Source organism: Nostoc sp. MG11, from assembly GCF_014904695.1.
In the GTDB taxonomy this organism is placed as follows: Bacteria; Cyanobacteriota; Cyanobacteriia; order Cyanobacteriales; family Nostocaceae; genus Komarekiella.
Genome location: NZ_JACXXN010000013.1, coordinates 57,672 through 115,342 on the forward strand (window position 1 = coordinate 57,672; position 57,671 = coordinate 115,342).

Here is a 57,671-nt window from a genome sequence, read left to right on the forward strand (position 1 = left end):
CATCGCTCGCATGATTGGAGTTTCTGTAGATATTACTTACCGCGTGCAGGCAGAAGCAGCACTGCATGAGAGCGAAAGACGATTTCGCGCTATCTTCAACGGCACATTCCAGTTTACCGGATTGCTAACACCAGAAGGTATTGTTCTAGAAGCCAACCAAGCGTTACTCGATTTTGGGGGATTACAGCCAGAAGATGTAGTTGGGCGTTCATACTGGGAGACGCGATGGTGGACGATTTCCTACGAAACGCAGAATCAACTCAAAGTAGCAATAGCACTTGCGGCTAGAGGGGAGTTTGTCCGTTACGAAGTTGATGTACTCGGTGTAAATCAAACAGTGCGAACCATAGATTTTTCTTTGAAGCCGTTGATAGATGAAACTGGAAAAGTCGCGCTGCTGATTGCTGAAGCACGAGACATCACTGAACTCAAACAGGCACAAGCAGCTTTGCAACAGGTGAATCAAAAGCTAGAAATGCGAGTGGCTGAGCGAACTATTGTTTTAAAACAAACAAATCGGCAGCTATTATCTGAGATTGTCGAGCGCCAAATCGTAGAGGAGCAACTGCGGCAATCTCAGCAAATGTTACAACTAATTATGGATACTATTCCTCAGTGTATTTTCTGGAAAGATAAAAATTCTGTTTACCTAGGTTGTAATCGCAACTTTGCGATCGCTGGTGGTTTGAACAGCCCAGAAGAGATCGTAGGAAAGACAGACTATGATTTGCCTTGGAAGAAAGAAGAAGCAGACTTTTATCGTGAGTGTGACATTAGGGTGATGCAGAGCAATACACCCGAATATCACATAATTGAACCTTTACTGAGAGCAGACGGCAAACAGACTTGGCTGGACACTAATAAAGTTCCACTTCATAATCTCGAAGGCGATGTAGTAGGTATCTTAGGCACTTTTGAAGATATCACCGATCGCCAGCAAGCAGAAACGGCATTGCGGGAAACTCAACAACAGCTACAAGCGATTTTAGATAATTCTTCAGCTGTGATGTACGTAGTAGATGCTCAGGATAGATTTCTGCTGATCAACCGCCAGTATGAACAGCTATTCAATATTACTCAAGACCAAATAGTAGGCAAAAGCATCTACGACATTTTTCCGTATGAAATTACTGATGGTTTTGCGGTTAATAATCATCAGGTAATTGTCGGTGGCATCCCCATAGAAGCTGAAGAAGTTGTTCCCCTCAAGGACGGTTTACATACTTACTTGTCTGTGAAGTTTCCTTTAAAAGATGCTAATGGTATCTCTTATGCCGTCGGTGGCATCTCTACAGATATTACATACCGTAAATTAGTCGAAGAATCGCTATTATGTTTTTGCAAAGCGATAGAAAGCACAAGTGATGCCATTGGCATGGCTGACATTACAGGCGAAGGTATTTACGTCAATGCCGCATTTATCAAACTGTTTGAGTATACCTTGGAAGAATTGCAAGCTGCCGGGGGAGTAGAAGTTATTTTCAAGCAGCAAACAGAGTGTAAAAAACTACTTGCTAAAATTCAAAGGGGTGAGTCGTGGCGTGGTGAGGTGATGATGCAAAGCCGCTGTGGTCGAAGCGTGCAAATTTATCTTTGTGCTGATGCGATTAAAGATCATAGTGGCAAAATAGTAGGAACTGTCAATATTTATACTGATATCACTCAGCGCAAGCAGGCAGAGGAAGGTTTACGATTGCGCGATCGCGCGATCGCTGCTAGCAGCAATGGCATTATTATTGCCGATGTCACCATGCCAGCCGGGCCAATTATCTATGTCAATCCAGCCTTTGAGCGGATGAGTGGCTACTCGGCAGCAGAAGTGATTGGACAAAACTTTCTTTATCTCCAAGGTACTGATATTAATCAACCAGGGTTACAAGAACTCAATGCTGCCATGCGAGAAGGAAAAGACTTTACGGTAATTTTACGCAATTATCGTAAAGACGGCAGTCTGTTTTGGAATGAGTTAAATATTTCTCCCGTCTATGACACCGATGGCTATCTCACCCATTACATCGGCATTCAAAACGATATTACTGAGCGTAAGCAGGCAGAAACAGCACTACTTGTCAGTCAACAACGGTTACAATATTTACTTTCCTCCAGCCCAGCTGTGATTTATACCTGTAGGAGTTATGGAGATTTTGGCGGTACTTTCGTTAGCGAAAATGTCACCACGATGATGGGCTATGAAGCACGGGAAATGGTAGATACTCCTGGCTTTTGGGCTAGTCATCTCCACCCGGAAGATGCAACCCAAGCGTTTGCCAAACTCTCAAACGTATTGGAGCATGGGCAGTATACCTTGGAATACCGCTTTTTGCACCAAGATGGCACTTATCGTTGGGTACACGACCAAGGTAAGGTAGTGCGGGATCAAGCTGGCAAACCTGTGGAAATGGTCGGTTACTGGGGAAACATCACAGCTCGCAAGCAACTAGAACAAGAACTGAGAGTTGCACTAGAAAAAGAAAAAGAACTCAGCGAACTTAAATCCCGCTTTGTCTCTATGACTTCCCACGAATTCCGCACGCCGTTGAGTACTATCCTTTCTTCTTGCGAGTTGCTCGAACACTACCGCCAAAAATGGACACAAGAGAAACAACTCACTCATCTGCATCGGATTCAAAGCGCTGTCAAGCGGATGACTGAAATGTTAAATGATGTGTTGGTTATTGGTAAGGCGGAAGCAGGGAAATTAGAGTTCAGACCAGCATCTTTAGATTTAGTAGAATACTGTCGTCAATTGGTGGAAGAAGTACAGCTAAATCAGAGTAATCAGCACATCATTTTTTTTACTAGTCAATATGAATCTATCCCATGCTGCATGGATGAAAAATTGTTGGGACATATTCTGAGTAATTTACTCTCGAATGCGATCAAATATTCCCCAATTGGTAGCACTGTCAAGTTTACTCTCACCTGTGAGGATATGCGAGCTGTATTTGCAATTCAAGATCAGGGAATTGGCATTCCAGAAGAAGACCTACCGCGACTTTTTGAGTCCTTTCATCGTGCCAGAAATGTCGGCAATATCCTAGGAACTGGATTAGGACTGGCGATTGTAAAAAAGTGTGTAGATATACACCAAGGTAAAATCACTGTCACAAGTAAGCTGGGATTTACTACAACGTTTATTGTCACTCTGCCATTAAAAAACCAAAGCCCAACTGAGGTAAGTTATGCCTAAGATTTTAATAATTGAAGATGAAGAAGCTGTGCGTGAGAGTATTTTTGATTTACTAGAAGCTGAGGATTTTGAAATTATTGCTGCTGCTAATGGAAGAATTGGTTTACACATGGCTATTGCTGAAATACCTGATATTATTTTGTGCGATATGATGATGCCAGAAATAGATGGTTATGGCGTGTTAACAGCATTACGCCAAGACCCCTTAACTGCAACAATTCCCTTCATTTTCTTAACTGCAAAATCTGCTAAAAGTGACTTTCGCCAAGGAATGGATATGGGTGCAGATGACTATATAACTAAGCCATTTACTCGTGGTGAATTATTAAGTGCAATCATGAATAGGTTAGAAAAACATGCTACTTTAAAAAAGTATTTGTCTCCTCCAAATATTATTAATAATTTGTCTCCAAAGATGCAGCTATTAGAAATTAGCTTGCATCGAGCTATCAAACAACATAATTTTCAAGAGTTTGAAGTTTATTATCAACCAATAGTCGATATTGCTTCTGGTAAGATCGTAGCTGCTGAAAGTTTGTTACGTTGGCACAGTCCTGAATTAGGAATAGTTACACCAGGAGAATTTATTCCGTTAGCAGAATCCACAGGTTTAATAGTTCCCATTGGTAAATGGGTTTTGAAAAGAGTATGTGAACAAATTAAAAGCTGGCGTGATGCCGGAATTAATTTTTTGAGTATTACTGTAAATTTATCAGTAATTGAATTTAATCAACCAGACTTTATTCAACAAATAATTTATTTTATAAATAGTAATGATTTGGAACCTCATTATATAGAATTAGAATTAACTGAAAGTATGATTATGCAAGATATTAATAGTGCGATCGCTACTATGAATAAGTTGCAATCATTAGGAGTTAAAATTGCAATTGACGATTTTGGTACTGGCTATTCTTCTTTAATTTATTTAAAAAATCTACCAATTAATACATTAAAAATTGATCGCTATTTTATTCATAACGTTGCCAGTGATCCCCAAAAATCAGCAATTACAAAGGCACTGATTCAAATGGCTGATAATCTTAATCTACATGTAGTAGCTGAAGGTGTAGAGACAGAAGCCGAACTTGCTTTTTTGCGCCAACATAACTGTAGTGCTATGCAAGGTTTTTTGTTTAGTCGTCCATTGCCAGCAGCAGAATTTGAAAATTTTTTGTTAACTAGCAAATTTTTATCAGTATAAATAAAAGTTAATTTGAATATTTTTATGCTCATGTATTATACAGAAGTAAAGGGTAATTTAAATAATAAATAGTATTAATTTAGCTATTAGCAGTTATTCATATTTTTAACAGTAATCAAAAATAAAAATACAACTAATTTATTCTTTATTATTTTAGGCAGATGAACAAAATACTAGTAATTGAAGATGATATAAACGTACGTCAAAATATTTTAGATTTGTTAGATGCGGAAGATTTTAAGGTAATTGGCGCAGAAAACGGTCTTCTCGGTTTGCAGTTAGCCCAAGAGGAAATTCCCGATCTGATTCTTTGCGACGTGATGATGCCGGAATTAGATGGTCATGGAGTACTAAAGGCACTACGACAAAATCCGCTAACTGCGATGATTCCATTGATTTTTCTGACTGCAAAATCTGACAATACTGACTTTCGCCAAGGCATGGAATTAGGTGCAGATGATTACATTATCAAGCCATTTAGGAGGGCAGAACTACTAGCAGCTATTACCTGTAGATTAGAAAAACAAATAGCAATTAATCAGCAATCTCAAAAGAAACTGGATGATTTACGTAACAGTATCACTTTGTCCCTTCCTCATGAAATGCGAACACCTCTGAATGGTATTTTAGGTTTTTCGCAACTGCTAATGGAAGAAAGTGATAGTCTCAACTCAGAAGCAATTCGCGAAATGGCAGAAGGTATTTATAAGTCAGGTGAACGTTTATTTAAATTAATCCAAAACTTTTTGCTATATGCAGAGATTGAAATTATGGCAACCGAGCCACAGCAAATCAAATTACTGCAAAGTCAGCAAACATTCTTTCCGACATCGGCATTAACTAACTTAATAATTGAAAAAGCTAAAAAGGTAGGACGGGAAGCAGATTTGCAAGTAGATTTACATGGATGTCATATAAAAATATCTCCCACAAAGATTTATAAAATAATTGAAGAATTAATTGATAATGCCTTGAAGTTTTCCCCACAAGGAACACCGATTTTAGTTACTAGTAAATCTGTTAACAATACTTTTAATCTATGCTTTACTGATAGCGGTAGGGGCATGACAGTAGAGCAGATTGTTGAATTGGGAGCTTATCAGCAATTTGAGCGCAAACTTTACGAACAAGAAGGTTCAGGTTTGGGGTTAATTATCGCCAAACGTTTGGTTGAATTGCACGGTGGTACACTCAAAATTCAAAGTCAGCCAAAAGAAAAAACAATTGTGCAAGTAATGCTTCCATGTATTACACAAGAAGAGTCTATTTGTGAAGACAACTCTTATCGGAGTAAATTATCTATTGGTAATGAGACAAGGGCAAGCAATGATTTGAGTAAAAAGTAGTTAAAGCTATAAAAATCGGACTTTAGACTGGTGATATTTATCGAGTTTCAGGTTTAAATTAAGAATATTGTGTATTATTTTTGCTGCCATGAAAGTTTCTGCGCGTTTGTTGCTGCTAGTTTTGTTACTGACTACAGCAGCAGCCTGTAACCAGACTCGCGCCTCCTTGGATAATGCCACGCAAGTATCTGCACCTTCGCCGCAGTTGGCACAGAATCCTACACAGCCGCAAAATAGTATCCGTACTGAACGACTTTCACCTACACCTATCCGAATTAACCTGAAGAATTTACCAGCACCTTTCGCTACGGAAAGTGTTTCCAAGAGACCTGAGGTTGTACCAATTCCTCAAAACCCCGTGCTGCGCGTACCATTAGGATTTACAGTTAATGTGTTTGCTGAAGGTCTAGATGCCCCTCGCTGGCTGGCTTTAACCCCCAGTGGTGATGTGCTGGTGACGGAAACCGGGCAAAACCGCATTCGTCTGTTGCGTGATACTAACAGCGACGGCGTAGCCGATGTTCGAGAGACGTTTGCTAGCAGGACGAATGGACTCAATAGACCCTTTGGTATGGCTTTTGCAGGTAATTCCTTCTTTTTGGGGAACACTGATGCTGTACTAAGTTTTCCTTATTCTCAAGGTCAAAACAAAATTACAGGTAAGGGTAAAAAAATCGCTGACTTACCTGCTGAGGGTTACAACAATCATTGGACGCGCAATGTTGTTGTCTCGCCAGATAGTAATAAGTTATATGTTTCAATTGGTTCAGGAACCAATGTGGATGAGGAACCCTTACCAAGGGCATCGGTACAAGTAATGAATTTGGATGGTTCCCAGCAGCAGACTCTTGCTTTTGGCTTGCGTAACCCTGTTGGTTTAGATTTTCACCCTGTAACAAAGGAACTTTACACCACTGTCAACGAACGGGATGGTATTGGTGATGATTTAGTACCAGACTACTTAACACGCATCCAGCAAGGGGAATTCTACGGCTGGCCTTATGCTTATCTTACGCCAAGCAACCTCGATCCGCGTCAGAAGACGAATAACAAAAGTAAGCGCCCCGACTTAGTAGCCCGTACTCAAACACCGGATGTGCTTTTTCAGGCGCACTCAGCGGCATTAGGTTTGCAGTTTTATGACCGTCAAACATTTCCAAAAAAGTATCGTAACGGTGCTTTTACTGCTTTTCGTGGTTCTTGGAACCGCGATCGCGGCACTGGTTATAAAATTGTCTTTGTTCCCTTCGATAGTAAAGGACGCCCACAAGGTTACTACGAAGACTTTCTTACAGGATTTTTGCTAAATCCTTCTACGCCAACTACTTGGGGAAGACCTGTGGGGTTACTCGTATTACCTGATGGCAGTTTACTAGTAACAGAGGAAGCCAATAATCGTATTTATCGGATTCAGTATACGGGGGGTTAGGGACTGGGGAAGAGTTTTTCCAGTATCTAATATTCAAGATCTAGTATGCGATCGCTAAGTAAACCTCGTTGACAGCAATTCTTTGTGTGGCTTAACTATAGCTTTATCTGGTTGACGTTAAATTACTGGAGAATAATAGTAATAGTCATCTGGTTGAGAAATTAGTTATGACTCAGAATGAGGATAATATTAAGTCAAATATCAACGAACCTTCCTCACATTCAGGTACACGATACTGGGGTAACGTGGAGGTGATAGAGGAGGGAGAAAGCTATAGAATTAGTCGTGTTGAAATCAAGCCTAGGCACGGCATTAAACCGCAAATCCATTATCACCGTAATGAACATTGGGTAGTAGTTTCTGGTGTAGCGAAGGTGACTTGTGGAGAAGAGGAAGTATTACTAAATCGAAATGAGTCAACTTTTGTTCCAGCAGCGACGCTGCATAAGGTAGAAAATCCTGGGCATATTCCACTAATTATTTTGGAAATTCAAAATGGTGAATATTTAGGTGAGGACGATACAGAACGACCTTATGACCTCAATTTAGTCAAGCCTGCAACTGAAGCTCAGTAAGGGTTGAGGTAACAACGGAGTCAGCAAACAGAATAAAGAAAACTATTGATCTGTTGATCTGTAAAATCTGAATTCTAAAAATTCAAAAGTTAAAACCACCCTTCTTGTTCTAGGGTTTCAATTAGCTGTAAACCACGGGGATCACCTACTCCTAGTAGTGAGGCTTTGGCGTCTTCGCGCACTCCTAAATCTTGGTCTTCAGCAAAGGCTTGAATTAGTGCATCGATCGCTGTGGCATAAACTACGTTAGAAGGCAGTTCCCGGCACAATTGTCCGATCGCCCAAGCGCAGTTACTCCTTACTGCTGCTACGGGGTCTTTAACTAAGGCTCCAATTAGTGGCGGTATGGCTCCTAAAACTGCCTCGTAACCTACGTCTGCCATCTGTGCCAGGGCGCTAGCAGCCCACAAACGAACTGCGGAGATGTCGGTTTTTAAGGCGTCTGCTAGGGGTGCTAATGAACGGCGATCGCGACAGTTTCCTAAAGCCCAAACTACACCTTTACGTACATAGCCATTCCAATCCTGGTGCAATTGGGCAATTAATGGCCCTACTGCATCTGGGCTGGGATTGCGTCCGAGTCCATAAGCGGCACTTACTCGAACTAAAGGACAAGTATCAGTTAACAGACGAATTAGATGAGGAGTAGCACGGGGATATTCAATATCACAAAAAGCACGAGCTGCTAGCATCCTTTGCTGGGGCTGGGGATTTTCTAGGAGGGCTAGCATCAGTTCGGGATCTGGCTTTGCTTCCTCTGACTCAGCAGTTAGCGGCTCTATTTTATCTAGGGGGCTTTCTAGCTCCACCTCGGCATCGAGTAGGCTTAGGTCGTCTTCGTCGTACATAATTTCAATCCCTAGTGGGGATTAACTCACAACCCTCCATGCCAACAGATAAAACCCTGATAGATGTTAGTTACATCATTGTACATTTTCTCATCAATCGCGTTGATTTTTATGTTCACGAGAACTTGTATAACTAAGACGCTACAGAATGTTATCGTTATGCACTAGTTTATTTCTCAGCACTCAGGAATTTTATCATCCAGAGGGATTGGGTTTGATAACCCAACTGATTGTAAAGATTTAATGCAGGGGTGTTTGATTGAAACACTTGCAGTCCGATTTGGCGGTCGCCTCTTTGAGCAGCCCAATTTTCTACATATCGCATCAAAGCTGTGCCAATACCTCGCCGTCGGTATTCTGGCACAACGTAGAGGATGAAGATGTGAGCATGGCGATCACCCCGCACTTGGTCTATGGCATTGCCTACCCAGAGGCAAGCGATGGGAGGAGTGGGGGCGGAGGAGAAATTTCGATTTTTCTGCTCCCCTGCTCCCTTGTCCTCCTCTTCTTCGACCCACCATAAGGGTGTGTCGCTAGAAAAGTATTGCTTGACTGTTTGCTCTAGGTGAGCAAAATCCTGGTTGGAGAACATATCCTGGTAAGTCCGCTGCATGAATTTGACTAGCAGCGACCGATCTAAAGTTGAGCCTCGGCGAATATGATACCCCGGTAGTAGTTGCTCAGACACTTTTGACGTTCATTAACTTAGCTAGCTGAGTTATGTAATGCTGGTAGGGCAGGAGTGGGTTGAGCACTCACGCCTATCTCTTCAATTGGTGCTGGTGCTGCCATGTCGGAGGGTAAAAATATGCGGGCGCTGACTGCCACTAGGGCAAAGAAAAATACTAATACTGCAAGCAGTGGGGCGATGTACTGACGAAAAATAGCCATATTTTGGATTGCAAAAAGCTAGGACTTCTCTGAGAACCTAGCTAAATATTTGTGAAGTTTCCTTGATTTATTTTAGCGATTTTCCGGGGCTAAAAAATAACAGATTATCGGCGATCGCGCTCTAAGTCATCGAGCACTCTTTCACAATACCAATTCTCTGGCATACCAGGATAATTCTCTTTTGCCTGCTCAATTAACCTTTCGGCAGCGGCAGTATCACCAGATAATCTGGCGATCAGCCTGTTTTTGAGATAGCTATCAGATGCACTCTCTTCTACTTGGTTTGGTATTTCTCCTCTAAATGATGGGGTTGGCGTCTGTCTCCTCAACTGCCAAAATAAAACGTAATAAAGTGTACCAAAAATTAAAATCAGGCTGAGTGTTCCAAAAAAAGTTAGGAGGTTAAATCCCAAAAATCCTAAAACTAACTGCGAGAGAACATAGCCAAGTAACAAACCAGTCAGTAAAAGGATAAGTGTGCCGACAGAAATAACTACTTGATTCCCCATATATCCTCTTCTTCCTCAAGTCCTGGTCTAGATACTGCCACTGGCTGAGGATTCCAAGGGGCAAACACTGGTAATAAGAGTAGTCCTGGTATAGCGGCGGCGATGGTAATTAAGAAAAATACAGGCCATCCCGTGCTTTGGGCGATCGCGCCACCAGGAGATGCTAAGATATCGCGGCTAACGGCCATCAAGCTAGAAAGCAAAGCATACTGAGTTGCAGAAAACCGCTGGTTACAAAGACTCATCAAAAAGGCAACAAAGGCTGCTGTCCCCAATCCACCACAGAACTGTTCTATGTTGATAGCAAGTACCATAGCTTGGTAGTTTTTACCGATATACGCTAGAAAAAAGTACGCTAAATTACTGACAGCTTGTAGAACACCAAACACCCAAAGTGAGCGATTGATACCAATTGTGCTCAAAATTGAACCACCCGCTAAAGCACCGACAATAGTAGCAATTAATCCCATACCTACTTGAATTGCTCCAATGTCGGTTTTGGTAAAACCAGTTTGCAGCAAAAAAGGCGTGGTCATATTGCTCAGTAAGGCGTCACCCAGCTTGTATAGAGTAATGAACACAAGAATTAAAATAGCTTGAATGATACCCTGACGCTGGAAAAATTCTCTAAAGGGTAAGACAACAGCATCGGCTAAGGAAGCTGGAGGACTAATTGCTTCTGGTTCTGGTGCTAATAAGGTGGCAAAAATACCGATTACCATCGTCCCTGCCATGATCAAGTAAACTGATGACCAAGGCAGGTTATCGGCAAGTATCAAGGCTAAAGCACCTGCCACTAATAGGGCAATTCGATAACCTAAGATAAAAACTGCTGCACCAGCCCCCATTTCTAATTTTTCTAAAACGTCAGTACGGTAGGCATCACTCGCTATATCTTGAGTCGCACTAATAAAGGCAATAACTATGGCGTTGATAGCTAAAAGCTGTAATGCTTGTTTGGGTTGTTGAAAACCCATGACGGCGATCGCTACTATCAAAGCAATCTGTGTCAAAATTAACCAACCCCGCCGCCGTCCCAAAACTGGCAGGGTAAATCTATCCAGTAACGGCGACCAAAGAAACTTCAAAGAATAAGGCAACCCAACGAGGCTAAACCATCCAATAGCTGCCAAATCTACCTTTTCTATGGTCATCCAAGCCTTTAAAGTATTACCGATTAACAATAACGGTAAACCGGATGCAAAACCTAGTAATAATAAAGCCGCCATCTTGCGGCTACCAAAAACTTGTAGCAGCGATTTAGTTTCCCTCATAGTTTCAATTTTTTGCCTTTTTTGAGGAAATCTCAGTCATGGTAATTGGAGTTTGGATAAAATACAACGAGTAAATGAGAAAGCGTATCATGTAACTAATACCTATAAAAGGTTTGAATTATCAGGGTAGCAGTAGTTTCGGACTAATCCCTTTTAAGGACTGAGATATCTTGCCATAGCTGCTATGCAATTATATGTAAACATGCCAACTTACCAAGATTTACTTGGCTGAAATAGAAATTCAGGATTCCGTTACAGCGTCAACAGTTTCTTAACTTTCCTAAAACCATCTCTTAACTTTCCTGAATCGGATAAACTTGATGACCTCTGATTTCTATCCCGTGTGCAGCAAGGCATTTTTCCCAACCTTCACGTGTACCGATATCGCTTTTTTGCTTGAGTAGTCCTAGTTGCTGTTCTTGTTGGGTAAGTTGAGCAAATTCTTCGTAAAGCGGGTAGTTGCTGGTAACAAAGTTTTCTTTACGGTGCAAAATCGGCGGATTTGCTCTATTTTGATAGTCTCGGTGAGTAACAAATAGGGTTTTTAAGTCAATAGTTATACTCGCTTTTAAGGCTGGATGGGGGTCAGTGTCGAATTCGGGGTAAAACAGATAGGATATTTGCGGTTTATCAGTGTAATATTTTACCAGTGTTGCACCATCTCCCCGCCCAATGGTACGGCTGGCGCAGCCTTCGTAAATTCGCAGCAAGGGATCGAGTGCTGCTAATGCCCAAACATGGACGTAAAGGGCGCCGCGTGTGTGTTTACCAATTTTGCTTTTTTCGCAAGCAGTTTGAATAACTCTTGGTTTACCTAAACTGAAAAGCTTTTGGTCGGCTACAGCGCAGGCTTCCTCATAGCTACCAAAAAAGGCTTTGATATCGTGACGCATTTCTGGCGCTAGCTTTTGCCATGCAGGGCGTTGATCAAAGTGGGTGAGAGCGAGGTAAACTTGGATGTCTAGAGAACGACGGTAGGCGATCGCATCCCATTCTGCTTCGTCGGTAGCTTGCAAAACTATAGCAAAGGCACGACGGAAGTTACCAAACTCGCTCAACAATTCCTGTTCATTGTCTAATTCGCCTTTGACAGGTAGTCGACCGCGCTTGGTAAAAAAAGCCATTAGTGGTTCAAGCTGTTCTTGATAGTCTTCAAACCGCTTGCTGGAGATGCGGATTCGCGGCGTAGAGGTTCTAGAAAAGAATCGGATAGCTTTGTAACTCTCTTTTTCGGCTTCATCTCGAAAGACAAAGTAAACGCCTAACGCCACTGGTACTGCATCTACATTTAGTGCTTCATCAATATAAGTTTTGAGTTCTTCTTGTTCGTAATATTTTTGAAAAGTATTGCGGCGAGTTACGATCCCATCGTTGTAAGCTAATTGAGCCTTGCTGGGAGCGTTAATCAGTATTTGAGCAGCGACAATTAAAACTCTTTGGGTAAGTTCCCAAGCTTGGATTAAACTTTGACGGCGTTCGTCTGGATCTTCAATAACGTTGAGGACGTAACCCAAGTTAACTACATCGGCACGGGTGATGGGTGTATTAGGGTAGTAGTAAGGATCCCAGCCTGCGCTGGTGTAGGCTAAGTTTCCTACTCGCTCGACATCGCCACCATAGCCGCAGCCGTAGTCAAAAAAAGTGGTATCTTTATGCAAGATTGCCCACTCTATTGCCAATCGTACAGGGCGAGATATGTCATTGCGAGCGATCGCGGCTCTGTGACGCTCGATTTCTAGCGCTTCAGGCATAAGACTAATTCGTAATTAAGAAAGTCGGGTATATGCTGTTTTTGTAGCCAATACCTAATATCCTTTCAATTTTTAATGGCTAGTTCAATTAAATCTTCAATTTTCTTGATATTTGGATCGCCTGCTAAGTAACCAATACCACGATGCAAATGTAAGCGGAATTGGGTGGCGAGGGTTTCTTTGTCCGTGGGGTAGCCGTCATTGTGACAGCGTTGCTTGAGGGCGAGGAGGAGAATATCAGACATTTCGCCGCCAAAGACGCGCCAAGTCATTTCGACGTTGCTATCTTGGGGAATGGTTACGGGGGAGGGTGTGGTTGGTTCTGCTAGGGAACGACAAAATGCCCAACGGCATAAGATATTCCATTGGTCGATTTTGGTACTGCGTTTAAGTTTGGTAAGTTGGTCTTTGGCTGTTTGGGAAAGTTTTATTCTTTCGATTGGCGATTCCATAATCTTCCTAAAAATTAAGGTAGTTTTTACTCATAAACCCAAACAGTAGCGAACCGCAGTTTCAACTTCAAGCATCTTAGAGTCAGAAATCTTGCCAGATGGATCAGCAGGAAAGCGATTTGGATCTAAGGAACGAATTTGAAAATATAAAAACACCGTTTCTATAAGCAATCTACTATCACTTGGAAAGACTCGTATATTAGTTGGATAATCGTGCTTAATATTTGTTCCTTTCGTCTCGATAACCACAGTCACAACCAAAGGTAATTCCTTGACAGCGTTTATGAATAATACTAAAACTGGTCTTTTTCCTGCCTGCTCTCGACCCAATACTGGATTAAGATTGACAAAATAAATTTGTCCTCTCTCGATGCTCACAAGTTTTCTAAACCATCCATTTCTGTAACGCAAAAATCATTATTGATAGAGGTAATTTCTTTCTGTATATCTAAATAGCTAGCCATTGCAAATAGTTGTTCATTTATATATTTAACATCAGTGAATTTATTTGATATTTGCTTTCTTTCTTGCACCTGTTTTGCAATACATTCTAATAGCCATTCTAATTCTTCTAATGACAAAACACGTAGGTCATGCTCTATTTTTATTAAATGTGGTGAGTTCATAATTGATCTCCTTTCCAAAGGTCGTTAGATATATTGTAAAGATATAGGCTTCAAAAAATTGCGTAGACGCATAGCGGCTTGTCGTTAGACATCGCCCAATTTTTTAAAAATATGTACTACCAAAAATATCCTGGTTTAATGGTTGTTTGGCGAGTAGTAGAATCGTATTTGAGGAGATATTCACGCGCGATCGCTTCATTTTCTCGCAATGTTTCAACTTCTTTTTTACCGATTTCGGTGTCGGTGGAAAGTAAGATTACTTGGTGGCTAGCGGATGGAAAGTAGCGTTCAACTAAGTTATTGCGATGGGAGGAGTCTAGTCTACCGAGAGGCGTATCGATTGCTACTGGTAGGCGGTGGCCGGAGACTTTTGCTAGTCCCCATAAGAAGGCGATCGCGAGTAGTTGTTTTTCGCCGGCGGAGAGGCGATGTTTCGGGACTGGTTTACCATTGAAATCGTAAAGCGAAAGGCTGAAAGTATTGGTATCAATAGCGATGCGATGTACTAAGTCTGATTTGTGGAGGAGATAAAGGAAACAATTTTTAACTTCTTCCTCTAATTTATTGAGCTTTCTCAAGGTTAGTTTTTCACGAAAAATCCTGAGTGTATTTTGAACCTTAGCCGCAGAGGTAATAATATGTTCGTTATTTTTATGTTTGATATTTTCTACAGTATATTCACTTAATTCTTTTTTGGATTTGGCAATAATAGTTTCTAATTCAGCTAAACGTCGGCGGATTGTTTCGTAATTTGCTTTAGCTTCAACAACTTGATTTTGTGCTGCTTCTAGTGCCTGACGCAGCTTTGCATAATCTTCTGGTTCTGCGGCTGTCTGTATTTGTCTTTCCAGACTATGAATTTCTTCTTCTTTATTTTTGAGAATAGTCAATTTTTCTTTTGTAGAAAGTTGAGAATTTTGCAAGTGATAGATGAGATTATCTAGCTGACTTAAAGTTTCGTCATCAGCTAATAACCAAGGTACTTTCATTTGGAAAGTTTTTGCATATAAGGTATTTATATCTTGAATTAGAAAAGATTGAATTTTTTCTAGTTCTGTCGGGGTGATATCTACTTGAGTAAGCCAAGTGAGTAAACGCTGATCTCGCTCACTTAACACATCTTTTGAAATTTGGATTTGTTGATAACGAAATTCTTTTTCTCCCTGCGTTTGCACCTGAGTAAGTAAATTGGAAATTAATGCTAAAGGTAAAACATCAGCCGCTAACTCAGACATCGATTGACGCACTTGTTCAACCTCCGCAGATTTTTCTTCCTTTTTTAGTTCTAATTGATTTCGTTCTGCCGCAATTTTACCCCCATCATAAATAAATTTATCAAAAGCTTCGCGCTGCTGAATTTCTAATTTTTCTAGCTGATTTTTCAGAGTTTTTAATGCTTCTGTTGTTGTTTGATAATCTTCTTGCTGCTGAGTTAACTTGGTTTCAATTTCCTCTATGTTTGCTAAATCTTTACTAGTACCAATTTCTTTAAGTTTACGGTTAACTAAAATATCCAAGTCAACTGCTAAACGATCTGCTAACTCTAGACCTAAAAGTCCGCGAATGGCTTCAACTACAACTGGTGGTGGTGTTTCCTGTTCAGCTAGTTCTTTGACCTGTTCACCATCAAATAGAAATAAATTAGAAATTCCTAACGGCAAAAGATTTTCTATGTATTCATCCCAGATATTAACTAAAGCATCAGGCCATGTATCACTATCACCTAAAATACCTAATGTATCCTTACCGTCTTTAGGATTTTTTGTCCAACTACGCACAATACGGTACTTTATTGGCTTATCATTTTCGATATGTTCAAAAAGTAGTTCAATCCGGGTGTCTGCAATTGGATCTATCTTGCTGTTAACACATTGGTTAAGAAAATCGCTATAACTTAAATTACCACGAGTAGAACATTGGGCGCGTTGTCCATAAAGGGCGAGACGAATAGCATCCATTAGGGTAGTTTTTCCACCGCCATTCATACCACCTAATAGGATAATTGGATGCGAGTTTTCTTCATCAATTTTTGGGTTAAGATTGATTACCTGTTTACCACTGTAGGGGCCAAAGTTTTGTAATACGAGTTCTAGAAATATCATTGATTTTTAAGATTATTAATCCAGCGGCGGCTGAAGAGTTTATCAGCCTGTATTTAGAAAACTCTACAGAGGATCGCGATGTCTAGATCCCCGACTTCTTAAAGAAGTTGGGGATCTAACTTTTTACTATGGCGTTGTTTCCTTATTTTTAAATTTCATACTCGCCCAAGTTACCTGTTCATCATTTTCACTTTCATCTTCATCCACTTCATCCGTTGCTGCAACATCGCCCAAAGTCATCTGCTTGACTTTTGCAACATCACCTTGACTAACTGCCTCACTTAATTCGCGTTTCAAACGAGCATTTTTAATAGCGTCTTCTGGAGAACGGGAACTCGTATTAAAACATTTTTCTAGGGTTTCGTATATTCCCACGCGACGAGTTTTTTTGCGATACTGGCGTTCTGTGTCTAGCAATTTTGCCATGAGTTCCAAGTGCATCGCGTCACCTTCACAGATTTCTTCTAAAACTATCCATTCATCACGACCTAGTAGGCTATAGTCAGCACCAGGACGGGGGTCTTGAAATTCTTCACCTGTCACTTCTTGATAAATGCGGGGTAAACTATCATCAAATTCATGTTTGTCTTCAAGCCAGATACGGCGAATTTCACTTAATTCTTCTAGAGTAATTAAAGTGATATCGCGCATATTTTCTGGTGCTGTACGACGGATTTGTGTCTGCGCTTCTAATAATCGTCTTAACCAATGTTCTCGCCAATATTTGGTATAAGGGCCATGAATTGGTTCAACTGAAATTTCACCTTCTACATTGCGCTCAAAAAGTTGAACTTCGCCCCAGATGCGGCGGAAGTCTCTTTTATTGCGGTCATCTCTATTATCTAATTCATTGCGGATATCTAATAGAGGCTGCATCCATTCTTTCTCTTCATCATTTTGAATCATTGCCTCCATTGATTTATCCTTACTAACAATTGTGCAAACCCAACACCCAAATCGAGAATCACCACAGCTAGCAGTAGAAGTATCAACAACTAGTGGACATTCATTATCTGCTGTAGCACCTCTATACATGGTGAATAAATCTTTATTGCTATAGCCCCAAGGGTTTTGCTGCTGATTTAGGTAAATCCAAACTTCATCAGTACGCCAATCTTCTATGGGGCTGTAAATTAATGAATTAGGCAAGCTTGGACTATGGTAAAGCAGAGATGTAGGTAAACTTGAATCAGAAACGAGGCGATCTTTTAGGCTCCCTACTTGATGTTTTTCCATTGAGATAGCACGTTTGATACTTTCAGCCTTACGCGTACCTAAAATAAGAATAACTTCCCCATTTACTCTAACCACATCACGTATAAAACGGTTAGAAGGATGAATTTTCAGACGGTCTGTACACCAACGAAATTTTCCTCGCGGCGTTGGATAACCTTTACCAATCAAGCTTACCCAGAATGTCTCTTTGATTTCTGGTTGTAATAAGTGGGGTTCAATGGGCATGTTCTGTTCTTTAGCAGCAGTCCTCATGCTTTCTAAGGATTTGCGTACCCAAACAGAGACTACAGGGTTTTCTACCAATGTGTCAGTTGTAATAATATGAATAGTCTTTTTTCGCTTTTCAATAGGTAGTGCTGCGATCGCATTCCAGATAAGCTGTAAAGTAGCAGTACTATCTTTGCCGCCCGAATAGCCTACTACCCAAGGTATTTGATCCAAACTGTACAATTCTTGAATCTCGGTGGTGAGAGCTTGGATATATTCCACTAAATCTGTTACAGTACGTGTCTGCTGAACTTTATTTTCTGGTTTTTGTGCTGTAGTCATTTCTCCTTCTCTCTGAAAACATGGGTGTAACTTTATCTCTTCCATCTCAGTACATGGAATTCGAGGCTACACAGGGACAACGCACGTACTCATGTCCTAACAAAGTTTTTAAAAACCTTACTACTAATACCTAATTTTTTGGACAATTAAACTACATAATTACTAGTTCGTTTTTAAAATTAACATGAAAGATAGTGCATCCGACCCAACTGCTGACATCGCTAGAGAGTACCTGGAACGGGAAAACAAGGAAAAACAAGTACTCTTTTTACTACTAGAGAAGTTTTTAGGGAGAAAAGATCAGATTCTAGTTCAAAAAACTGAGATGGGTGGTACTGTGGCTTATGTTAGCTCTGTTACTCTGGAATGGTTTGCGGGTCGTGTTCACTTCGCCTCTGGCTTACCTCTGTTTCAGAAAAAGTACAATCCTGAGACTGATAATGTCGAGATTGACGCAGATAGTATTGATGAAATTCAGCAACGTCCCCTTGATTGGTCACGTCAAGCACCGCTAGTTCAGTATTTAGCGGCTCGACACAACCATAAGTTTCCGCCAGTGCTGGTAGTAATTAATCAACCGTGGGTAGATAATCCCAAAGCTGCTGAGTGGGATGGCGAAGGACGCGCCACCAAGTCTACGACTGATTTCATACCTCTAGATAAAGACGGTAAGGTAGGTCTGCTAAATATTTCTGAGGATGATGTAACCATTTATGCACTAGATGGTCAACACCGATTAATGGGGGTTCAGGGATTGATGGAGTTAATCAAAACTCGTAAACTCCAGCGCTATAAAAAAGATAAAGGTGCTGATGACAGTTTTATTACAGTCAATGATTTGATAGAAAAGTACCAAGTAGATCTTGCTTACTTGCAAAATTTACCCAAGGAAAAAATTGGTATTGAGTTTATCTGTGCAGTTGCGCCTGGGGAAACTCGTATCCAAGCGAGGCGGAGGGTGAGATCAATTTTTGTTCATGTCAACCTGATGGCTGCACCCTTGACTAAAGGTCAGTTAACACAGTTGAATGAGGATGATGGTTTTGCGATCGCTGCTAGAAAAATTGCAGTTACACATCCACTGTTAGAACAACAACAAGAACGCAACCCCCGCGTTAATTGGAATAGTGCAACAGTAGCTTCTAATTCTACAGTTTTGACTACGTTGCAAGCTCTACAAGATATGTCTGAGCGATATTTGGGTCAAAAGTTCCCTCACTGGAAACCCTTGGAGAAAGGTCTAATTCCCATGCGTCCAGAGGATGAAGAACTTGAGCAGGGGATTGAGGAATTAACAAAGCTATTTGATTATTTGGCTAATCTTCCTAGTTATAAGATTTTGGAACACGAAGATACGCCTGCTTTGCGGCGGTTCAGCTTTGAGAAGGATGGAGGTGAAGGAAATATGCTTTTCCGTCCGGTTGCTCAAGTTGCATTAGCGCAAGCTTTAGGAATTTTAGTGTTTAAAAAAGGCTTTTCTCTTGCAGATATCTTTAAGAAACTGCGGAAGTTTGACCAGCAAGGTGGTTTTAGTGGTATGGAGTATCCACAATCTATTTGGTATGGGGTTTTGTATGACCCAAATAAAAAGCGAGTACAGGTTGCTGGACGAGATTTGGCAACGAAGTTATTAGTTTACATTCTGGGTGGAATTCAGGAACAGATGGAACGTGCTGAACTTCGTAAGGCTTTGGCTGATGCTAGGACTATGGAAGATAAAACTATAGGTTTTGATGGCAAGTTTGTTGAACCGAAAGCGGTAGGACTTCCACCTATCCTGTAATTATGCTTGAAATAAAATATATTTTGGCGATGCCAGTGTAGCGCTTCCAGTTGTGGAAAGTGTTGCTCTGTATTTGGTAGAAGTATTGTTTCACCATGAAAATCTTTCATAGGTTTACTATGATGAGATGCTTCTTCCAAATCATTACTAACTATAATTTTGTATTGTTCATCTACAGTGAACCAACCCCTATCAAATGCCCAATGATGATTTTTGCAAAGAGCAATTCCATTATGAATTTTATTATCATAAAACTGTGAAAATGGCTTGATGTGTGCGCCATCAACAATATTTTGATTTATTTTTTTAGTTACTTTTAGTCCACAAAAAGCACATCTGTAATCATAAATATGTACAACTGCTTTCCTAAAGAAAGCATTTCTAGTTACTGCTCGTTTGAAGCTCCACCTTGGATTAGTCTCTAAAATTGATGTTTCAATTGATTTTTCTATCTCTACCGCGTTATCTTGAAAAGTTTAATTTATTTGTAAAATAGCTTCTAAATCATTTTCATTATCAGAAAAGAAAGCTGCCACAAGTGCATCAATTGTAAGATGGAGAACTGATTACATTCCAATACCTCTCAAATGTTTGAATTAATTCATCTGAAACTGGAATTTCATTAGTTGTAATGACACCTCGCGTAATCAAATCAATTACAGATAAAAGTAATATTGGTTTATATTGAGCGTTACCACGCTTCTGGATACTACTCACATTTAATTCAGCAAAGCGTTGACAATAATATACTATATTTTTTATATTTAATAATTTAATTAAGCAAGCAAAAAAATCAATTTAAGAATTTACTGAGGTTAAATTCTTCTTCTAGCTGTTCTTTTGTTCCTCTGTCAGAAATCAGAACTAATAGAAGTCGCTCTGAGTAATCAACAGAACCCCGTAACTCGTTTTGTAAAATTTCGAGTCCTGCATTAGCATACTCTTCAAATATTTGAGTACGTTTATCTTCATCTTGTTCTTCTCTAGATGAGAGTATGTTGATGTCTTGAGTTTCGTTGATTCCTAATAATTTAATGATTAGGTCATATCCCAATGAAGCAAAATTTTCTTGTGGAATTGGAGATGGTTCTCTTTTTGTAGTTTCCCCCAAAGGAACGCGCTTTTTATATTTAACGCCCAATGCTGCTGCAAACACCATTACTTCTACATAAGTCTGAAAAGGCCCAGTTGTGTCTTTTGATGCAACTAGAGTTTTCACCAACTCAGCCTTATCTTTAGCAACCCTGATTCTGTTTGCAGCCATTGTTTTAATATCTATATTGTTGCCATAATAACCGAAAGGTAAGGGCGATGCCTAGGAGCAAGCCACTCATGTCTACGTACGTATTTTGCATTATTTTAAACTAATTACAAAGCGATCGCAAACTTCCATTACCCCAACAAACTCATGATTTTATGGGTATGACTGATAAGATACGCGAGGTTATACTGGTAGCCTCGCAACAGTTCAGTTTTATCTAGCCAAGACTAAAAAAGTATAATAAAATACATATTCAAGTTTATTCAATTAAGTCATGCGTAGTTTCTCGTAATCATTACTTCAGTAAAAGAGTTTTACCAACAAGGGTTTAGTGTATGAGTGAAAATGACAAGCAAGGTAATTTCTGGACTACGTTACCTGGAATAATTACAGCATTAACTGGTATAATAACGGCTACAGGGGGATTGATTGCATCTCTTCATGCGACTGGTATATTTTCTAGCCAAAATACCCAATCTTCTTCTGCAAATCCACCACAGATTCAAACTAATACTAATACTTGTCTTCAACAGGCAAATAATGCAACTTTCGAGGTTAAAGCTTATAACCAAAATGGTTGTAAATTTAAAATTTTAAATAATAAGAATAACGTTAAAGCACACTTTCATGCTAGTGGAGAATGGGCCGTGGGTAAAGCGGCTGATGGATTTGAATATGTCACAGTGGAAGGTTATACAAGAGAGATTGACGAATCTACCAAAAAGCTATTCAAATGTCCAGATCAAAAACTAGGAGCATTAATATATATACGTAAAGGAAAATGTTATCACGCAGGTGAAGATACAGTTTTACCATTAGAAGCAGAAGAGGAAATTAATTTTTATATTAACGATCATGCTGAGGGTTATAATGATAACCGAGGAATTGTGAAAGTTACCTGGGATATAGCCAACTAAAATATAGTTTTGTACTTGAAGGCAAGCAAAAAGCGATCGCACTTATAACCACATTACTTTATATTAATTATCGGCGTTGCTGAATCCAGGTATGAATTTATCTCACGCAGAGACGCAGCGGAAAGTCTGTAGCTTGCTTCCCGCAGGGTACGCCGGCTTCCGGCGAACAGACGCCACTTGCTTCAAGCCGGGGAACCCGTCCAACGCAGTGGCTCAACTTTTCAAGACAGAGGCGCAGAGAGCAAGAGTTTTAGATGTTAAGTTTTTAAATTTCATACTTCAATTCAGCAATGCCTAATTATCAAACGATCGCTAAACAAATAAATTATCCACTAACATAGTCCATCCTGGTACTGCGGGTTCAGCTTCCGCTACCTCACCACGGCGATAAATTTGGGGTTGTTCGGGGTTACTGGCGCGATATACTCTGATAACTTCCTCTTTGACTACATCCACATCCCAAACGACCAAAGTACCCACCGCAAAATAATCACGGCGTTTGCTAGCCATATCTTTCTCTGCTGTCTCACTGTAATCATTTTCACTTCGCACCTCAGCAGCAAACACAGGCGCACCATTAAGGAACTTTCCACCTGTAGGTTTGCCAGTGTAAAATGCGGCATCAGGACTTAAAGAACGGCGGTTAGGAAGATTGATAAGAAAACCAACATTATCAGGTAAAGCATAACCACTTTTTGTCAGACGTTCGTAATCGCGCAGACTGGCATAAATTTCACCTCCTGCACGTCCTGGTAAAAATCCAGTTGGAGACATCAGCAGCAGTTCTCCATTGACAATCTCCGCTTTACAATTTTCAGGGACGCTGTATAAATCTTCAATAGTTGCTTCACTCTTTATATTCATAAAACACCTGATATGAATTGGAGATAATCTCAATTTAACAATCTCTCCTCCTCTCTGCGTCCTTGACGCCTCTGCGGTTAGTTTCACCAAAACTTAGGTTGGAAACTGAACATCCTCATAAACTAAAGAAATAGGAAAGTGAAAATCAACGCTAGTTAAATGAACTTCATCCCCTTCTTCGTAAGGATGCAACTCCCAGAGTCCTTTATCATTTAGCCGAAAGCAATCTAAACTAATTTTTTCAGCATCAATGAGAACATATTCTTGTAAAGTCTGGATACGGCGATACTGGATAAATTTACGACCTCTGTCGTAAGCTTCTGTACTAGGAGATAGAACTTCGACAATTAGACAAGGATACTGAATAAATTGAATGGCTTGTCTGTCTCGTTCATCACAACTCACCACAACATCTGGGTAGTGAAATGGCCCGTTCTCAGTTACTCCTACTTTTGCATCTGCCATGAAGGCGCGATATGGGCCTCCCCGGAGGTGACTTTTTAATGCTGAAGCCAAGTTTAAGGCAATGGTAGTATGGGGAATTGTCCCCCCAGTCATGGCGAAGACTTCACCATTGATATATTCGTATTTAATATTTTGGTGTTCTTCCCACTCTAGATATTGTTGGGGAGACATATAATTTTGGTCTCGACTTGCAATCATAGATTACCTACCACGTTCAACTTGAATAATCTCGGTATATTCAAACTCGTTGGGACTTTGCCTAACTAAAGGATATCTTTCTCCACCTAACTCAATATAATCCTGCTCACAATCTGGTTTGGATGAATAATACGTAAGTACATATTCTCTACCGATTCTATCTGTTATTTCTGCTTCTACTTCACCCCGCCACTGAGTTTTAGTTACTAAAACTATTAACTGATTTGCTAATTGGGGAATTGTTCTAGCAATGTGTCGCCGCGAACTTTCATCCAAACTACCGAAAGGTGAATCCATGACAATTGGGAAAGTGCTACTATCGGGAATCATCATCATTTTCCGTTTCTCACTCCATTCCCTTACTTTGTCAATAATGCTGGCGATAAAGGATAAACTGAGAATTTGATTTTCACCAGTGGATGCTGCGATCGGTGCTTCCATACCTGTGGTATTTTCTATTAATGTTAGTTCATATTTATCGCTAATTTTCGGAATATATGGAGTAACAGAAATTTCTGCGAATATCTCTTGTACCCGCTTTTCTAGTTGCAGTCGGAATTGTTTTTCTTGACGATTCCTGACTTCTGTTAACCTTTCAATTGCATCTTGGGTGGCATTAATGCGTCGCTGTGCCAACGATTGCTTTTCTTCATTTAGCTTTTGCTTAGCTATTTGTTTTACCAAGGTATCAATTTCTGTTGTGAAGTGAGTAATTTGCTGCTGATTTGCACCTTGTTCTCTATTTAATTCATCGATTTTCCCTTCAATCTTATCTAAGCGCTTTTGTAAGCTGCTAATTTCTTCGTTAGCATCTTTTCGCAACCTTTCTTGAATGCTATCTAATTCGCTTTCAATTTGAGATATTGTTTGTCTTAACTGATTAATTCTGCTTTGTTCTTTGTCAACTTCTTCCCAAAACACTATTGCTTGCTTATCAATTTCATCTACTTGAGCGCTCATGCGAATTGTAGTTTCTTCTACCGCTGAGGAACCTGCTCTATTCAACCAAATTTCAACATTGGTATGGGAATGATTCCCTATCTGTAATTCAGTACCACAAATACAGCGTTTAGAATTAAGTAAGTCATTGACAAATTCTCGCGAAATTCCCGATGTTAACTTACCTCGCTGCTTTAATTCATTGATAATTTCTCGAAACTGTGCTGTAGCTTCTGATAGCAATACGGTGTAGCCGCGTGAAGAGATAACTTTTTTTAGGGCTTCCCTAGTTTGTCGCAGAGCATTTTGGTTTGCGATTTTCTGGTTTTCTAACTCTTGACGTCTTTCTTGCAGTTCTTGGGCGGCGCTGAGTTCTCGTAAATGGTTATTTGTCTCTTTCTTAAAAGTTTGTTGATATTCTAACTCTTGTTGAATTTCTGTTTGTCGTTTGGCGATGCGCTCAATCTCTTGTTCTATCTTTTCTTGTTCTTTCAAAAGTTGTTTAATTTCTGAATCACCAATAGATTTTAACTCATTCTCTAAACTTCTTTTAGCTTCTCCCAAATGTCTGATTGAACGATTGATTACCTCGACGCCTAAGAAAATCTTGGTAGCCTCAGCAATTTCAGCTTTTTTGTCTGTTCTAACTATCTCTTCAATCCGCTCGCCATCAAAGAAAAAATATTGGTGTAAACTAGCAGGTAATATTTGTCCAATTATTTCTTCTGGTTGCTGGAGTGGAAAATACCACCTACCATCATCACCAGCGACTTGCATTAATAATTCTGTTTTGCTCAAGTCGAAGTCGGTTTTGTTTTTATAAACTCGACACTGGCGTTTGACGTTGTAGCGTTTACCTTCATGTTCCCAAGTAATTTCTACCCAACATTCTACAGATTGTCCAGTTTTAGCTTCAGCGATCGCACGCTTATTAACTAGCTGCTCAGTTGATGCAAAGGCTGCACTAAATTTATCATATAATACCCACGTAAATGCATTTAGCAGACTAGTTTTTCCTGCTCCATTATTGCCGTGAATAATTGTTGTGTTAAAAGTGTCTCCACCTGCAAGGATTATTTCTGGTGTTTTACCATAAAAGGAGCGAAAGTTGCACAGCTTGATTGAAGTCAGCTTCATCGCACCTCTTCCTTCACAATTGCCAAAATATCATCATTAATATGGCTGTTACTTTTCTTATCTAGCCTGCTCTTTTCTAGATGCCATACCCGCTCTATAATTTGTCGTACTTCTGGCGAGGCGCTGGTTATTGGCTCCTGAACATCATCGATATTTGGTTCTTCTAACATTTGGTATTTTAAAATATATTTTTTCTATATTTTAACCGTCTCTAATGCTGCGATCGCCTCTCTAAAGCTATTATTAGTAGTATCTTTATTTTCAGTAAGTTCTATCTTTAAATTTATAATTTTTTGGAAAAAAGTACTTTATTTTTGAAGAGTTTTCTGTTATTATTTAAATTAATAAGATTTACTTTATAATGGAAATTCAGTAAATTTAAAAGTTTTGCTTACACCCCATTATAAAAACCTTAATATTATCTTCCCATATTAAGTACTTCTTTTCTCCAAATCCCAAAAAATTTTACAAAAGAACACAACTATAAACGTGTAAAACAGCAAATCAATCCGTAATACCTCATCAAATATCTAACAATCCATATCGCTTTTGTAAATCCAACAACTTCATTCTCGCTTCGCCAGCATTGTCAGCTAAATCAGCGAATTCGACAAAGCGACGCAATTCCTTTTTCAACAGATTACGCTCAACTTCTATAGTTTCCCTGTCTAAGTCTGGTGGCAAAACAATCATGTCAAATATAGTGGCGCGTTGTTTAGTAGGATGAGGACGCAAAACACGCCCCCGCCGCTGGATAAACTGGCGAGGATTACCAGAACTTGATAAAATCACCGCAGTTTGAATTGCCGGAATATCGACACCTTCATCTAAACAGCGAATTGCTACCAAACCTTGCAATTCACCACTTTCAAATTGATGCCGCAAAACTTCACGTTCTTGTAATGATGTTTGTGCCGTATAGGTGCTTACCTTGTACCCTAGTTCCACTCCGAGAATTTTGGCGACAGCTTTAAGTTGTCGCAGAGATGAACGTTGTCCCGTATCTTGTGAACCATCACTGCAATAGAAAAGAGTGTGAGTAGTTTCGCGGCGAATTGTCATTAAATCCCGCAAAGCATTTAATTTATTTTCTGCCGCACCAATCAACCTTGCTCGTTGCATCAACAACGGCTTTAAATCTTCATGGTTTTCAAAGTCTGCCGATTCACCATTTTCCCGTTCCCGATATAATAGCGATCGCCCAATTCTTTTAGTTAATTTTAAATAAGCAATACTTTCTGCCTCAGTTAATTCTACCAAAATTGGATAATACTGATAATGCACTAAAGCACCTTGAGCGATCGCATCTCGCAAAGTAAACTCTGGCTGGAGAACCGGGCCAAAATAAGCAAACAAAGATTGCGTACCATATTCATCAAAATACCTCTCTGGTGTCGCAGATAAAGCCAGCCGCAACCCTACACGGCGCGGTAAACTTTCTTCTAGCTTGGGTGCGCCTAAATTATGCGCTTCGTCTCCAATAATTAAAGTCTTGGCGGGAAAATATTTGAGTTGAGATTGAAATCCTTCTCCAATTAAAGTGGAGTTGGTAGTAATCACCGTCACGAAACCTTGGGAACCAGAACGCAAATTGTAAATCTGCGTAGAAAGTTGACTTTGCCAAGCGCGTAAATTCTCGAAAGCTAAAATAGGCTGCAAATTAAATTTTTCACATTCTCGCGCCCATTGGGTGACAAGATGGCGGTAGGGACAGACTACCAACAAGACTTGTAGGTTAATTTGTTGGTATAATTCACAGGCGATCGCTAATGCTGTAATTGTTTTACCACTACCAGTTGCCATTTTTAGCGTTCCTCTACCATTGTTAGCAAACCAGCTAGTGATAGCTTGTCGCTGATACTGCCGCAATTGCACAGATAAAGGTATTTTCGGGAATCCTGGTAGTGGTTGTTGAGTCTGATAACTGCCCTTACTTTCCCTTACAAATGGTAATTTGAGTTTGAAAGTGGGCAGTTGTTGCTGCACTGGATTTGACGTCAGATACATAAAATGTCAGGCACAAAGATGGTAACGAACCCTAATTAATTGAGGATTAGTCATTAGTCATTAGTAATTAGTCATTGGTACTTATTTTTCCCAGTCCCTAATCTCTATGCCTAATCCCTAATCCCCAGTCCCTATTTTCAGTAACCGCGCCAAACGCCGATGAGAGAACCTTGTACCTGCACATGCATAGCTGCAACTTCAATGGGGTTGTACTTAGAATTTGCTGGTTTGAGGGTAACGCGATCGCCACTTCGATAAAAACGTTTTAAAGTAGTACCGTATCCATCAACTCTGGCGGCGACAATAGTACCATTTTTCAGATGATCTGGTTCTACTACTGGGCGCAAGAATACTAAATCTCCATCAGCAATTAAATCTTCAATCATGCTGTCGCCAGCTACGCGCAAAGCATAGGTTTGAGCAGGTAATGAGAAATTAGAAAAGTCCAGATGATCTACAGTATCAGTGAATGGTTCAATTAAACCACCTGCGGCGATCGTACCTAAAATCGGTACACCTTGCTTGACAGGATGTAAAATCCGAATAGTTCGCGCCTTCCCTTCATTCCATTCTATGTATCCTTTGACGCGTAAATGTTCCAAGCGGCTTTGAATTGGTGCTGGCGACTTCAAGCTCATCGCCTGCATCATTTGCCGAATTGAAGGCGAATGTTGGTGCGTTCGGATGTATTCCGCCAACCATTCGTAAAGTTCTTGTTGAGCTTCCGTTAGACGTTCCATAAATTTATCGGGAAGTAATTATAAATGTCCCTAGAACATTAGTACTACAAAAAACTCTCCATAACAAGATAAAAGTAAAAATATGAAAAGCAAAAGAAAGATAATTCTTTTATTTTTTGCCTGTTTATTTTTGATTTTTTCCTAAGAAATAGCCAAGAGTTGAGAGTCAGGAGTTAAAAGACAGGGGAAGTGCAGGAGTGAGGGAACACACAAGCAGAGGAGAAAGGCGAGAAAATAACTCTTGACTCTTGACTCTTGACTTTTGACTCCTTTCACTCTGCCCCTAAAATACTTACAAGCAAAGCCTTTTGGGCGTGCAAGCGATTTTCGGCTTGATCCCAAACTCGTGATTGGGAACCTTCGATTACAGCCTCGGTAATTTCTTCACCGCGATGGGCTGGTAAGCAGTGTAAAACAATTGCCTCTGGATCAGCTAGGCTCAATAGTTGCTCCGAAATTTGGTAAGGTTGGAAAATCGGCAAGCGATCGCCTGCTTGATCTTCTTGCCCCATACTTGCCCAAACATCGCTGTAAAGTACAGCAGTTCCCTTGGCTGCTAATTCTGGGTCATGAGTCAGGAGAACTTCAGTTTTATTATTAGCGATCGCTCTTGCTTGTTCTACAATCTTAGGATCTGGTTCGTATCCCCTAGGCGTAGCAATTCTGACATTCATTCCAGCCAAGGCGCAGCCAAGCATCAGAGAATTAGCCATATTATTCCCATCACCCACGTAAGTTAAAGTTAACCCAGCAAGGGTGTTAAAGCTTTCTTGAATCGTCAACAAATCAGCTAATACCTGACAGGGGTGTTCTGCATCAGTAAGCGCATTAATTACCGGAATCTTTGCATAATGAGCAAAAGTTTCCAACTCCTGCTGTGCAAAAGTGCGAATTGCCAAAATATCCAGATATCGATCCAACACCCGCGCCGTATCCTGCAAAGGTTCCCCACGACTAACTTGAGTGACATTAGGGTTGAGATCGATTACCTGTCCACCTAATTGGTACATTGCCACTGTAAAACTCACCCGTGTGCGAGTAGAAGCTTTAGAAAACAACAATCCCAAAACCTTATTACATCGCAACTTTAGCTGTTGCGATTTTAGTTGAGTTGCCAATTGCAGGAGTTCCTGAAGTTCCTTTGGACTTAGGTCTGCCAGACTTAATAAATCTCGTCCGCTCAACGCTGCCATGCTTGTAATCTGTAAAGAACAATTACGTATTTCTGTTCCTTTACCCAACTGTGGCAAAAAAATACAGTTTTAAAACTGTATCAATATTTTTGCGCCTAGCCTAGGATTTGAGATAGCTTTGCTATGAATATTAATTTATCAACTTTACCAGTAATTTTAATCACTGATTTTTTGTATTTATTAGAGATTAGAGACTTTTAAGATTTGGTTAAAACCTTGCCTTTTGTGGGCAGATTTTTTCTTTAGTCCCGAATCTCTAGTACCCAGTTTTATTTATCACATTTTTAACGCCTACTCAACTATCTAAGGGCTGAAAAGCAATAATCTAAAAATGTTTATTTGTAATCGATACTAGACAATCAAATTACTTATGGTACAATAGGAAGTCGGTTAGTGCTTGAAAGCATTAGTCAATGAGCGCCAGCATAGCACAGTGGTAGTGCATCCGACTTGTAATCGGAAGGTCGTCGGTTCAAATCCGACTGCTGGCTTTAAGGCTATACCAAGTTTTAAACCTGTACTGTACATTCACTAATTGGATGCCGCTGTTTAGTAAATTCGCGTCGTTACTTAACTTTGGCTAACCGTTGATAATTGTAATTATGATTGCGATCGCCCTTCAATCAACTAACCTACAAAATTTACTGTGACTCTACGGAGAATAATGTAACACCTTACTTGGTTGCTATCAAACAATATGTGCTTGAACCTCATTCTTGCTAAAATTCCTGAAAGCTTGATTGTGGCGATCGCAATCATCATAACTATGTTTGAGGTACTACACACAAAAACGTTAAATACCTTACAACAAACAAGTGATTACCCTTTTCAAACACTTATTCGCTTTCGCTAATCGCTTTGCTCACATCAGCTAACGTTTGATACTCTTTTGAAGGCAATCGGTTTAAGGCTCGCAGTATTTTCTCGTCAATACCTTTTTCTTCAGCGTACCTAACCAAGTCTTGTTTACTCAGCGGGTAACTGATTTCGTTCAAACTGTGCTGTAGCTGCACTATATTCACTTTAATCATAATGACTCTCCTCAAGCCTGACGCTGGGTATTCTGGTGAATAAAGTAGAGATTTAGTCAAATATTGACTAAATAAATAGGGAGAATAGTTAAGAGGGAGCTGAAAAACCATTCACACCCCACCCTGTGCGGTTTTAGCTTTGATTCGTTTCAGTTCGCACCATTTTGACAGATGAATGTCACCTTTACTCGGTAAGAACTTCTTTGATTTACAAACGAAACTTCAACGTGTGCTATCTCTAGCATGAGGTAGATTCCATAGTAAATTCATTCATCTAAGGTCTGACTTTTTATAGAATCTTTTTAGCTTATGGATAGATGCCAAGCTCACTTTTTCCATTACTTCCCTATATATCCACCGCAACCCCACAACAGGCTAAAAAAGCTTCTGAATAGCTTCGGTAAACTGTTCGTAAGGAGAAACTCCCACGATAGTTTCTGCTAATTCACCATCCTTGAAAAATAAAACCGCCGGAATGTTGCGAAGACCGAATTTTTTAAAAATCGGCTTGTTGTTGTCAATGTCTACTTTAACAACCTTGGCGCGACCTTTGTATTCCTCTGCGAGTTGATCCATTAACGGACTAATCAAGCGACAGGGGCCACACCAAGTAGCAGTAAAATCAACAACAACTACTTTCTCTTCACTTAAAAGAGCATCAAAGTCACTTTCTTCAACGTAAGCAACTGTATCAGTAGACATTTTTGTAATTCTCCAGTATCAAACTCAAATTTCAGTAAACAGCTAACTGTACAAACTATACTCTCTTCTGCTCAGCGCTAATCAAACAGTATTTAGAGGAATATTCCAGGGGCGATCGCTAATTTGTCAAAAATCAGCTTGTCAGTTTTAAACCGGCGTTGCTGAATCCAGAGATGAATTTACCGGGCTACGCCCCGCTTCTCTACGAGACGCTCCGCGAATGCTAACACCCAGAGACGCAGCGAAAAGTTCTGTTCGCCTCCGGTCTCCGTCAGGAGAAGGAGGGTTTCCCCGACCCAGGAAACTTTTCAAGACAGAGGCGCAGAGAGTAAGAGTTTAAGATGTTAAGTTTTTAAATTTCATACTTCAATTCAGCAATGCCTTTAAACCTCTTCCCCATAACGCTACTTGTTACCCTACGGAAACGCTAAGAGCGAACAACCAGGGGAAAAGAGGCAATGCAGTGCGCTCCTCAAGCCAGCCGCGTGTGGGGGCCCCGAAGCCCCCCGTTGAGCAGACTGGCGCGGAAAACCCTTGATGCTCGTCGCTACTGCTGCGCTAACACCACGGCACTGGCTTCCTCATGCCCAAAAAATCCACCCCTTAGTGGATGGATTTTTTTATGTTTTTTGATTTTGTGACTTAAATCTGCCTGCAATAAACTCTCGCTTACGTAGATGCTTCGTTTTGCGTTTATTAACTCGTTCTCGCCACATCCGAAAACTCGATTTTTTCATTTCATGTTTCATTAAGGCAATTACTTCTTTTTCAAGGAGTCCAAACTGAGCCTCAATAGCATCAAATGGTGTTCTATCTTCCCATGCCATTTCAATGATGCGATCAATAGTTTCGGGATTGAGGTTAGGTAGATTCATTTCTTTGTTTTCAATTATTAAATTTGAGCTATTTTTTTTCTAAAGTAATTTGATTGCTAGACTTACCACACGCGATCACATTTCGATAGCAGTGTATATAGTTGAGTGTTACTTAATCTCTACCATAGATAAACATAGAGTTCACTTGATTTTTTCTATAACTAAATTTTACTAATATAAACATTAAATTTAATCCTCAATGATTTATTTATTACCCCCTACTATTTCTCTAATACCACTTCGACTGACTTCTAGGGAATCCATTTCTCTTAAATCAGACTAAAAGTAAGATAGATGCCGCTATCCTATCCTATCTATAGCTATCTCTTAGAGAATTGATATAACCCTTTTTCATCACTCTGGCGAAAGAATGAACAAGACTAAATATTAATAGTTTATAGGAATTGCTTTATCTCCAAAGAATGAGGAAGTCAAAACACAGGTAGTGTATCTTAATGAATTATCCATGTTAATATCTATCTATTTTACGGCATTTTACTAATAATTCAAAGGTATTTATGTATGTTTATATATTAGTTAAGTAATTAAGCAATTTACTTGAATAAAAACACATCTAACGCATTTTGGAAACTTTTATGAACTCTGAAGATATTAATGAAGCCAGACGAGGCTTAGGATGGTCGATTGCTCTGGGCATTTTTATGATTGTGCTAGGCATTGGGGCGATCGCAGAACCATTCGTTGCTACTATTGCCATCACATTCGTCCTCTCCTGGATTTTATTGATCGCTGGTATCATCCGAATTGTTCACGCATTTCAATCACGGCGAAAACGAAGCTTCTGGTCAAAGCTACTGATTGGCATTCTATACGTAATTGCTGGGATTCTGCTGCTTAGCAACATCTTTGGCGCTGCACTTTCCCTTACCTTAGCTTTGGGAATTCTCTTTTTTGTTGAAGGTGTATTTGAGGTGATTGCAGCGTTTCAAGTGCGTCCAGACCCAAACTGGGGTTGGGTATTGTTCAGTGGCATTATGGCTATCATTCTAGGTATTTTGATTATGTCTGAATGGCCTTTCAGCGCAGCTTGGGTACTGGGAGTATTCGCAGGCATTAATTTTTTGTTAACAGGCATTTGGATGATCATGCTTTCATTGTCTATCCGCAGCCTTTCTAACCAGAGGACAAGAATTTGACGCAAATTCGGCAACTATGAGCAGTTGCTATTGTTTGTAAATCAAATAGGATGCTTAACCCATAATAAGAAATGATAGTGCTATGTCTTTATAGTGCAAAATTTTAATAAACCACAAAAGTTCAAAGAAATCACCAAGCCGATTGCAACACAACCGTATTTAATGTCTAAATCAACTGTTTCAACAAAACGGCTCAGTAAAAGGTTCATCCACTGGTTACTTGAAGAAGACAGACAAGAAAAGGAAGGCCCTTATCGTAAGGAAGAACCACATCACCAGCATTCTTGGTGGCAAGTCATGTGCCTGACTGGTGTAGATTATTTCTCGACTCTTGGCTATCAACCTGGTATTGCAGCACTGGCAGCAGGCGCTCTTTCTCCTGTGGCTACCCTAATTTTGGTTTTGCTGACGCTTTTTGGCGCATTACCAATCTATCGGCGTATTGCTGCGGAAAGTCCTCATGGGGAAGGGTCGATCGCAATGTTAGAGCGTTTGCTCTCCTGGTGGCAAGGCAAATTACTTGTACTGTGCCTACTTGGCTTTGTGGCAACTGACTTTATTATCACTATTACCCTCTCGGCTGCTGATGCCACAGCCCATATCATCGAAAATCCGCTGACTCCAGATTTACTTCATGATCAGACGATCGCTATTACCCTATTATTAATTGCATTATTAAGCGCAGTTTTCCTGAGAGGTTTCCGAGAAGCGATCGGTATTGCAGTATTTTTAGTTGCAATTTATCTGCTGTTAAACTTAATTGTGATTAGCGTTGGTGTGTATCAGATCTTAACTCACCCAGGAGCGATCGCTCAATGGCAGACTGCACTTTTCGCACGTAATTCTAACCCTTTGGTAATACTCGGTATAGCTATCTTGTTATTCCCCAAGCTAGCGCTGGGATTGTCAGGCTTTGAGACTGGCGTTACCGTTATGCCCCTGGTAAAAGGTAGCAGCAGCGACATTCAAGAGCATCCCAGAGGACGTATTCGGAATACGCGCAAGCTACTGACTGCTGCTGCTGTGATTATGAGCTTCTTTTTGCTTACCAGCAGCTTGATAACCACTCTACTAATTCCAGCCGCAGAATTTGCATCAGGGGGCAAAGCCAACGGACGTGCTTTGGCTTATCTGGCACATCTGTACTTAGGCGATGGCTTTGGCACAATTTACGATCTGAGTACTATTTCTATTCTGTGGTTCGCAGGTGCATCTGCAATGGCAGGGTTGCTGAATATCGTACCTCGTTACCTGCCACGCTATGGCATGGCACCCAATTGGGCGCTATTAGCGCGGCCTTTAGTGTTAGTCTATACAGTGATCGCCTTTGTTGTGACAATTATCTTCCGGGCAAATGTGGAAGCCCAAGGTGGAGCTTACGCAACTGGTGTACTTGTGTTGATCACCTCAGCTGCCTTTGCTGTAACCTTATCAGCCCACCGTCGCAGAGAAAAGCAAAAAACACTTGTCTTTGCAATCATCACACTGTTGTTTTTATATACAACTATTGTCAATATCATCGAAAGACCAGAAGGGATTAGAATCGCTGCGTGTTTTATTGGTGCGATTATTTTTACCTCGCTGATTTCTCGCGTTTGGCGTTCAACTGAATTGCGAGTAGAGCAGATCGAATTTGACGATACTGCTCGTCAATTCCTTGCCGAAGAAAGTCAGGGGGAAATACGACTGATTGCTAATCGATTGAATGAGGGCGATGTCCAAGAGTATTTTTTAAAAGAGAAAGAAGTGCGCGAGGATAACCATATTCCACACAACGATCCAATCCTCTTTCTAGAGATTATGGTATCCGATGCTTCAGAATTTGCTGATGTCATCAAAGTAAAAGGGGTGCAAGTTGGTGATTACCGCATTCTACGTGCTGAAAGTGCAGCAGTACCTAATGCGATCGCAGCTTTACTGCTCTATATTCGTGATCAAACAGGTAAGATTCCTCATGCTTACTTCGGCTGGGTTGAGGGAAATCCCATACAATACTTACTGCGTTTTATCTTATTTGGTGAAGGTGATATTGCTGTAGTCACCCGCGAAGTTCTCCGTCGGGCTGAAAAGAATTCTCAAAGGCGTCCTGGCATTCATGTCGGGGGTTGAGGCAGATCTGTGCTCTGATACCAAAACTAGTTTAGTCTAGCTTGTTTTGAAATCTGTCTAGTTATTTCAACTTCTTGCTTGAGTTGATCTGCTTCGTCTTGACATTCCTTTGCTAACTCTTCAAGATTATTCGCTATTGACAATACCTCTTGCGCTTGGTGTTTTGTCTGTGCTGATTTCTGGTCATATATTTGCGAAACTTCTGTAATTTCAGAAAAAAGATCTTTGTATTCTTCAGGTGGATTTTCTAACCACGCGTCGAACTCACTTTGCTGTTTCTGAAGAATAGCAAGAGTTTTTTCCCAAGAAATTTTTTGACGCATATCTAACGTCTTAATCTCTTCATACTTAGCCTTGAGTTGTTTGGTAGTATTTACTTCAGTTAACTCGTAGATTTTAGTTTTTAGCTCTTGAAGTCTCATAGTTACTATCGAGCGTCTCAAATTTAGAGCATTTCATCGATCCACTTGTTTTAATTTCTGATAAAGCTTTTCATTCTCTTCACGAAGATGCTGACTCTCTTGAACCAAGATAGCAATTTGCTGTTTCTGTTGTTCAATGAAAGTTTTTGCTTCGTCTCTTTGCTGCTTATACCGTTTCGTATGGGCAACTTTCCCACCTAAACTCTGATTATTCTTAGCTAATTCCTGTCTTCTCTTCTCAACCGCATTGTACTTCTTTTGAAGCTGCTCCAGTTCTTTAACTAGTTCTGCCTCAGCTTTACTATTCTCAGCTTCAGATCGCAGAGCTTCATTTTCAGTCTCTAGCAAGGCAATTCGTGCTTGTAACTTTTTAATTTCTTTGTCCTTACCAAACAGTTTCTCTTGTAATGCTTTGATGAGACCGAGAAGCTTGGATTTTTGTTGATCTTGTTCATAAAAAGCTGCTTCCAGCTCGTTAGCGCGATCGCGGAGACGACCAGTCCGATTCTGTAGAACTTTGGCTGTACATTCGTACTTAATAATAGCAATAACCTTGCTGCGCTCTGGTTCGTCCAGCCGTTGAACTTCGGGGCTACGCCAAAGATGATCGTAGTTGGTACATTCATGACGTAGATCCTGGGTTTGGATGTGTCCAGGAGCCGCAATTAACTCATAGTTTTTAAGCTGGACTCGGTCATGCCAGTAGTCAAACAATGCCTTGCTGTCGTCCATTGTGCGATCGCTTGTGAAGTAGCTGTTTATCCTTAAAGATAGAGTAACTAGAAGCTGACTTGTAGCCGTATTTACTCTAGACTGCTTTAAGATGAAGTTGCAAATTCGAGTTTTATCGGTTTGTTTGCGCTGCATAGCACAGCCTATTTACAACTATACCAACCTGTGATCACAACCCATTAAATACCGATTGTGGATTTTGTGACTGCGGGATGCCAAACTTAAACCGCTGTTATGTTCACTCTTGAGGTTTAGTCTGGGAAAGCTACACCAGTCATTGGGTCACGGATATACAGCCCTAGTGTGAGACTACGGATTACTTCATCCCAAATGGGTGTTAGCTGCTCTGCTTGATCTGCCCAATAATCAAATGTAATCAAGCATTGAACATTTGACCCCAAACCAATGCAAGTCCGCGAAAAAGCTTCGCGTGGTTCTTCTTGAGTATCAATAAACTTCATCTCTGTCCACACAATTCTAGCTGTTTGGCGCTTGAGGGTAACGATTTCTCCTTTAGCAATGACGTTGCGACTATCGTCTTCCATCACTTTCTTCAAGGTAGATTTTAGGGGAAACGAACTCCAGTCATTGGGTGGCAGACGATTGAAAGACACTTCCAAGCAGCAATCATCGTCAGGCGGTTTTTTATCGAGAAACTTGAATGATTTTTCTTGTGGCTCAAAAACCCAATTCTGGGGAACATTGAAGCGAACAGACCCCCGATCTGCGACAAAAATTTTGTAGCCTGATGGAGATTCCCAGCGATGGTCGGGTTTTAGTTCAAGCGTTTCTTTAATCCACTGGAGATTGCTTTTCTTACGCTTTGCCATAGTGTTTTTGCAAATCTACTGAAGACAGCTTACGACCACTTTACTAATCTTATCAAATTTCGGCGTTGCTAAATGTGCCGCACTTGCATCTCTATCTTTAATAGATAACTTGAATATTGACAGGAAGTGTAATAATAAACTCAGTACCTTGACCGAGTGTAGAGTTGACATCCAGCGAGCCGTTGTGTTTTTCGGTGACAATTTGATAAGCGATTGCTAATCCTAATCCTGTTCCTTTACCAATATCTTTTGTTGTAAATAAGTGGTCAAAGATTCTTTGTTTTACTTGTTTTGACATGCCAATGCCATTATCTTGAATCCGCAGCTGTACTAGTTGAGGATCATCTGTTAACTGGGTACAAGGATACGTAGGCGTAACCTGTCGTAGACATCGCACTGAGCCGCATAACGGTAAAGTTATGCGGTGGCAAGTAGCTTTGGTTACTCACCGATAGCCTACATTCCGTCCGCACTAACGCATTGTCATACCCTGTCGCAGACAACTCAAAAGTCGGGATAAGTAACGGCTACTAATGCTACAGGTATTGGAAGAAAATATTTTTGATCCCCAAGTTTTGGAAGTATTCTGGAGTTACTTAACCACTCTGATATTCTCTTTCCTGATTTTCTAGCTTGTTCAAGGAGTGAATGATCGAGTACACTTAAATTGGGTTGAGTAGCTTCTCTTTCAAGCAGTTGGATTACTTGATTAACACAATCGGCAGAATAGCCATTGGACTGAATTGGGGAACTCAAATCATCGCCAAAGGCGTAGAATGTTAGGTACGACAAGCCACTATGACTAAGATGTTCTTCTACTTCAAGCATGGGATGAGTAGCAAACAGCAAGTATCGACTACCTTTGAGACTTGGAATTACTTCAAATAAACTAGTGCCAGAAACAATTGTGAAATCTGCCTGACGTTGCCTAGCTAATGAACAAGCCAGATCTCCTATTGAATCAGATCGTCTGAGAGGACGATGTTTCCATATATCTCCATCTCTACCATTTCTCTCGTCTCTCACCCAAGGACGTAACCCTGCTAGTGAATAGGTGTCGCTACCACCACCAAAGAGGTTAAATTCTGGATCAAACGTAATTTTATGTACTTTCCAATTTTCATCTTTTCGCTTGATAGTTGCAACTACTGCTTGTGCTGTCTCGCTAATAGTAGCTTGATCGACTGCAAATATTGGGCGCTGCCATTCCACAGTATCAAAGTTTAGTTTGAATTCTGCTTGATCACGCAGAGGTAGTCCCAGCTTCACCCAGTATTCCAATCTTTGAGCCAGCATTGTTCTGTCAATTACTGCTTTTGCAGTTAAATCCTTCTGAAGTTTTCCCAAATTATCATTCATCCTTTGATTTTGTTCGTTTGCTTTTCTTAGAAGCTCATCAATAATTACTGGTTGATTCTCTTCAACTGCTTTTTCTACTTCATCCTCATCTAGTGACCCAAGAATTCTTAGTCTTAGTTGTTCGTCTGCTATACCTAATTGGTTAAATTTTTCATGCAAAATCTCCTCTCTTCTAGCTTCGTGAGTTTCTGTCATCATTAGGTAGTAAGCAACAACATCGGATACTTGCCCAAGTCTTGCAACTCGTCCATTCCGTTGCATAAGAACAGCTGGCGAAGAACTCAAGTCCCAGTGTACAACGCGGTTTGCAACCTGAAAATCAAAGCCTTCGTCAGCAGCAGATGTTGCAACTAAAACTCGAATTACAGGTTTTTCTTGACCACGAAATCTACGCACTACTTTCTCTCTTTCACTATTACCCATACTTCCAGTCAACTTATCAGAAATTCTGGGAAGAGCTTTAGTTATAATTTCACAAGTTTGTAAGATTTCTGTGAAGACGAGAAACCGTGAGTCAGGATATTCTTCAAGCATCCTTTTCAGCCAGTTCAGTTTAGCATTTTCCACTCCATTACTTTGAGTTGATGTAGAGAAATTAAGTAATCTGGTTGCTAAATTGGTTAATTCAAGAATTTCGTCTGGTATAGCATTGAACCCCCTACCTTCATCGTCTTTTTTATGCAAAATCTCACTGAATCTATAGATATCATCAACTTTTCCTCCACCTGCAAGACTTGCAAGTTTAAAGTGAAAACTATCACTGGGAAAAGATACATCTGCATATTTGTTAGAACTACCTAAATCAAATTCGGCGATTCTTTGAGAAATCTGGATAATTAACTTACGCAGACTTTCTGTACTCTCAGAAGTATCCTGCCTATAGATTGCTTGGGTTTTCCAAGTTTTGTGTCGAATACACCAGCGAAATAGCCAAATAGCACCTGCTATAGAACTACTAGTTAGCCTCATCTCAAGTTGTCTTGTCGCAAATCCACCAAAACTTTCACCATTGTCCAGACAAATTTTCTGAACTGTTGCACGTATCTCTCTCATAATGTCAAGATACTCTGGAGTCGTCTCAAGTTTTATCCGATCAACAGTTAATCTTGGAAAGAGTGGCTGACCAGTCCAACTAAATACATTATTCTGTTGTCGCCAAATGACTATAGCAGTAGAATCTTCCTTTTTTAGCTCTGCTACGAGATTATTTTCACGAACATCATTCAAAAAAACATTTTCAAATACAGATTGATGAGAAATCAGACGCAGCAAGTTGATAAATTGAGTACTCGAACGAAAAGGAGTTGCACTCATCAAGACTACAAGTTTCGGTGGCTCTGAGTCTTGCCAATATTCACCACTGATTAGTTGATATGCTGCTTTATAAGTTTGAGTTGCCAATCTAATCCGTTCAACCCGATTTAATTCTTCACTACTTCCACAGTGATGACATTCATCAATAATTAGAATCTCAGGTCTAACTCCTTTAGGTAAATTCTCTTTATCTCTCTCCTCAACATAGAGGCGTGCGGCATCAATACTTGCAACTTGAATACCACTAGTATTATTTCTGCCATAGCTTCGGAAAGAATCAACTACCTGGACAATATTTTGATTTTGCCCATCAACTGTCAACGCACCTTTCATTACAGATTGCAACTTAAGGCAAGCATCATCAACAAGTCCTGCTTTGGTGAGATACAAGCACCTAAATCGTTCAAAACTACCTTTGGCAATTAGTAAATCTCTCAAAACCAGACCAATCTCGATGGTCTTACCAAGCCCAACTTCATCTGCAATTAATAACCGATTAACCCTATTTCCATTGTCTTTCATATACTGCTGTAAAGCTAACTGGTGAGGGAATGGATCTTTATCATTTGCAGTAATACGACCAGAAAAAATGTTAGCTAGAATCTCTAACGCACCAAGACGCATAATAGTGTTCACATAAAAATCTTGGTCAATTGGTGAAGCTCCTAGTACACCTTCTCCAGGGATATATTCTTGTGAATTATAAATTCGCTGCATAATCTCTGGAAATTCTGTTTCATACCAAGACCATGCACGAAAATTATTGCTAGGTATCCCACGCCTATCTGTTATCTCATTAATGTTTGCAGTAGCGCCCCGTGTGTAGGAGTAATGGGTAAAAAAGCGATCAGAACCATTATTTGGATCTCGGATAAAAACTACATCCGAATGATAGCCATCTGACGAAGGAATCTCAAATAGAGGCATAACTTTTACTTTTTTTATTTTTCAAGATTTTTACTGTCTAAGCCATGCTTTTATACTGACAGTTACCTTTGCTGCTGTGTCTGTACTCAGAACTGAGGTACATGGGCTTGCTTGTTAGACCGCATTACGAATTTGCTGCTGGACAGGGATTTGAATGATAAACTCCGTTCCCTCGCCAGGTACGGAGAAACAATCTAACTTACCGCCATGTTTCTCAGTGACAATCTGATAGCTAATCGGCATTCCCATACCCGTTCCCTTACCGACTGATTTTGTGGTGAAGAATGGATCAAATATGCGTTTGTGAACAGATTCAGTCATTCCCATTCCATTATCAGAAATTGCAATTTTTATCCACTTTGAATCAATCATAGAAGTGCGGATAATAATCTGGCTGGGATTTTCCTTAATCTCCTCATAGGTTCGTTTGGCGTTGGCTTCTTCTAGCGCATCAATGGCATTTGCCAGAATGTTCATAAACGCCTGATTGATTTGACCAGGATAGCATTCCACTGGCGGGATACTGCGATAGTCACGAATTACTTGAATCGCTGGATGCTCTGGTTTATCTTTCAAACGATGCTGTAAAATCAACAACGTGCTATCAATGCCCTCATGAATATCAACGGCTTTAAAGTCAGCTTCATCCATTCGTGAGAAATTGCGGAGTGACAAGACAATCTGGCGAATGCGATCAGTACCCATTTTCATGGAATTCAGCATTTTGGGTAGATCAACTTGGACAAACTCCATATCAAGTTCTTCCGCTTCAGCTTGGATTTCGGGTGCTGGGTTGGGATAGTACTTCTGATAAAGTTGCACAAAAGCTAATAAATTGTGGGCATATTCTTGCACATGGCTCAAGTTGCCGTGGATGAAGTTGACCGGATTGTTGATTTCGTGTGCCACCCCTGCCACCATTTGCCCCAAAGCAGACATCTTTTCACTTTGCACCATTTGAACCTGAGTGCGTTGCAGTTCTTCTAAGAGTTGTTGCAACTGCGTATTTTTGTCGTTGAGTTCTTGGGTTCTTCCCTCAACTTGAGACTCAAGTGTTTGGCTGTAAGTTTGTAGTTGTTCGTTGGCTGTTTTCTGTTGCTGTAAGAGTTGTTGAACAGCGCGAATTAATTGGTTAAAGGCATTGGCAAGCGTTCCAATCTCATCATTTTGCTCAACAGTCGCTTGTAAATCAAAGTTAGACTCTTCAGTGGAACGTCGGGCAATGCTGGTCAGAGTTTCAATCGGTTGAGCGATCGCTCGGTTGGTCAAAATTGCTAAAATAATGGCGATCACAATAGACAATCCGATACTCGTAACCACCACTTTCTCAGCAACTTCACTAGCCTGTTCATTTGACTTTACTGCTGCCTCCAGTTCTTGGTAAGCTTGATCAATTAAACCCACCAGATCATCCGATATGCCATCGAATTCAAGCGCCAAATCACTATTGGTAAATTCCAACATTAGTGCTTGGGCTAGCTTAACATTAGTAGGTGACGCCAGATTCAGCTGACGGATTTGTTCAACTCGGTATTCTAATTCTTGTGAGTAAAGTTGTGGCACACGGTCATAGGTTTGCAAGAAAGCTGGAATCCTTGCCTGGTGTACATGATCTGGTGGGATCTGAGACTTTGCCACAAACGCCTTAAGTTCAGCCCAAATTGTTTGAATTTCAGTTTTATGCTTTAGCAAGTGAGCATATTCATCCTGAAATTTTTCTCGGTATTGCGCTAGAGGGATAAGTTGCTGTTGATGTGTTCGAGTCTGGAGAATACGAGATTGCAAGCGATGCAGAAGTTCCACTTCGTTGCGTGCGTGTTCTTCTTGTTCTTCAGCCTGTTGTTGATAATGATGCCCAACTCTAAAACCAGCAATTGTTCCAGACACAGCAATGCCTAGAGCAAGGGCGTATCCCAAACCGATCTTTTGACCAACCTTAAGGCTCGATAACCGTTGTCCTAAACTCTGCCATATCATACAACCTTTCCACTCTACATAGGAGTATATATAAATCTAGGATTCCCAGCTTTCTTAGCGTTCTAACTATACCTTGCGCTTTGCAGCAACGCCCCCTACAGTATTTTGATCAAATGCTTGTACCAGTCTCCCTACCCTGTTCCCTTGACTTCGGAATTCATAGGTAATTAACCTCTTTCAAAATCATCGACCAATTATCGTTGACTGTAGAGACGTTGCATTGCAACGTCTCTACGAAATAATCGGTTTTTCTCGCCCCTATCTTGAATACTGAATCGGTGTTCTAGTGTCTGTGATTCTGTTTTTGACGTAACTCTGGAAATGGTTAGAAAAACTGCTGCACCAACCAAACCGAGCAATAACGAGAAGATAATCATGTATTCGTCTACCTTCACGATAATCATAACTAGTCAGTGCATCACAGAAATATAGATAAAGTCAAATTTAGTTAGCAAAATGGCGTTTGACTTACTCAAAATGCTATTTGACTTTCTAATTTTGGTATTTTCCGCAAGTAAAATGACGTCTCACTTACTCAAAATGCTATTTGACTTTCTAATTTTGGTATTTTCCGCAAGCAAAACAAGCTTTTACTTTCTCAAAATGGTATTTGATTAACTCATTTTGGTGTTTTCCGCAAGCAAAACAAGCTTTTACTTTCTCAAACCGCAGTTTGCTTTCTCATTTAAGTAGTTTACGCATTTGATGATAATTCTCGCTGTGTAGCAAAAACCATTGCAGATTTGCCGGAATTCTCTCAGGCTGATCAATACGGAAGTTTTTTAAGGTAAAGAATATCAACCGTACTGAATTCCAAGGTGTATTTTATGGCTCGTCAAAAAAGAACCTCTAAGGTGTTAGAAAAAGCAGTGCGTCGTGCGGCTAGCATCAACTCAATTGATCCGAATTTAGATTTAGGCAATGGATTTACCCTACCTGCCTTCTCAAACCTGATACAGAAGATGCGAACTAGAGAAAATGCATACAACACTGCCCTTTCCAGCTTGGATAAGCTATATCGTGAAATGCTGGCAACGGAGGATGAGTTAGCAGATATGATAGAGCACATGCTCATGGCAGTTGCAATTCGATATGGCAAAAGCAGTGTAGAGTATGGCATGGCGGGAGGAGTTCCTAAGAACCAACGTCGCAAGGGATTGCGAGGTGAGTCACCAACTTCCAGTTCTGAGCAACCTTCATTCATTGCCAGTGTGGATAGTAACACAAATGGAAAGAAGGCAAAAGCGACAAGTTAGGATGTACGCCATGAGGACTGGGGAGGAATTTTATTAATTCCCAATTCCTACTACCTAATTCCCAGTCCTTTTGACGTTACCGTAAATTTACCAAAAAAACTTTTAAATAAAATTCAAATACTAGTGAATATACGAGTTACATCCAGCTTTCGCCTCAATAGGATGTAACCAAACATAAATCACTCGTTAAAACTAGCGGTCTGCAATACTAATTGCTGAAATCTGCACTCCCAACATTTTCAAGCCAGGGTTAACTGCAATCATCCGTTACGACCAGAATTATTGACAAATAGGCTTAAGACCTTACCAATACTATGCTGTAATGACTGACAAGAGTAGTCAAAAACTCATCTCAGAATTTATGTAGTTACGTAATATTACTACCACCTCGAAGGAAGTTCAAAATGTTAGATCTGTTTGCTCTACACCCAACACAGTGGCTTGGACGGATAGCATCTACACGGCTAGTAAGTTTGATCGCCCTGCTTACTACTGTGATATCCTCCGAAGTTCTTCCCACAGCTGCGCTTGGCAGCCCACCAGCTGCGTCTGTTGAAACCAAGCTTCAAGTGCCTAGTACAATGACCTCTACGCCCTTCAATACTAGCCGTTACTTGAAAGTACCGCCCAACTTCGCCATCTCCGTCTATGCGCGAATTCCCAAAGCCCGGTTTATGGCAGTTGCTCCCAATGGGGATCTTCTAGTCTCGCAGCCCAGTACAGGTAAAGTACTAATTGTGCAGCCAAATGGCAGCAATGACCCAATTATTTCTGACTTCGTAACGGGTCTACGCAAACCGCACGACATTGTGTTTCACAAGATTGACAATACGACATACGTTTATATTTCTGAGACTCATCAAATTAACCGCTTCATCTACAAATCTGGAGATATAACCGCAAACAATCGCCAAGTCGTCATAGCTGGCTTACCAGACAGCAGCACACCGGAACTCAAAGGCTCTTACGGTCACGAACTGAAAAATATCGCACTCGATGCCAACCATAAACTATACGTTTCGATCGCCTCTACATGTAATGCCTGTTTGGAAGATACTGTGAGTAACCCACGGCGGGGCGCAATTTACCAATACAATGCTGATGGAACCAATCCGCGACTTTTTGCCCAAGGCCTACGCAATGCAGAAGGGCTGGCATTTTTGCCTGACACAAATGACCTCTGGGTAGTTGTTAATAATCGAGACAGAATTGCCTACCCCTTCAACGATAGCAGTGGCAATTACGGTAAGGTTATCCAGTCATATGTAGACGACCACCCACCAGAAGAGTTCACAAAAGTTCGGGATGGTGGCAACTATGGTTGGCCATTCTGCAACCCCAATCCTGACAAGCCCAATGGCTTCAATGATATGCCATTCGACCGCGACTTTCAGTTTAATGCTGATGGACGTGTTAATTGCAACGCAATGGACAGGATTACCAAGGGTATCCAAGCACATTCAGCTCCGTTGGGATTAACTTTTTTACAAGATACAAATTTTCCCAGCTTGTACTCTACTGGGGCAGTGGTGGGGCTACACGGTTCATGGAATCGGCAGAAAAAAACAGGCTATAAAATAGCTTATTTTCCTTGGGACAATACGACAAATATCCCAGGAGATCAGATAGATTTAGTTAGCGGCTGGCTAATTACAGCAACCCAAGAAGTTTGGGGACGACCCGTGGATATGGTAGTAGATAAGCAGGGCAATTTGTTAATCTCAGATGACTACAGCGGCACTATCTACAAGCTTTCTTACACACCTTCTGTTGAACAGGTTCAGGTCTACAAACACATCAACTTTGCTGGAGTTTCCCAATCTTTTCCTGCAAGTCCAGGAATATACAAAGCCAGCCAAGGTAACTTAAGTATCGTTGGTAATGACAGTATTAGCTCATTACGCGTGCCACCAGATACAGTGGTACGTGTATGCGAACATAACAATGGTGGTCGATGCCGTGAGTATGGTTCTGGTGATCATAAATATGTTGGAAAAGACTTTAATGACATAATCTCGTATATAGAAGTAAAGTAGCTGGCAGCTTGTCGTATTCTCAGAGTATGGCGATCGCTCTTACTGTTGACGATTAAGTTATGCCGTGTTTTTATCGATACGACTGCGATCGCAAGGAATGCTTTTACAACTCGCTTCTTTTAAGCATCAACCGCAAAGCACCAGAATTACTAGTTTTTTATCTTAAAGTGTGATCACCCGACTGGTTGAATTGTTGTTCACTCAGTAGGGCGACCCAAATGCCTGAGGTTACATTTTGTAAAAAAAGAGATTCTAGTACTAGAGAACATTGATTTTACTTAACTCTAGTAAAAAGAATCCTATGAAACTGACAAAATTAGCTGCCTCTGTACTTGCTGTTGCTTCTGTTGTCCTCTCTGCGGGAGTTGCTTCAGCTCAACCAGTTCAACCAATCGGCACAAACGGCAACTACATCGGTGCTGGTATTGCTGCAGGTGCAACTAGTGGTGGACAGGGAAATGATGAAGCGCAACTTGGTGGCAATGTTCAAGGACGGTACGCCATTTCACAAACACCTCTTTCACTGCGGGGTTCGCTGTTGTATGGTGGTAATGCTGCTGCAATTATGCCCATAGTGACTTACGATGCACCTATAGCCCGAAACACTAACGTTTACTTCGGTGGTGGCTATTCTTTTGTAACTGACGAAGGTCAAAACACTCCGTTAGGCAATCAAAATGCGCCTGTAGTCACCCTTGGTGCTGAATCAGAAGTTGGCCCAAATATCATCGCGTATGGTGATGCTAAATGGGGCATTGACGCTTACAGAAACAGTGATGCTGATGCCGTGAGCTTCCAAGCAGGATTAGGCTACCGCTTCTAAGTTGATATTGCAACTGAGGAAGGTAGGAGTCAAGAGGCAGGGGAGCAGGGGGGCAAGGGGGCAGGGGAGAAAACTATACTCAGCACGGCTTAAACGCTCCGCTAGCGCTAACATTACTCATTACTCAGTTTGCCAGTGGTAAGGTGAACCAAAACTGTGCCCCAGCACCCGGTTGACTAATAACGCCAATTTGTCCTCCGTGAGCGGTGATAATTTGCCGACACAGGTATAAACCTAAACCAATACCTGTGGCTCGCGATCGACTACCTCTGATATAGCGATCAAATAATTGCTCGCAGAGATCACGATCTATGCCGACGCCATTGTCAGCTATTGTGCAGCAAACCATCTCATTTCCAACTACGGCATTTAAGGTGAGACTCAGCTCTGGTGGATTATGGTTGAGGGCATTAGCAATCAGATTTTCAAACACTCGCCTTAAGTGCAATGGATCGGCAGCTACTAAGGGCAAATTTACTGCAATTTGATTGGTAATTGTAGCTTGGTTTTTTACGAGCAGTGGTTCTAAGTCTTTGACAATTGCCTGGCTAAAGGTGTGCAGTGATAGTGGCACTTGCTGGATTGTTAATCCCTTGACATCGCTGGAGTGTGCTTCTAACAGTGACTCGATCAGTTGAAGCTGACGATCGCAACTTTGAATTACTCGCTCTAAAACTGCTAAAGAAATTGTCGCTGATTTACCGTTGCTAAGGCTATGAAGATTCTTCATCACTAGCAAGATGCCCATAATTGGGGTTCGCAAGTCGTGGGAAAAGGCTTGGAGGAATTCATCTTTGATGTTCTGCAATTCTTCGAGTTCAGTATATTTTTGCCGTAACTCTTGAGTGCGTTCCTCGACTTGCTGCTCTAAACTAGCATTGAGACGTTGTAATTCTTCGTAAAGTTTTGCTTGCTGGATGGCGATCGCAACTGGGGTTGATAGCTTCTCAAGTAAACCAATCTCATCAGTGTTCCACTCACGCGCTTGGGAACACTGATGAGCAACTAGCAAACCATATAACTCGTCAGCAACCACAATTGGTACACTCACAATGGCTCGGATCTGAAAGTCGATAAAATCTTGAGCGATCGCCGCTGGAACATCTATTTTATTTGTGTCGTTAATTACATCGATATTTTTATTTGCAAAGTAAGATTGAATCGCTTTGGCGTGGTTTTCACAGTTTGTCCACTCCCGCATTGAGCGAAAATTTCCAGCAACAGATTCAGCTATCACTCCACTATTAGAGCCACGGATATTAGCGTCGATAATAAATACTCTGTCTGCTTGGAGAAACTCCCGCACCTCTGCCACAGTGGTGTCGAGAATGGTTTGTAAATCTAGCGAAGTTCGGATTCTTTCTGCCATGCCTCTTAAAAGGCGATCGCGTTTAGCAATGGCTTTTAATTGTTCTAGCGCTTGATGGCGATTAGTAATATCGCGGGCAAATCCCTGTATCCCTACAAATTGACCATTTGTAATAATCGCGGACTCAGCAATTTCTAACACTATTAATCGACCATCTTGATGTCGAGCTTGAATGGCGTAAGTCTCTACACGTTTCCCTATCAAATCATCAGCTAATCGCTGGGATGATTCATGGAATACCAACTCGTAGATATTGCCCACTAACTCTTCTGGAGCGTAGCCTAGTACCGCATGTACTGAGGGAGAAATGTATTGAAATATATAGTCGTTGTCGTAAAAATAGAAAAAGACTTGTTCGCTACCTTCTACCATCAACCGGAATCGTTCTTCACTTTCGGCAAGTTGGACTTGGGCTTGTTGGCGCTCACTATATAGTACATCTGACATTTGGCGATAAGCCAGAATACTACCCAAAGTCACAGCTATTGTTGTCAACGCTGCTTCTTCATCCTGTGACCACTCTCTTTCGTGGTAGCAATCACTAAAGCCAATAAAACCCCAGATTTTACTCTCAACGGGAATCGGTACTAATAAAATTGATTTAACTTGCAAGGATTCCAGAAATTGTCGCTGTGGTGGGGATAGATTAGACGCGATCGCAATGAAAGAATATCCAGCAGTCAAATGTTGATACCATGCTTGCAAGTCAAATTTGCTTTGACTGAGGTTCTGTAGGAGTGGGTTATTTTGCTGCGGTGTAATACCCGATTGTACCCATTCAAATCGGCAACTCAAGGCAAGTTCCCCTGTTACGGGATGGGGATGATACTCACAAACGGACACCCGATGTGCTGCCGTAGCTTGTCCTAAAATAGCCAAGGCTTCATTGATAGCGGTGCTGCGTGAAGCGAAGCTATCCCGTAGGGAATCGCTATTTGTCAGCAAGGCTTTTGTTGCTTTTGCCACCCCTTGTAAAAGGTTAGGCAAAGATGCTACACGTGTAGTAGATTCTGCATTGTAATCGGAATCTAGCCTTGGTAATTCTGAAGCAGTTGATTGCAAATCTGTATTTGTGGTTTCCTTATCCATGCCCATATAACAGCTCAGAATATTCCACTACCAGCCTTGTCAAAAATATCAAACCACATGAAGATGCCTTGTTGTTAGCAAAAGTATAAAGTTTTGATAAGTTTATTTTGCTAGCAGGCGAAGGGTATAAAGGAAGGGATAAAAATTCAAACCTTTCTTCCCTGGAGCGAACCTTATGCTACCTCATTTTCAGCTTCAGGCTAGAATAACTAAAAATACGAGGACAAGAAAAGTTTGTAGTGAATACGCCCCACATCCCCAAATTACCTCTACCACCGCCACTTGTGGGGTCAGAAGTTGGTTCTTTTACTGAGTTTACAGTCACTCAACGGATGCCTGCGATCGCACGCCGGGTGATCGTTGAAAACAATTTCTCACCGGATATTAATAATAGCTTGGAAAGCCTGGCTAAAGAACTACCACTAGGATATTTACGACCTCTTATAAATGATACTGGCGCAGATTTTTCCGTTTGGAATAAACATTTAGAACTTTACAGGGGTCAACGTTGGGTAGATGTTCCCTGGTTCTTTGCAGAAACTTATTTTTATCGATTGATTTTAGAAATTACCAATTATTTTCGCCCTGGTACATGGCAAGGTGTAGATCCATTTGAATTGCAAAAATCTCAAGGTTTAGAAGCATCTCTTGACTCGATTATCCCTCTGTGTAGTCAAGTTAACAAATGGTTGGATGATTCACAACTAGATGAACAATCAAATCCAACAGCTTTAGTTGCACTACTACATTTTGCTTTGTGGGGAAATCGAGTTGACTTGAGTTTATGGTCAGCATTTGAGGGCGATCGCAGTCGTTTTGATATTCAAAGCCAACTAGCTCACATATTAGTAGACGATGCCTACCGAGTTAGTGAATTATTAATCAATTCTCCTAGGAGACGCATTGATTTTGTTGTAGACAATGCTGGCTTTGAACTTGTCTGTGACTTATGTTTAGTAGATTTCTTATTAAGTAGCGGCTTAGCTAATCAGGCTTATTTGCATTTAAAGCCTCATCCGACTTTTGTATCTGACGCCATGATTAAGGATGTACATTACACAATCAAGTTTCTAGCTGCTACTAGCTATCCAAAAGTGGTATCTTTTGCCCACAGGTTACAAGAAAATATTGCATCAGGGCGTTTAATATTATCTGACAATGATTTTTGGACATCACCTTTAGCATTTTGGGAAATACCTGATTCGCTAAAGAATGAGTTAGCCAATTCTAGTTTGATTATAGTCAAAGGAGATGCAAATTATCGGCGATTATTAGGCGATCGCCATTGGAACTTTACCACCAACTTTGCAGATATAGTCTGCTACTTTCCTGCGCCAGTGGTAGCCTTACGCACTCTCAAGTCGGAAGTAGTAGCAGATTTGAAATCTGAAATTGTCGAGAAAGTCGCAAAATCTGATTCTTTGTGGTTGACAAATGGACAGTGGGGTGTTGTGCAGTTAGTGGCTTAGATAATGTGAAATACCTTTTGAGAAAGCAATATGCCTTTTTACTTATTAAATATGAATTTTAGTTAAATATGCGATCGCCTTTACCGATGTCCCAAGGGTGATCGCCATTATTCCTAACCATCAAGCTGCAACACGGGTGCTTGATAAACTAAAGAGCATGAAGGTGAGCGATCGCATGATCATTGCTTTGACCAGTAATTTTATTATCAGGCGATCGGATGCCGATTCTTCAGCCACTAGCAAAACAACTTCTTATATGAAATTTAAAGTAACCTCACCTTACCTTGTTCTTAACCAAAAAATAGGAGTATCTGCTCTGTAAACAACAACTTTGATGTTTGAGAACAGCAAATGCTAAATTTCAAGCGTAAGCGATATCTCCTACTGAGCCTGCTGGTAGCAGCAGTAATAGTAGTAAGTGGTATCCAGGTAGTCAGCGCTGTGCTTGCTACTAGCCCAGTTGGCGAACTTCCTGAAGGTGGGGCATTACTACCCACAGGTCAGATAATTACACCCGCAGCAGCACCAGGCTCGACTTTTGCACCCTTAGCAACTGGTTTGCGTGCAGATAATAATGCTGATGCTGCCGAAGCCGTAACCACAACCCTCAGCCCCGATGGTAAAACTCTACTGGTGCTGACCAGTGGTTACAATCAAAATTTCAAAGATCAAAATACTGGCGCTGATCTCACTTATCCTGTGCTAGATCCGTTAACTGGCAAACCGAGTAGTGAGACAACCCGAAAAGCCGAATGGGTTTTTGTCTATGATGTCAGCAACGGCAAGTTAGTTAAACGGCAGCAACTCAACATTCCCAACACATACAATGGTTTAGCTTGGGCAAAAGATGGTAAGCGCTTCTATGTATCAGGCGGGATAGACGATCGCGTTTATATTTACGCCTTAAATGGTAACAAATATCTACCAGAAGCTCCCTTTATTCTATTAGGTCACAACTCTAATCAAAACGCACCTTTCCCTGATTATGATGGTGGTTTGCTGAAAGACACACCAGCTAAGAATGTCGCCACAGGAGCAGTTGTAGCGGGTCTTGCTGTTAGTAAAGACGGCAATACTTTAGTAGCTGCTAATTTTGAGAACGACTCAATCTCAATTGTTAATACTACTAACCGTCAAGTAATCAAAGAAATTAAATTCTTTGTTCCAGGCGGTAAAGAAGCGACAGGGGAATTTCCTTTTGATGTCGCCCTCAAGAATACCAACAGTGGTGCAGCTACTAAAGCCTTCATTAGTAGTCAGCGCGATAATGAAGTACTGGCTGTTGACATTACTTCTGGGGAAATTGCTCGTATCCCCGTAGGTAGCCAACCCAACAAGATACTGCTCTCACCCGACCAAAACCGACTGTATGTAGCTAATGGTAATAGTGACTCGATTTCAGTCATCGATACCAATAACAACAGCGTTGTTCAGACTATCTCTCTGTCTCGACCAAGTGACAGATACAAAGGAGCAAATCCTAACTCATTGGCTCTGAGTCCAGATGAACACATGCTTTACACTACCCTAGGTGGTGAGAACGCTGTTGCTGTTATAGACTTGCAACCTGGTAAAGTGACTGGACGTATTCCCACCGGCTGGTATCCCAATTCTGTCAGCGTTAGTCGAGATGGTCAAAAGCTTTACGTTGTCAATGCCAAGAGCAATTCTGGCCCTAACCCTTCAAATAACCGGACAACAGAGGCGGGATTAGCACGTAATACCACTTTTAGAAACGAGTACAACTGGGCTTTGGAAAAAGCTGGAATCTCAATAATTCCAGTTCCCAAGGGTGGAACGTTGGCTATGCTTTCAGAGCAGGTAGACAAAAACAACGGTTTCTTGAATCGTCGCCCTGACCGGACAATGAAGTTTTTGCAAGGCAAGATTAAGCACGTTATCTACGTGTTAAAAGAAAATCGCACTTATGATCAGGTACTCGGTGATTTACCTGTTGGTAATGGTGATCCTGCACTGACTTTATTTCCTCAACCCGTGTCACCTAACCATCACAAGTTAGCTCTCGACTTTGTAACTTTTGATAACTTCTACGATTCTGGTGAGTCAAGTGGTGTGGGCTGGAACTGGTCTACTTATGGACGCACTACTGATTATACCGAGAAAACTCAGTCGGTACTTTATGGTAACGCTGGGTTTAACGGTCTGACTTACGACTACGAAGGAACTAACCGTAACATCAACATTGTTCTTCCGCAAACTTCCTCTAATCCTTCCCAATTCAATACACGCGTCACAGGAGTTTTAGATCCCTCTAGTCAATCTGCTATTTTGCCTGGAAACATGGATGTGAATGCTCCCGCAGGCGATGGTGAATTAACATCAAATACAATTGGTGGCTATCTTTGGGATTCAGTATTGCGTGCTGGTAAGACTGTACGTAATTACGGTTTCTTCGTTGATGGCAATTACGGCACAGCTCAAGAAGATCCCACACAACCCGATCCCAGCAACCCGCTTTACATCCCCATCTCTGCAAATCCTGCGGCTGAGAATATTCCTCAAGCTGTAGCTGCTAAAGCTGTATTGTTGGATAAAACCGACATTTATTTCCGGGGATATGACCAAAAGGAACCAGACATCTATCTATATAATGAGTGGGCACGCGACATTGATAGCTATCTGGCAAGGAATGAACTACCTAACTTGTCGCTGGTACGTTTGCCTCATGACCACTTTGGTAACTTCAGCAATGCTGTAGCTGGTTTGAATACTGCCGATCTGCAAATGGCTGATAATGATTATGCAGTTGGCTTGTTAGTGGAAAAAATCTCTAAGTCTCCTTTATGGAAAGAGACTGCTATTGTCGTACTGGAAGATGACTGTCAAAATGGCCCTGACCATGTAGATAGTCATCGCTCAGTAGCCTATATCATTTCGCCTTATACGAAGCGAAATGTTGTTGTTAGCACTAACTACAATACTGTTAGCGTGATGCGGACAATGGAGGATCTATTAAACATTGGCTACCTGGGAATGAATGATGCTAATGCTAAACCAATGTCCGACGCCTTCACTAGAGAACCGGATTTTACTCCTTACACAGCTGTTTTGCCAGGTAACTTGTGTGCTGAACCTGTAGATCCCAAACTAGTACCAGCTTGTCAAGACAAGAATATCGAAAAGACCACAGTTGTTTCTTCTCTGCGTAATAAGCAGTGGTGGGCGCAAGCAACTAAGGACTTCTATTTTGAAGTTGAAGATAAGGTCGATCCTGAGAAATTTAACCGCGTACTTTGGGCTGGCATCAAAGGCGACACTGCACCTTATCCAGATGAGCGCAGCCATGTAAATCTCAGTCAAAATCGCGCACAACTGCTGGAAAAATGGCGTTTGAGTTCAGATTATCTCACTGCTCAAGCGAACTAATTTTGTAAATTAAACCACAGATGAACACAGATAAACATAGATAATTTATCTGTGTTCATCTGTGGTTACTTTTTCGCTTATTCGCTTTTTTGCAATAAGTATAATGAAAGTTGTAGTTAGTAATACAACTACATTACTCTCTGTCAATGCAGTGGTTAAGCTTCTAACTTTTTAACTGATTTTCTTTTTCGCTTCATGAGCCAGCCAATGCCGCCAGCCATGAGGCTACCACCTAGGGTGATCGGCTCAGGAACTATCTTATAAGAAACTTTACCTAAGCTTATTTGGTTGTTTGCAGTAATAGTGAAATCGTAACCATTAACTTCGTAGTCGATAGCAGAATTAGCTTTGTCGAGAAACTTATATTGCAATCCTACTGATTTCGTACCTGTCAAGAATGTGGTTGGAAATACGAGGGGATAAGTTGGATATTCAAGGTCGTCACGTTCAGTGTAAACGCCAGATTGACCGTCGAATTGGAAATTTAAAGACTTAATTGGCGCTACTGGAATATTATCATTACTGAAAGTTGCGTCATCAAAGCTAAAAGAACCATTTCCCTTAGTGATGGGACTATCTACAGTAAAATCGTAATAAACAATTGCGGCAGATGCCGATTTTTCACCAAAGTTAGTAAAAATTAAACCAAAACTAGCAGTTGCGATCGCTAATCGTGAAATCAATTTCATATTAATTTCCCTCAAGTTAAATTTCTGTAAACTCTCTTCAAGGCAAACTTAAGATCTTGAGTTTAAGCAGAATTTAATTAGAGGTAAAAATAACATCTATCGCAGAGGACAGAAAGAAGTTAAAGCGGAGGCTTCAGACGCTCTCTACGAGACATTACGCGTAGCTTGCTTCCATTCCTTACAATGGAATGGGGTTTTATTCACTTTCCTACAACAGGGAATCTCAAAGCCAAGACCACAAATGCAATTTGATACCCAACTGCTACCACGCATTAATGCCAAATCCCAGAGAGAAAATGGTAAACAATATTATGTAGATGCTCAGGGGAATCGCATCCCCAGCGTGACAACAATACTTAATGCCACCAAACCACAAGCAGACCGTGATAGATTATTAAACTGGAAAGCGCGTGTTGGTACAGAAGAAGCCACCCGCATATCTACAAACGCCAGTCGTCGGGGAACTCAAACACACAAACAAATTGAGCGTTACCTCCTCGGTCAAAATCCTGTCTGTCCTGAAGCAAGTCTTCTTTATTGGGAAAGTATCAAGCCAGTTTTACAAGAAATCGACACAGTTAGGCTTGTTGAAGGCTCGGTTTTTCATTATGATTTGAGCTATTCTGGCAAAGTTGATTGTATTGCCACCTATCAAGGCATTCCCTGTATTTGCGAGTGGAAAACAGCAGATAAACCCAAAGGCTCAATTGAACATTTATATGAACATCCACTGCAACTTACAGCATACATAGGCGCAGCTAACGAGTATTATCGAGATTATGGCATTGAGCTAAATCATGCTCTGTTGGTGGTGGCGATTCCAAAAATGCCAGCTGAAGTTTTTTGGTTTGAACCAACAGCAATCAAAGATTACTGGGAACAGTGGGAAAAAAGAGTTGCTGAGTATTGGGAACGCAAAAGTTGGGGTTAGTGAGTGAGATTATAGAGAGTCTGAAAACTTTAATTTTACTGCTTTGAGGCGATCTAGTTTTGCAATGGCAAAACAGTAATTAGCTGAGTTATTAGTCGTCTGCATAAAGGTCTTCTCTGTGGAAAGTCAGGCTTTCTGAGACTAATCCTACAGGATAGGCGGAAAATTTGAGAGGTGCTTTCTTTTCTTTCCTCTCTGCTTTATCTAATAAAGGCTTTTCATCAATTACTATCACAACTTGATGTTCTCCCTCTGGGATATCAAGTGATAATTGCGCTGTAACTTTGCCATCTTTTGTTACTGTGGCAATTGTTTCTATACTTTTCATGTGATTTCTCCTTGAAGTAGCTAGACATTAATAAATTAAGTTCGTAGTTGGCGCTTTAGCGCTAAAGCACTAACTACAAACTACAACATATTTTCTCACTTACACTCATTAACTTATCAATCCATCACAGCTAAAACAGATTTTGGTAATAACTTATCTTTAAACCAAACAATTCTCGCGGGGACATCATTTAATTTTACTCCCGCCTTTTCTAAATTCAGTCGCTCGGAAATTGCCAAAATTAAGTCTTCACGTCCAGCACGTCGCACCTGAGAAAACTTCTTTTGTAAATATTCTGGTCGCCAATAACCGACAATTTCTAATAAGAAGCTACGTCCATCACGATGTACTAAGCGAAAATCGGGAATCATCACACTACCGGGAATCGGAATTAAATCAACTTCTCGCTCTAACGCCCAGTCACTTTTTAACGCATCCCACTTATCAGCAAAGGATGCTTCTAGCATACTATCGTAAGGCTTGCCTGGTGGATAGTGGGATACTAAGCCACATTCAGAATTGAGCGTAAAGCGTCCAGTTTTCCACGCATTTGTATAGGCGTCGCGGGTTTTGAGAATGGAGGAAAGACTCCATTTAGTAACGTGGAGTAAAGCGGGAATCAGTTTAGCGATCGCTAAACCATATCGTGTACTAGGATTAAACAAACTCGTCGGCCCATCAATGCTAATTGTAAACCCATGATCAGCATCGCCCTCAATATAAGCCATCAATTGAAACAACTTCAAATAGCGAAATAACAGCTTATATTCTCCTGGCACATTGCGATGAGCATTCAACACAAGTTGACTGGCTTTATAAAACACACCTTGCACCTGAGATAAGTTATATCGATTTAACAAATCTGGCGCTGTTGGTGCATCAAAAGCCGTCAAAATTTTATTCTCAGCTAAGTCAGCATACAATCCATTACGAACCTGTTCTAATAAAACTTCTCGCTCAAGTTCTTGAGTTAACTCATCAGCAATTTTACTCAGAGTAACTTGTGTTGATTCCCGACTAGAAACTGATTTTGCCGATAGCGAAAATACCCGTTCTCTTAACATTTGTGGTTCCAGCGGACTAACCACCTCAAACGTGCAAAAACTACTTTTGAGAATATAAGCTAATCCCCGCTTCACACGATAATCAGTCGTATCTCCTTCAAAATCAGCCAGTTGACGCTCAAGCACACCTTGAGTCTTCCCCACCGCTGCTTGAAAATAATTAATTAAATCAATCGCCAACTCCGAAGTTTTCTGATCAATCTTCAGCCTCTTCGGGATGATCTCCTCCCCATTTTGGCGATGCATCAGTAAGTCTGTCGGTAACATTTCCCTTTTCGCTCGAATAATTAATTTCTAACTGTTCCGCAG

Annotated in this window: 49 protein-coding genes, 1 tRNA gene and 1 pseudogene (2 of these 51 cut by a window edge); 16 read left to right on the top strand and 35 right to left on the bottom strand. The window is 40.8% G+C overall.

What is annotated here, in order from left to right; all coding sequences use genetic code 11:
• From HCR01_RS19015 to HCR01_RS19035, 5 genes are all read left to right on the top strand, one after another.
• On the top strand, positions 1 to 3,190 hold the 3' portion of the coding sequence (locus HCR01_RS19015) for a PAS domain S-box protein (RefSeq protein ID WP_193197676.1). The gene continues 779 nt to the left of window position 1, outside the view; the window shows 3,190 of its 3,969 coding nt (coding positions 780-3,969); its start codon lies beyond the left edge, outside the window; the stop codon is at positions 3,188 to 3,190.
• Positions 3,183 to 4,394, top strand: a complete 1,212-nt coding sequence (locus HCR01_RS19020; protein WP_193197677.1) for an EAL domain-containing response regulator — start codon at positions 3,183 to 3,185, stop codon at positions 4,392 to 4,394. Before HCR01_RS19015 ends, HCR01_RS19020 begins: the two co-directional genes overlap by 8 nt.
• 161 nt (positions 4,395 to 4,555) lie before the next feature.
• Entirely contained in the window at positions 4,556 to 5,740 is a 1,185-nt protein-coding gene (locus HCR01_RS19025; RefSeq protein ID WP_193197678.1) for a hybrid sensor histidine kinase/response regulator, read from the top strand.
• Between the two features lie 88 nt (positions 5,741 to 5,828).
• Entirely contained in the window at positions 5,829 to 7,169 is a 1,341-nt protein-coding gene (locus HCR01_RS19030) for a PQQ-dependent sugar dehydrogenase (protein ID WP_193197679.1), read from the top strand.
• 167 nt (positions 7,170 to 7,336) lie between these two features.
• Positions 7,337 to 7,744, top strand: a complete 408-nt coding sequence (locus tag HCR01_RS19035) for a phosphomannose isomerase type II C-terminal cupin domain (protein ID WP_191758656.1) — start codon at positions 7,337 to 7,339, stop codon at positions 7,742 to 7,744.
• An 89-nt stretch (positions 7,745 to 7,833) separates the two neighbouring features.
• Here HCR01_RS19035 and HCR01_RS19040 read toward each other — a convergent pair whose 3' ends face one another.
• The 11 genes from HCR01_RS19040 to dndC all read right to left on the bottom strand — a co-directional run bounded on the left by HCR01_RS19040 (position 7,834) and on the right by dndC (position 17,982).
• On the bottom strand, positions 7,834 to 8,592 hold the full coding sequence (locus HCR01_RS19040) for a HEAT repeat domain-containing protein (RefSeq protein WP_193197680.1): 759 nt from the start codon (positions 8,590 to 8,592) through the stop codon (positions 7,834 to 7,836).
• A gap of 169 nt (positions 8,593 to 8,761) precedes the next feature.
• Positions 8,762 to 9,280 (bottom strand): GNAT family N-acetyltransferase, encoded by a 519-nt coding sequence (locus HCR01_RS19045; RefSeq protein WP_193197681.1) that lies wholly within the window; start codon positions 9,278 to 9,280, stop codon positions 8,762 to 8,764.
• Between the two features lie 17 nt (positions 9,281 to 9,297).
• Positions 9,298 to 9,483 carry a hypothetical protein gene (locus tag HCR01_RS19050; RefSeq protein ID WP_193197682.1) on the bottom strand — a complete coding sequence of 62 codons (186 nt, stop codon included), beginning with the start codon at positions 9,481 to 9,483 and terminating at the stop codon, positions 9,298 to 9,300.
• Positions 9,484 to 9,587: 104 nt separating this feature from the next.
• On the bottom strand, positions 9,588 to 9,992 hold the full coding sequence (locus HCR01_RS19055; RefSeq protein ID WP_162396442.1) for an ABC transporter permease: 405 nt from the start codon (positions 9,990 to 9,992) through the stop codon (positions 9,588 to 9,590).
• A complete protein-coding gene (locus HCR01_RS19060) occupies positions 9,977 to 11,266 on the bottom strand; it encodes an AmpG family muropeptide MFS transporter (protein WP_193197683.1) in 1,290 nt (429 codons plus the stop codon). The genes HCR01_RS19055 and HCR01_RS19060 overlap by 16 nt, the downstream gene beginning before the upstream one ends.
• A gap of 293 nt (positions 11,267 to 11,559) precedes the next feature.
• The gene (locus tag HCR01_RS19065; RefSeq protein ID WP_193197684.1) at positions 11,560 to 13,017 is read right to left on the bottom strand and encodes a DNA phosphorothioation-associated putative methyltransferase; all 1,458 of its coding nucleotides are present in this window, start codon (positions 13,015 to 13,017) and stop codon (positions 11,560 to 11,562) included.
• Between the two features lie 65 nt (positions 13,018 to 13,082).
• Entirely contained in the window at positions 13,083 to 13,469 is a 387-nt protein-coding gene (dndE, locus tag HCR01_RS19070; RefSeq protein WP_193197685.1) for a DNA sulfur modification protein DndE, read from the bottom strand.
• Positions 13,470 to 13,499: 30 nt separating this feature from the next.
• Entirely contained in the window at positions 13,500 to 13,847 is a 348-nt protein-coding gene (locus HCR01_RS19075) for a type II toxin-antitoxin system PemK/MazF family toxin (protein WP_193197686.1), read from the bottom strand.
• Positions 13,844 to 14,095, bottom strand: coding sequence for a hypothetical protein (locus tag HCR01_RS19080; RefSeq protein WP_193197687.1), 252 nt, complete (start codon positions 14,093 to 14,095; stop codon positions 13,844 to 13,846). The genes HCR01_RS19075 and HCR01_RS19080 overlap by 4 nt, the downstream gene beginning before the upstream one ends.
• 116 nt (positions 14,096 to 14,211) lie before the next feature.
• Positions 14,212 to 16,197, bottom strand: a complete 1,986-nt coding sequence (gene dndD, locus HCR01_RS19085) for a DNA sulfur modification protein DndD (RefSeq protein ID WP_193197688.1) — start codon at positions 16,195 to 16,197, stop codon at positions 14,212 to 14,214.
• A 126-nt stretch (positions 16,198 to 16,323) separates the two neighbouring features.
• The gene (gene dndC, locus HCR01_RS19090) at positions 16,324 to 17,982 is read right to left on the bottom strand and encodes a DNA phosphorothioation system sulfurtransferase DndC (protein WP_193197689.1); all 1,659 of its coding nucleotides are present in this window, start codon (positions 17,980 to 17,982) and stop codon (positions 16,324 to 16,326) included.
• A 184-nt stretch (positions 17,983 to 18,166) separates the two neighbouring features.
• On the opposite strand from dndC, the gene HCR01_RS19095 reads away from it, so the two are divergent.
• On the top strand, positions 18,167 to 19,765 hold the full coding sequence (locus tag HCR01_RS19095) for a DGQHR domain-containing protein (RefSeq protein WP_193197690.1): 1,599 nt from the start codon (positions 18,167 to 18,169) through the stop codon (positions 19,763 to 19,765).
• A gap of 230 nt (positions 19,766 to 19,995) precedes the next feature.
• Here HCR01_RS19095 and HCR01_RS40460 read toward each other — a convergent pair.
• Positions 19,996 to 20,217, bottom strand: a pseudogene (locus tag HCR01_RS40460) (HNH endonuclease); the annotation flags it as partial.
• A 341-nt stretch (positions 20,218 to 20,558) separates the two neighbouring features.
• Entirely contained in the window at positions 20,559 to 21,029 is a 471-nt protein-coding gene (locus tag HCR01_RS19105) for a DNA phosphorothioation-associated protein 4 (RefSeq protein ID WP_193197691.1), read from the bottom strand.
• Between the two features lie 332 nt (positions 21,030 to 21,361).
• Between HCR01_RS19105 and HCR01_RS19110 the strand changes: the two genes are divergently transcribed.
• Positions 21,362 to 21,943, top strand: coding sequence for a hypothetical protein (locus HCR01_RS19110; protein WP_193197692.1), 582 nt, complete (start codon positions 21,362 to 21,364; stop codon positions 21,941 to 21,943).
• 312 nt (positions 21,944 to 22,255) lie between these two features.
• On the opposite strand, the gene HCR01_RS19115 is transcribed toward HCR01_RS19110, so the two are convergent.
• From HCR01_RS19115 to argF, 7 genes are all read right to left on the bottom strand, one after another.
• Complete coding sequence (locus HCR01_RS19115) at positions 22,256 to 22,807, bottom strand: Uma2 family endonuclease (RefSeq protein ID WP_193197693.1); 552 nt, start codon at positions 22,805 to 22,807, stop codon at positions 22,256 to 22,258.
• Between the two features lie 93 nt (positions 22,808 to 22,900).
• Positions 22,901 to 23,470, bottom strand: a complete 570-nt coding sequence (locus HCR01_RS19120; RefSeq protein WP_193197694.1) for a Uma2 family endonuclease — start codon at positions 23,468 to 23,470, stop codon at positions 22,901 to 22,903.
• Between the two features lie 3 nt (positions 23,471 to 23,473).
• Positions 23,474 to 25,546 (bottom strand): AAA family ATPase, encoded by a 2,073-nt coding sequence (locus HCR01_RS19125; RefSeq protein ID WP_193197695.1) that lies wholly within the window; start codon positions 25,544 to 25,546, stop codon positions 23,474 to 23,476.
• Positions 25,543 to 25,716, bottom strand: coding sequence for a hypothetical protein (locus tag HCR01_RS19130; RefSeq protein WP_193197696.1), 174 nt, complete (start codon positions 25,714 to 25,716; stop codon positions 25,543 to 25,545). Before HCR01_RS19130 ends, HCR01_RS19125 begins: the two co-directional genes overlap by 4 nt.
• Before the next feature lie 352 nt (positions 25,717 to 26,068).
• Entirely contained in the window at positions 26,069 to 27,553 is a 1,485-nt protein-coding gene (locus HCR01_RS19135) for a DNA phosphorothioation system restriction enzyme (protein ID WP_193197697.1), read from the bottom strand.
• Positions 27,554 to 27,690: 137 nt separating this feature from the next.
• On the bottom strand, positions 27,691 to 28,293 hold the full coding sequence (gene lexA / locus HCR01_RS19140; protein WP_193197698.1) for a transcriptional repressor LexA: 603 nt from the start codon (positions 28,291 to 28,293) through the stop codon (positions 27,691 to 27,693).
• Between the two features lie 272 nt (positions 28,294 to 28,565).
• Positions 28,566 to 29,486: an ornithine carbamoyltransferase gene (gene argF / locus HCR01_RS19145; RefSeq protein WP_193197699.1), complete on the bottom strand. Its 921-nt coding sequence runs from the start codon at positions 29,484 to 29,486 to the stop codon at positions 28,566 to 28,568.
• 419 nt (positions 29,487 to 29,905) lie between these two features.
• Between argF and HCR01_RS19150 the strand changes: the two genes are divergently transcribed.
• A tRNA-Thr gene (locus tag HCR01_RS19150) sits at positions 29,906 to 29,977 on the top strand.
• A 345-nt stretch (positions 29,978 to 30,322) separates the two neighbouring features.
• Here the strand turns inward: HCR01_RS19150 and HCR01_RS19155 are convergent.
• From HCR01_RS19155 to HCR01_RS19165, 3 genes are all read right to left on the bottom strand, one after another.
• Positions 30,323 to 30,517, bottom strand: a complete 195-nt coding sequence (locus HCR01_RS19155; RefSeq protein ID WP_193197700.1) for a DUF2795 domain-containing protein — start codon at positions 30,515 to 30,517, stop codon at positions 30,323 to 30,325.
• Positions 30,518 to 30,892: 375 nt separating this feature from the next.
• Positions 30,893 to 31,219 carry a thioredoxin gene (gene trxA / locus HCR01_RS19160; RefSeq protein ID WP_193197701.1) on the bottom strand — a complete coding sequence of 109 codons (327 nt, stop codon included), beginning with the start codon at positions 31,217 to 31,219 and terminating at the stop codon, positions 30,893 to 30,895.
• 620 nt (positions 31,220 to 31,839) lie between these two features.
• The gene (locus HCR01_RS19165; protein WP_193197702.1) at positions 31,840 to 32,094 is read right to left on the bottom strand and encodes a TIGR03643 family protein; all 255 of its coding nucleotides are present in this window, start codon (positions 32,092 to 32,094) and stop codon (positions 31,840 to 31,842) included.
• Positions 32,095 to 32,690: 596 nt separating this feature from the next.
• On the opposite strand from HCR01_RS19165, the gene HCR01_RS19170 reads away from it, so the two are divergent.
• Both HCR01_RS19170 and HCR01_RS19175 read left to right on the top strand, forming a co-directional pair.
• Positions 32,691 to 33,251 (top strand): HdeD family acid-resistance protein, encoded by a 561-nt coding sequence (locus tag HCR01_RS19170; RefSeq protein WP_193197703.1) that lies wholly within the window; start codon positions 32,691 to 32,693, stop codon positions 33,249 to 33,251.
• 162 nt (positions 33,252 to 33,413) lie between these two features.
• Positions 33,414 to 35,360, top strand: a complete 1,947-nt coding sequence (locus HCR01_RS19175) for an amino acid transporter (RefSeq protein ID WP_193197704.1) — start codon at positions 33,414 to 33,416, stop codon at positions 35,358 to 35,360.
• Positions 35,361 to 35,386: 26 nt separating this feature from the next.
• On the opposite strand, the gene HCR01_RS19180 is transcribed toward HCR01_RS19175, so the two are convergent.
• From HCR01_RS19180 to HCR01_RS19210, 7 genes are all read right to left on the bottom strand, one after another.
• Positions 35,387 to 35,782, bottom strand: a complete 396-nt coding sequence (locus HCR01_RS19180; protein ID WP_193197705.1) for a hypothetical protein — start codon at positions 35,780 to 35,782, stop codon at positions 35,387 to 35,389.
• Positions 35,783 to 35,815: 33 nt separating this feature from the next.
• Positions 35,816 to 36,649: a hypothetical protein gene (locus HCR01_RS19185; protein WP_226889442.1), complete on the bottom strand. Its 834-nt coding sequence runs from the start codon at positions 36,647 to 36,649 to the stop codon at positions 35,816 to 35,818.
• A 116-nt stretch (positions 36,650 to 36,765) separates the two neighbouring features.
• Positions 36,766 to 37,344 carry a hypothetical protein gene (locus HCR01_RS19190; protein WP_193197706.1) on the bottom strand — a complete coding sequence of 193 codons (579 nt, stop codon included), beginning with the start codon at positions 37,342 to 37,344 and terminating at the stop codon, positions 36,766 to 36,768.
• A 97-nt stretch (positions 37,345 to 37,441) separates the two neighbouring features.
• Positions 37,442 to 37,741, bottom strand: a complete 300-nt coding sequence (locus HCR01_RS19195) for a HAMP domain-containing sensor histidine kinase (protein ID WP_320073137.1) — start codon at positions 37,739 to 37,741, stop codon at positions 37,442 to 37,444.
• Between the two features lie 107 nt (positions 37,742 to 37,848).
• Positions 37,849 to 40,944 carry a helicase-related protein gene (locus HCR01_RS19200; protein WP_193197707.1) on the bottom strand — a complete coding sequence of 1,032 codons (3,096 nt, stop codon included), beginning with the start codon at positions 40,942 to 40,944 and terminating at the stop codon, positions 37,849 to 37,851.
• Positions 40,945 to 41,058: 114 nt separating this feature from the next.
• Entirely contained in the window at positions 41,059 to 42,921 is a 1,863-nt protein-coding gene (locus tag HCR01_RS19205) for an ATP-binding protein (RefSeq protein ID WP_193197708.1), read from the bottom strand.
• 194 nt (positions 42,922 to 43,115) lie between these two features.
• The gene (locus HCR01_RS19210; RefSeq protein WP_193197709.1) at positions 43,116 to 43,325 is read right to left on the bottom strand and encodes a hypothetical protein; all 210 of its coding nucleotides are present in this window, start codon (positions 43,323 to 43,325) and stop codon (positions 43,116 to 43,118) included.
• Between the two features lie 423 nt (positions 43,326 to 43,748).
• Between HCR01_RS19210 and HCR01_RS19215 the strand changes: the two genes are divergently transcribed.
• From HCR01_RS19215 to HCR01_RS19225, 3 genes are all read left to right on the top strand, one after another.
• The gene (locus HCR01_RS19215; RefSeq protein WP_193197710.1) at positions 43,749 to 44,177 is read left to right on the top strand and encodes a hypothetical protein; all 429 of its coding nucleotides are present in this window, start codon (positions 43,749 to 43,751) and stop codon (positions 44,175 to 44,177) included.
• A 404-nt stretch (positions 44,178 to 44,581) separates the two neighbouring features.
• Positions 44,582 to 46,213, top strand: coding sequence for a PQQ-dependent sugar dehydrogenase (locus HCR01_RS19220; protein ID WP_193197711.1), 1,632 nt, complete (start codon positions 44,582 to 44,584; stop codon positions 46,211 to 46,213).
• A 301-nt stretch (positions 46,214 to 46,514) separates the two neighbouring features.
• A complete protein-coding gene (locus HCR01_RS19225) occupies positions 46,515 to 47,036 on the top strand; it encodes an outer membrane beta-barrel protein (RefSeq protein WP_193197712.1) in 522 nt (173 codons plus the stop codon).
• A 124-nt stretch (positions 47,037 to 47,160) separates the two neighbouring features.
• On the opposite strand, the gene HCR01_RS19230 is transcribed toward HCR01_RS19225, so the two are convergent.
• The gene (locus tag HCR01_RS19230) at positions 47,161 to 49,500 is read right to left on the bottom strand and encodes a GAF domain-containing protein (protein ID WP_193197713.1); all 2,340 of its coding nucleotides are present in this window, start codon (positions 49,498 to 49,500) and stop codon (positions 47,161 to 47,163) included.
• Between the two features lie 233 nt (positions 49,501 to 49,733).
• Here HCR01_RS19230 and HCR01_RS19235 point away from each other — a divergent pair, with 233 nt between their 5' ends.
• Positions 49,734 to 50,963, top strand: coding sequence for a damage-control phosphatase ARMT1 family protein (locus HCR01_RS19235; RefSeq protein ID WP_320073138.1), 1,230 nt, complete (start codon positions 49,734 to 49,736; stop codon positions 50,961 to 50,963).
• A 351-nt stretch (positions 50,964 to 51,314) separates the two neighbouring features.
• The gene (locus tag HCR01_RS19240) at positions 51,315 to 54,350 is read left to right on the top strand and encodes a bifunctional YncE family protein/alkaline phosphatase family protein (protein WP_193197714.1); all 3,036 of its coding nucleotides are present in this window, start codon (positions 51,315 to 51,317) and stop codon (positions 54,348 to 54,350) included.
• 155 nt (positions 54,351 to 54,505) lie between these two features.
• Here the strand turns inward: HCR01_RS19240 and HCR01_RS19245 are convergent, their stop codons facing one another.
• Positions 54,506 to 55,039 (bottom strand): PEP-CTERM sorting domain-containing protein, encoded by a 534-nt coding sequence (locus tag HCR01_RS19245; protein ID WP_193197715.1) that lies wholly within the window; start codon positions 55,037 to 55,039, stop codon positions 54,506 to 54,508.
• Positions 55,040 to 55,280: 241 nt separating this feature from the next.
• Here HCR01_RS19245 and HCR01_RS19250 point away from each other — a divergent pair, with 241 nt between their 5' ends.
• Positions 55,281 to 55,970, top strand: coding sequence for a PD-(D/E)XK nuclease family protein (locus HCR01_RS19250; protein ID WP_193197716.1), 690 nt, complete (start codon positions 55,281 to 55,283; stop codon positions 55,968 to 55,970).
• A gap of 91 nt (positions 55,971 to 56,061) precedes the next feature.
• On the opposite strand, the gene HCR01_RS19255 is transcribed toward HCR01_RS19250, so the two are convergent.
• From HCR01_RS19255 to HCR01_RS19265, 3 genes are all read right to left on the bottom strand, one after another.
• Positions 56,062 to 56,298 carry a hypothetical protein gene (locus tag HCR01_RS19255; RefSeq protein WP_193197717.1) on the bottom strand — a complete coding sequence of 79 codons (237 nt, stop codon included), beginning with the start codon at positions 56,296 to 56,298 and terminating at the stop codon, positions 56,062 to 56,064.
• Positions 56,299 to 56,414: 116 nt separating this feature from the next.
• Positions 56,415 to 57,629, bottom strand: coding sequence for a DUF790 family protein (locus HCR01_RS19260; RefSeq protein WP_193197718.1), 1,215 nt, complete (start codon positions 57,627 to 57,629; stop codon positions 56,415 to 56,417).
• On the bottom strand, positions 57,559 to 57,671 hold the final stretch of the coding sequence (locus HCR01_RS19265) for a DEAD/DEAH box helicase family protein (protein ID WP_193197719.1). 1,468 nt of this gene lie beyond the right edge of the window; the window shows 113 of its 1,581 coding nt (coding positions 1,469-1,581); its start codon lies off the right edge, out of view; its stop codon occupies positions 57,559 to 57,561. The genes HCR01_RS19260 and HCR01_RS19265 overlap by 71 nt, the downstream gene beginning before the upstream one ends.

Bases quoted from the DNA above. Each gene is read 5' to 3' on its own strand.
- HCR01_RS19020 (WP_193197677.1), top strand. From the start codon at position 3,183: ATGCCTAAGATTTTAATAATTGAAGATGAAGAAGCTGTGCGTGAGAGT.
- HCR01_RS19025 (WP_193197678.1), top strand. From the start codon at position 4,556: ATGAACAAAATACTAGTAATTGAAGATGATATAAACGTACGTCAAAAT.
- HCR01_RS19030 (WP_193197679.1), top strand. From the start codon at position 5,829: ATGAAAGTTTCTGCGCGTTTGTTGCTGCTAGTTTTGTTACTGACTACA.
- HCR01_RS19035 (WP_191758656.1), top strand. From the start codon at position 7,337: ATGACTCAGAATGAGGATAATATTAAGTCAAATATCAACGAACCTTCC.
- HCR01_RS19040 (WP_193197680.1), bottom strand. From the start codon at position 8,592: ATGTACGACGAAGACGACCTAAGCCTACTCGATGCCGAGGTGGAGCTA.
- HCR01_RS19050 (WP_193197682.1), bottom strand. From the start codon at position 9,483: ATGGCTATTTTTCGTCAGTACATCGCCCCACTGCTTGCAGTATTAGTA.
- HCR01_RS19055 (WP_162396442.1), bottom strand. From the start codon at position 9,992: ATGGGGAATCAAGTAGTTATTTCTGTCGGCACACTTATCCTTTTACTG.
- HCR01_RS19060 (WP_193197683.1), bottom strand. From the start codon at position 11,266: ATGAGGGAAACTAAATCGCTGCTACAAGTTTTTGGTAGCCGCAAGATG.
- HCR01_RS19065 (WP_193197684.1), bottom strand. From the start codon at position 13,017: ATGCCTGAAGCGCTAGAAATCGAGCGTCACAGAGCCGCGATCGCTCGC.
- dndE (WP_193197685.1), bottom strand. From the start codon at position 13,469: ATGGAATCGCCAATCGAAAGAATAAAACTTTCCCAAACAGCCAAAGAC.
- HCR01_RS19080 (WP_193197687.1), bottom strand. From the start codon at position 14,095: ATGAACTCACCACATTTAATAAAAATAGAGCATGACCTACGTGTTTTG.
- dndD (WP_193197688.1), bottom strand. From the start codon at position 16,197: ATGATATTTCTAGAACTCGTATTACAAAACTTTGGCCCCTACAGTGGT.
- dndC (WP_193197689.1), bottom strand. From the start codon at position 17,982: ATGACTACAGCACAAAAACCAGAAAATAAAGTTCAGCAGACACGTACT.
- HCR01_RS19095 (WP_193197690.1), top strand. From the start codon at position 18,167: ATGAAAGATAGTGCATCCGACCCAACTGCTGACATCGCTAGAGAGTAC.
- HCR01_RS19105 (WP_193197691.1), bottom strand. From the start codon at position 21,029: ATGGCTGCAAACAGAATCAGGGTTGCTAAAGATAAGGCTGAGTTGGTG.
- HCR01_RS19110 (WP_193197692.1), top strand. From the start codon at position 21,362: ATGAGTGAAAATGACAAGCAAGGTAATTTCTGGACTACGTTACCTGGA.
- HCR01_RS19115 (WP_193197693.1), bottom strand. From the start codon at position 22,807: ATGAATATAAAGAGTGAAGCAACTATTGAAGATTTATACAGCGTCCCT.
- HCR01_RS19120 (WP_193197694.1), bottom strand. From the start codon at position 23,470: ATGATTGCAAGTCGAGACCAAAATTATATGTCTCCCCAACAATATCTA.
- HCR01_RS19125 (WP_193197695.1), bottom strand. From the start codon at position 25,546: ATGAAGCTGACTTCAATCAAGCTGTGCAACTTTCGCTCCTTTTATGGT.
- HCR01_RS19130 (WP_193197696.1), bottom strand. From the start codon at position 25,716: ATGTTAGAAGAACCAAATATCGATGATGTTCAGGAGCCAATAACCAGC.
- HCR01_RS19135 (WP_193197697.1), bottom strand. From the start codon at position 27,553: ATGTATCTGACGTCAAATCCAGTGCAGCAACAACTGCCCACTTTCAAA.
- lexA (WP_193197698.1), bottom strand. From the start codon at position 28,293: ATGGAACGTCTAACGGAAGCTCAACAAGAACTTTACGAATGGTTGGCG.
- argF (WP_193197699.1), bottom strand. From the start codon at position 29,486: ATGGCAGCGTTGAGCGGACGAGATTTATTAAGTCTGGCAGACCTAAGT.
- HCR01_RS19155 (WP_193197700.1), bottom strand. From the start codon at position 30,517: ATGATTAAAGTGAATATAGTGCAGCTACAGCACAGTTTGAACGAAATC.
- trxA (WP_193197701.1), bottom strand. From the start codon at position 31,219: ATGTCTACTGATACAGTTGCTTACGTTGAAGAAAGTGACTTTGATGCT.
- HCR01_RS19165 (WP_193197702.1), bottom strand. From the start codon at position 32,094: ATGAATCTACCTAACCTCAATCCCGAAACTATTGATCGCATCATTGAA.
- HCR01_RS19170 (WP_193197703.1), top strand. From the start codon at position 32,691: ATGAACTCTGAAGATATTAATGAAGCCAGACGAGGCTTAGGATGGTCG.
- HCR01_RS19175 (WP_193197704.1), top strand. From the start codon at position 33,414: ATGTCTAAATCAACTGTTTCAACAAAACGGCTCAGTAAAAGGTTCATC.
- HCR01_RS19180 (WP_193197705.1), bottom strand. From the start codon at position 35,782: ATGAGACTTCAAGAGCTAAAAACTAAAATCTACGAGTTAACTGAAGTA.
- HCR01_RS19185 (WP_226889442.1), bottom strand. From the start codon at position 36,649: ATGCAGCGCAAACAAACCGATAAAACTCGAATTTGCAACTTCATCTTA.
- HCR01_RS19190 (WP_193197706.1), bottom strand. From the start codon at position 37,344: ATGGCAAAGCGTAAGAAAAGCAATCTCCAGTGGATTAAAGAAACGCTT.
- HCR01_RS19200 (WP_193197707.1), bottom strand. From the start codon at position 40,944: ATGCCTCTATTTGAGATTCCTTCGTCAGATGGCTATCATTCGGATGTA.
- HCR01_RS19205 (WP_193197708.1), bottom strand. From the start codon at position 42,921: ATGATATGGCAGAGTTTAGGACAACGGTTATCGAGCCTTAAGGTTGGT.
- HCR01_RS19210 (WP_193197709.1), bottom strand. From the start codon at position 43,325: ATGATTATCGTGAAGGTAGACGAATACATGATTATCTTCTCGTTATTG.
- HCR01_RS19215 (WP_193197710.1), top strand. From the start codon at position 43,749: ATGGCTCGTCAAAAAAGAACCTCTAAGGTGTTAGAAAAAGCAGTGCGT.
- HCR01_RS19220 (WP_193197711.1), top strand. From the start codon at position 44,582: ATGTTAGATCTGTTTGCTCTACACCCAACACAGTGGCTTGGACGGATA.
- HCR01_RS19225 (WP_193197712.1), top strand. From the start codon at position 46,515: ATGAAACTGACAAAATTAGCTGCCTCTGTACTTGCTGTTGCTTCTGTT.
- HCR01_RS19230 (WP_193197713.1), bottom strand. From the start codon at position 49,500: ATGGGCATGGATAAGGAAACCACAAATACAGATTTGCAATCAACTGCT.
- HCR01_RS19240 (WP_193197714.1), top strand. From the start codon at position 51,315: ATGCTAAATTTCAAGCGTAAGCGATATCTCCTACTGAGCCTGCTGGTA.
- HCR01_RS19245 (WP_193197715.1), bottom strand. From the start codon at position 55,039: ATGAAATTGATTTCACGATTAGCGATCGCAACTGCTAGTTTTGGTTTA.
- HCR01_RS19250 (WP_193197716.1), top strand. From the start codon at position 55,281: ATGCAATTTGATACCCAACTGCTACCACGCATTAATGCCAAATCCCAG.
- HCR01_RS19255 (WP_193197717.1), bottom strand. From the start codon at position 56,298: ATGAAAAGTATAGAAACAATTGCCACAGTAACAAAAGATGGCAAAGTT.
- HCR01_RS19260 (WP_193197718.1), bottom strand. From the start codon at position 57,629: ATGTTACCGACAGACTTACTGATGCATCGCCAAAATGGGGAGGAGATC.